The organism is Amycolatopsis sp. MJM2582 (assembly GCF_000754115.1).
In the GTDB taxonomy this organism is placed as follows: domain Bacteria; phylum Actinomycetota; class Actinomycetes; order Mycobacteriales; family Pseudonocardiaceae; genus Amycolatopsis; species Amycolatopsis japonica.
Window position 1 is genome coordinate 671,744 of record NZ_JPLW01000006.1, and the last position, 56,995, is coordinate 728,738.

Consider the following 56,995-nt stretch of genomic DNA (forward strand, 5'->3'; position numbering starts at 1 on the left):
GTCACGGACATCCCCCGGACGGGCGGCCGGTTCGAGGTGGTCAGCGAGTACAAGCCCGCCGGTGACCAGCCGGCGGCCATCGACGAGCTCGAACGCCGGATCAACGCGGGCGAGAAGGACGTCGTGCTGCTCGGTGCCACGGGTACCGGCAAGTCGGCGACGACGGCTTGGCTGATCGAGCGCGTCCAGCGCCCGACGCTGGTGATGGCGCCGAACAAGACGCTCGCCGCGCAGCTGGCGAACGAGCTGAGGGAGCTGTTCCCGAACAACGCGGTCGAATACTTCGTCAGCTACTACGACTACTACCAGCCCGAGGCGTACATCGCGCAGACGGACACCTACATCGAGAAGGACTCGTCGATCAACGACGACGTCGAGCGGCTGCGGCACTCGGCGACGATGAACCTGCTCTCCCGGCGTGACGTCATCGTGGTCGCGAGTGTCTCGTGCATCTACGGCCTCGGCACGCCGCAGTCGTACCTGGACCGGTCGACGAAGCTGAAGGTCGGCGAGCAGCTCGACCGTGACGTCTTCCTCCGCGCGCTGGTGGACGTGCAGTACACCCGCAACGACATCGCCTTCGCGCGCGGCACCTTCCGCGCCCGCGGCGACACGGTCGAGATCATCCCGGCGTACGAAGAGCTGGCGATCCGCGTCGAGTTCTTCGGCGACGAGATCGAGAAGCTGTACTACTTGCACCCGCTCACCGGCGACATCGTGAAAGAGGTCGACGAGGTCCGCATCTTCCCGGCCACGCACTACGTCGCGGGCCCGGAGCGGATGGAGAAGGCCATCCGCGGTATCGAGGCCGAGCTGGAGGAGCGGCTGGCCGAGCTGGAGAAGCAGGGCAAGCTGCTCGAGGCACAGCGGCTGCGGATGCGCACCGCGTACGACATCGAGATGATGCGCCAGGTCGGGTTCTGCTCCGGTATCGAGAACTACTCGCGGCATATCGACGGCCGTTCCGCGGGCTCCGCGCCCGCCACGCTCATCGACTACTTCCCGGACGACTTCCTGCTGGTCATCGACGAGTCGCACCAGACCGTCCCGCAGATCGGCGGCATGTTCGAAGGCGACATGTCGCGGAAGCGGAACCTGGTCGACTTCGGGTTCCGGCTGCCCAGCGCGGTCGACAACCGGCCGCTGACCTGGGAGGAGTTCAGCGACCGGATCGGGCAGACGGTGTACCTGTCGGCGACGCCGGGGCCGTACGAGATGGGGCAGGCGGGCGGCGAGTTCGTCGAGCAGGTCATCCGGCCCACCGGCCTGGTCGACCCGAAGGTCGTCGTGAAGCCGACCGAGGGCCAGATCGACGACCTGGTGCACGAGATCCGCGAGCGGGCCGAGAAGGACGAGCGCGTCCTGGTCACCACGCTGACCAAGAAGATGGCCGAGGACCTCACCGACTATCTGCTGGAGCTGGGCATCCGGGTGCGGTACCTGCACTCCGAGGTGGACACGCTGCGCCGGGTCGAGCTGCTGCGGCAGCTGCGTGCGGGCGATTTCGACGTACTGGTCGGCATCAACCTGCTCCGTGAGGGTCTCGACCTGCCCGAGGTTTCGCTGGTCGCGATCCTCGACGCGGACAAGGAGGGCTTCCTCCGCAGTGGCACGTCGCTGATCCAGACGATCGGCCGCGCGGCGCGAAACGTGTCGGGCGAGGTGCACATGTACGCGGACAAGATCACCGACTCGATGCAGCACGCCATCGACGAGACCGATCGCCGCCGCGCCAAGCAGGTCGCGTACAACGAGGAGCGGGGTGTCGACCCGCAGCCGCTGCGGAAGAAGATCGCCGACATCCTGGACCGCGTCTACAGCGAGGCCGAGGACACGGAGTCGGTCGCCGTCGGTGGCTCGGGGCGGAACTCCTCGCGGGGCAAGAAGCCCGAGCAGGGCGACCGCGTCCGCAGCTCCGGGATGCTCGCGGACAAGGACGTCGCCGGGATGCCGCGCGCCGAACTGGCCGACCTCATCCAGCAGATGACCGACCAGATGATGCAGGCCGCGCGCGACCTGCAGTTCGAGCTGGCGGCCCGGCTGCGCGACGAGGTGTCGGACCTCAAGAAGGAGCTCCGGGGCATGGACGCGGCCGGCATCAAGTAACCCCGCGTTTCGTCCTCTGAACGCGATCCTTGCGTGTGCAAGTACCGCATTCAGAGGACGAAACGCGTGCGGGGGTCAGAGGCGACGGCGTTCGAGCATGGTCAGGTCGGCGTCGAAGTCCGGGAAACCGGCGGGCACCGAACGTGTGCTGACACCCGGTGAGACCGGGGGAAGACCGGCCCATCGCCGCACGGTGTTCGTCGCTTCGGCGGCCTGCTCAGGGGGAAGCTGCGCGATCCGGGCGCCGTGGTTACCGCCCGGCACCGTGTAGCTGTAGGAGTCCTTCGTGCCGAAGCCGAGCTTGAACGGCTCGGCACCCCACGGGTCGTTGCCGCCGTAGACGAACATCAGCCGCTTCCCGCGCGACTTCACCCAGAAGTCGATGTCCGGCATCGCGAGATGGTCGAACCGCGGGATGTCGACCGACTTCGGCACGAACGTCCGTGACACGTTGGAGCCCGGATAGCGGAGCAGATCCCGGAGATAGCCTTCGTAGGACTCGGGCGCGCCGAGCTGGTAGGCCGCCTGGAAGTAGTACGGGACGTAGACCTCGAGGTTCTGGTCGGAGTAGGTGTTGAGGCTCTCGACGCGTTCGAACCAGGCGTAGACCTCGGACGCCGGGGCGCCCGCCTTCGGGATCGTCGCGCAGTCCGACTGCCGCTGGTACTGCCAGAAGGCGAAGTACGAGTCGATCACCGAGATCTCCAGCGACACGTCGGCCGAGCCGACGGTCTTGAACGTGTAGCCATTCTTGGCCGCGTCGGCGGCGGCGAGCGCCGCGAACTCGGAACGCCGGGTCAGCACGTCACGCTGGATCGCCTTCAAGGCCGAACGGCAGGCCGGATCGTTGCCGACGTTCGCCAGGAACCGGTTGTAGCGGTCGTGCTCGTTGATGACGTCGTTGGGCGCGACGTACGGGATCGTCGCGTCGACGTCGTCCGGGAAAAACCTACGGAAGTAGGTCGCCGTCATACCGCCCTTGCTGCCGCCGGTGGCGAGCCACTTGCCCGGGTAGAGCCGCTTGAACGCCTCGACGGCGCGGTGCTGATCGGCGGCGGCCTGCCAGATCGTCAGCTGCTTGCCCCAGTTCGGTTGCTCCGGCCGAGACGGGGTGAAGAAGCGGTATTCCATCGACAGCTGGTTGCCGTCGACGATCTGTGTCGGCTCCGAGCGGTTGGGCGATTGCGACACGTTGTACCCGCTCGTGTACACCACGGTCGGCGAGCGGAATTCCTTGTGCAGCAACGTGAAACGCTGCTGGAAGGTGCCGCCCTCCGGCCTGCGGTGGTCGACGGGCTGGGTGTAGGTGAGTTTGAAGAACCGGTATCCGGTCGGCGCCGGATTCTCCGAGACGACGGTCAGCCCGGGGATCCGCCCGAGCGCCTCCTTGATGTCTTCGGGTGCCGCCTGCGCGGCCGGGGTCAGCCCGGCCAGTGCGAGAACGGTGATCGCCAGAACCGACCACGCGGCCGTGAGCTTCCGCATCCATGCCCTCCCCATCGGGACCTGTTGAGCGGTCGGATACTCACAGAGTCACCGCCGGTGGGCAATCGCCTATCCGGTCGAGCCGCGCAGCACCCGGTCGACATAGGCCTTGATGGCCGCACGGGCTTCGGGGGAGCTCCACAGTTCGAGGACGTGAGCGTCGTCGCCGGTGCGGTGTTCGGCGATCCGCTCGTGGAACGGCCGGTGCAGCTGCGCCTTCGTGTGCGCGAACGCGGCCGCCGGGATTTCGGCGAGTTTCCCGGCGACCTCCACCGCCCGCTCGACAACGTCCCCGGGTGCGGTCACCTCGTTCACCAGACCGAGCCGGAGCGCGTCCGCCGGAAGATGGGTCTCGCCGAGGAACGCGAGTTCGGCCAAGACGTCCGCGCCGAACCCGGACCGCAGGATCTCCAACGCCGCCAACGGGAACGGCACGCCGACGAGCAGTTCGGTGATCCCGATCCGGCCGGGGCCGTCGGCGAGGACACGGCGGTCGCAGGCGGCGGCGAGTACCGCCCCGCCGGCGATCGCGTGTCCGTTGACGGCCGCGACCACCGGACCGGGGAAACCGAACACCGAGAGGAACGCGTCCGACAGCGCGGGCAGGAAGTCCTCGAGATAGCCCGTGCCGCCGTCGTGCACCCGCCGCAGGTCGACACCCGCGGAGAAGATGCCGCCGGTGCCGGTCAGCACGACCCCTCGATATCCGCCGAGCTGCACGTCTTCGAGTCGGAGGGTCAGTTCCTGGCAGAACTCCGTGTCGAGGGTGTTCGCCTTGCCGTGCTGCAGAGTGACGACGGCGATCCCGCCTTCGTCGTCCACGCGGATCGAGGAGGTGGCCATGGGCCGACCGTACCCGAGCCCGCGGGGATCTACAGTGGACCGCTCAATCCTTGAGGCGCACGGTGACGGTCGGGCTGAAGGACCGTTTGCGGTTCCAGCCGGTCTCGGCGCCGATGCTCAACTGGATGGCGCGGTCGGCGGGCGCCCAGTAGCCGGTGCGGACGAAGTAGGCGTCCATCGAGCACAGCCTGCTGCACGACTTGCGGTTGCAGATGGTCTCCCAGCCCCACTGCCTGCCGCTCTCCTCGACGCCGTTGCGCCGGACGAACAGATGCGGATTGCCGATCTCGCGGCAGTAGGCGCTGCCTTCGGAGATGTAGAGGACCCCGTCGATCTTGTAGAACCGATTGTTGTCGAGAAGTGTCACCTGGCCCGAGACGGCGAATCCGACCCGGCCGCCCTTGCCGGCGTTCATGGTCCAATCGAGAGCGAATTCTTGGACCGGAGTCTCGACTGACTGGGTCATGGTGACGTCCCCGCTTTCTTCTCGCGTCGGCACCTTCGCACTGAAGATAAGGATTTCCCGGAGGTCCGGCGAAGGTGAATGGGAACTTTTCACCCAATGAGTCGATGATCGGAAAACCGATGTTCTCATGCGCATGAAACACCGGTTACCGGCGCTAATGGGTGAAGGTCGCCACGGCCAGTGAAAACCGGGGCCCACCAGGGAAGAGGATTTCGTCTTCCCGGTGGACCCCGGTCGTTTGTTCAGTGCGAAAACGCTCTCAGCTGGTGATGTCCTTCGTCGCGAACCGGCGGCCGGCGAGAAGGAAGAACACCGTGCCGTACAACGCCGCCGACAACATGCCGTTGGCCATGTTCGTCCAGTCGATGTCGGTCGAGATCAGATCCATCCACGAGAACGCGAAATGCGTCGGCAGATAGTCCCGCAGCCCTTCGAGCGCGGTGATCTGGTCGAGGATCTGCGAGACGATCGCGACGATCACCGCACCGCCGACGGCACCCAGCGGGGCGTCGGTGGCGACCGAGAGCAGCATCGCCAGCCCGGCCACCCACGCCAGCTGCAGGATGATGTAGATCGTCGCCAGCCCCATCGCGACGAGGCTGTCGCCGAACGACACCGCGTCCCCGGTCGGGCTGATCGCGTCGCCCGCGCCGTACCAGATGACGCCGACCACCAATGACACCAGCGGCAACAGGATCAGCGCGACCGCGGAGAGGATGCCGGAGACGATCGCCTTCTGCCGCAGTACCCGATGCCGGGGGACCGGCATCGCGAGCAGGTATTTCAGGCTCGACCACGACGCCTCGCTCGCGATCGTGTCGCCGTAGAACAATGCCACGATCATCGGCAGCAGGAACGTCCCGGACACGAACAGCGCGAGCACCACGAAGTTCGGCGCGCTCGCGGTGGCGAGGTCGACGAACCCGCCGCTGCGGCGGTTCGGGTTGGCCTGCCCGATCTCGAACGCGATCACCAGGATGAACGGCAGCAGCGCGACGAACCCCAGCATCAGCTGGGTCCGCCGCCGTTTGAGCTGCCGTTTCAGTTCGACGCCCAGCCGCAGCGTCCGGTCGGCGCGGTAGCCCGCCACCGCCCCGTCCGGGCCGACCTCGGTCGGTTCGTGTGACGCGACTTCGGTCAGCTCCAGCAGTGCCGCCGGATCGGTGTGCACGCCGTGATCCGCCCGGGTCGCCGGGCCGGAACCATTGGTCTTACTCACCCTTCGAGTCCTCTCCGACCAGCTGCAGGAACGCGTCTTCCAGCCGCCGCCGCGGCCCGGCCTGCTCGACCGCGACGCCGGCACGCACCAGGACGGCGACCGCCTCGGCGCGCGCGAGACCGTCGAGATCCGCGTGGACCAGTTCCCCGTCGACGTCGACGCCGGAAACGCCGCCGACCTTTCGCAGCGCTTCGGCCGCTTCGGCGGGCTTGTCGACGCGGAACGTCGCCTCGCCGCTGGACGCGGCCAGTTCGCCGACCTCACCCGAGGCGACCAGCATGCCGCGGTGCATCACGACCACGTGCGTACAGGTCTGCTCGACCTCGGCCAGCAGGTGGCTCGACACCACCACGGTGCGCCCGGTCGCCGCGTAGCGCTGGAGCACCTCGCGCATCTGGTGGATCTGTGGCGGGTCGAGCCCGTTGGTCGGTTCGTCGAGCACCATGAGCTCCGGCAGGCCGAGCATCGCCTGGGCGATCGCGAGCCGCTGCCGCATGCCCTGGCTGTAGGTGCGGACCCGCCGGTTCACCGCGTCGCCGAGCCCGGCGATCTCCAGTGCTTCGGCGAAATGCGCCTTGTCCTCCGGGCGGCCCGTGCTCGCCCAGTACAGCTCCAGGTTCTCCTTGCCGGACAAGTGCGGAAGGAAGCCCGAACCCTCCACAAAGGACCCGATCCGGGACAGCACCGGCGCGCCGGGCGCGATCAGATGGCCGAATACCCGGATGGTGCCCGCGGTCGGCGTGATGAGCCCCATCAGCATGCGCAGGGTCGTCGTCTTGCCCGCGCCGTTCGGTCCGAGCAGGCCGAGCACCTGGCCGGGTTCGACCCGGAACGACAGATCCTTCACCGCGACGAACCCGCCCGCGTAGGCCTTTCGCAGCCCTTCGATCACCAGCGGCGTCTTCGCCAGGCTCTCGTCGACGTCGTGCGCGCGACGGCGGCGGAACGCGGCGATCACCGTGATCGCGATACCGGCGAGCAGTGTCCCGGCGATCCCGAGCAGCTGCGCGGTGGGCGCGCCCGCGCCGACGGAGTTGCCGTGGACGACCGGGACGGCGAGCCGTCCACCGTCGGCCAGTCCGATGCGGAACACCGCGGGCTCGACCGGCGTCGCGAACGCCTGGTCCGTCGTGCCGACGACCAGTCGGAGCGTGTGCCCGGCTTCCAACGGCCGCACGATGCCCGGCAGGGTCACCGTCACCTCGACCGGGCTGCCGTCGGCGGGCAGGCCGGAGACGCGGAACGGGGCGACGGCATTGGCCGGAAGCGTGCGGATACCTTCCGAGTTGACGTCGTAGAGCTTCGCGAACAGGACCGCTTCCTTCTGCGGAGCGGCGGCGGACGGATCCGCGGAGACCTGCAGCCGGACCGTCGAGGAACCGGCCGCGATCGTCTGCGCGTCGAGCGGCGGTGTCGCGAACTGCGCGGCCTGCCCCGGCGGGTCCAGGCTGAACAGCCCGGAAAGCCGCGACGAGCCTGCCACCGCGCCGTTCAATCCGGGGATCCCGCTCACCGCGGCGGGGTTGCCGCCCGCGGGCCGGACGACGGGCTGCGCCGGACCGGCCAAAGTGAACTGCCGTCGCTCGGTGGCGTCGCCGGTCGCTCCCGGGTACGCCGGGGCGCTGACGGTCCGGACCGAGGGGGCGCCGTTGGCTCGCAGCGTGCCCTGGATGTCGTAGCTGAACCCGGTGCCAGGGTCGGTGCCCTGCCCGGTGAGGGAGAACTTGAGGAAGTCCGCGATCTGCGCGCGCAGTTTCTGCCCGGGCTTCCCGCCGTCGTGGCCGCCGGTGTACCAGATCGTGCGGACCTTGCCGCCCGCGGCGGAGATCTGCCGGGCGGTCGCGTCGGACTGGTCCAAGCCGAACAGAGTGTCGCTTTCGCCCTGCACCAGCAGCGTCGGCACGGTGATCTTGTCCGTCACGGACGCGGGGGAGACCCGGCGGAGCAGGTCCACGGTCTTCTGACTCGCCTTCCCGGTGGTGGCGAGTTCGGTGTAGGCCTGGCAGACCTCGGCGGTGAACCGTCCACAAGGGTCGGCGGGGCCGGACGGCGGGCGTTGTCCGTTCGGGCCGCCGAGCGGCAGCGACTGCGCCGCGGCCCCTGCCGCGCCCGTTCCCTGTGCCGCACCGGATTCGCTCGTCTCGTCACCGGCTTCGGGCGCGTCGTTGGCGGGGGAGCCGGTCTGCGCCGCGCCGGAACCGGCCGAGAAGAAGATGCCGGCCCAGGACTTCTTGAAGACGCCGTCCGCGGTGAACGCGCCGGCGGCCGGGGTCGTGGCGGTCGGCGCGGCCGGGGCGGCGGCGTTCGGGAAGAGCCCCTGGGCGAGGTCGTTGTAGGTGATCACCGGCGCGATCGCGTCGACCCGCTTGTCCGTCCCGGCGAGCAGGAGGGAAAGCGCGCCGCCGTACGAAGCACCGGAGACGGCCACCTTCGGGTCGCCGTTCTCGCTGAGGACCTCGGGCCGCGCGGCCAGGGTGTCGATCAGCTTCCGGGCGTCGGCGACCTCGCGGTCGGGGTCGTTCAGCGCGATCTTCCCGGTGCTGCGGCCGAAACCGCGCGCGGACCAGGTCAGCACGACGAAGCCCTTGTCGGCGAGTTCGCGGGCTTCGGTGGCGACGCTGTTCTTGTCACCGCCGAAACCGTGGGCGAGCAGCACGGCCGGAGCCGGGGTCCGCTCGGGCAGATACGTGGTCGTGTCGATCTTGACGACCTCGGCCGAGCCGGGGGTTTCGGGCAGATCGAGGGTCGCGTCCTGGGTTTCGACAGCGGACGGGGCGGGCTCGCTGTTCGTCCACACGACGGCCGCGGCGGCCAGGACCACCACGACCGCGGCGAGCGCGGTGAGTTTCGCGCCTCGCGTGCGAGGGAGCGGGATTCGGGGCACGGAATGACCGTATTTCACCGAACCTGAGAGTCGCTCTCCCGGCACACACGGACCACACAAGTGAGCGGGGTGTGACGGGAGTTACGCCATCATCTTGGTGACAAGGGCAACCTTAACTGGCGTCATGCGTACAGACAGGTCAAACTGGACCAGCTGTGAGGGGAGTATTCCTTCGCGGCGGTGTCGTCAGCACGGTGGCCTTCGCGGGCCCCCGGCACCGTCGGCCGGTTTCGCACCGGCGGAAGAGACCTCCGGTTAGTTGCTGCTGTGCACTATCCGGAGGGTTGGTTACATGTCTGTTCCCCTGTGGCTATGGATCGCCACGGTCGGCGGTCTGCTCGCGCTGATCGCACTCGACCTGGTCATCGTCGATCGCAAGCCACATGAGGTCACCACCGGCGAAGCCGCCAGGTGGGTCGTCTTCTACGTCGCGGTGGCCGTCGCCTTCGGCATCGGCGTCTGGGTCTTCGCCGGACACGACCCCGGGGTCCAGTTCTTCACCGGGTACATCACCGAGTACTCGCTGAGCGTGGACAACCTGTTCATCTTCATGATCATCATGACGTCGTTCAAGGTGCCCGCGATCCACCAGCACCGCGTGCTGCTGATCGGCATCCTGCTCGCGCTCGCCATGCGCAGCGTGTTCATCGCCGTGGGCGCCGCGCTGATCGCGCAGTTCGTCTGGGTCTTCTTCCTCTTCGGCGCCGTCCTCATCTGGACCGCGATCAGCATGGTCCGCAACAAGGACGAAGAAGAGGAGTACGAGGAGAACGCCCTCACCCGCTGGGTGCGCAAGCTCTTCCCGGTCACCGAGGAGTGGCACGGCCACAAGTCCTTCGTGAAGAAGGACGGCAAGCGCTGGATCACCCCGATGTTCCTGGTGATCGTCGCCATCGGCAGCGCGGACCTGCTGTTCGCCGTCGACTCGATCCCCGCCATCTTCGGCATCACGCAGGAGGCCTTCCTGGTCTTCACCGCCAACGCGTTCGCGCTGATGGGCCTGCGCCAGCTGTACTTCCTGCTCGGTGGCCTGGTCACCAAGCTGGTGTACCTGTCCTACGGCCTCGCGGTGATCCTCGCCTTCATCGGCGCCAAGCTGTTCCTGCACGCGCTGCACGAGTACCACGTCGTCCCGGACTGGCTGGACATCAACAACTGGGTCTCCCTGGGTGTCATCGTCGTGGTCCTGACCGTGACGACGCTGGCCAGCCTCGCGAAGGCGAAGAAGCTGGAAGCCGCTGAGCAGGAGTCTTCAATCAGTAGTTAGAGCTGCTAAGGATCGGGTACCGTCGGGGCCGTGCGTCCCGTTGACATCGAAGCCCTGACGGTCCCCGGCATCCTCGCGCTGCACGGCGACCTGCTGCTCACCGCGGTGAGCAGGCCTGATCTGAAGACGAACAGCTACCGCTCCGGCCTGCGCAGGGTCGACCTGGGTGGTGGCGGGGAAGGGCCCTGGACCCACGGGGCCAAGGACTCCGCACCCGCCGTCTCGCCGGACGGCCGGTGGGTCGCGTTCCTCCGGGCGGGAGAGGGCTCCGGGCGTGCGGCCAAACCGCAGCTGCACGTGATGCCCGCGGCCGGCGGCGACGCGAAGCGGATCACCGATCTCCCCCTCGGCGCGGGTGCGCCGGTCTGGGCGCCGGACTCCCGCCGCGTCGCCTTCGTCGCCCGAGTGCCGGAAGCCGGCCGCTACGGCACCGAGAACGCGGACGGCGAAACGCCGGAGCCGGGTGAAGAAGCGCCGCGGCACATCAAGAACCTCTTCTACCGCGTCGACGACGCCGGTTTCCTCAACGACCGTCCACAACGTCTGTTCGTCGTGGACACCGCGGCCGCGCTGGACGAGGAAACACCCGCCGAGCTCACGCCGCTGACCGACGACCGGGCCGACGTCGACCATCCTTCGTGGACGGACGACGGCGAGCACGTCCTGTTCACCGCCCCGCGTGACTGGGCCGCCGAAGACACCGTCCGCTCGGACGTCTACGCCGTACCCGCGGGCGGTGGCGAACCCCGGCTGCTGGTCCGGTCACTGGGCACGGCGGACCGCCCGGTCGTCGCGCCGGACGGTTCGATCCTCTTCTACGGCACCGAGTTCTCCGGCCAGGAGGAGATCGCCCGCAACACCGGGCTCTGGCAGGCGCCGTGGCCCTCCGGCGCCGAGCCGTCCGCCCCGCGGCGGCTGACCGACGTCGAGACGGTGGACTGCGACAACGCGGCGAGCGCTCCGGTCGTCGTCGGCGACGAGGTCGTCGTCGTGGTCCGCACCCGCGGCGCCGCCGAACTGCGCGCCGTCCCCCTCGACGCCGAACTGGCCGAGCTGAAGTCGTTGCGGCACCTGGCGGGCGAGCGCACCGTGGTGAAGACCTTCGCCGTCGACGGCGACCGGATCGTCGCGGTGATCGGCACGCCCGAGAGTTCCGGCGACGTCGTCCTGCTGTCGGACGGCGAGCCGCGTGTGCTCACCGACTACTCGAAGGCGTTGCGGGACACCGGGATCCTGCCGCTGGAGGAGCTGGAAACGATCGCTCCCGACGGCTATCCGGTCCACGGCTGGATCGTCCGGCCCGAGGGCGACGGGCCGCATCCGGTGGTCTTGATGGTCCACGGTGGACCGTTCGCGCCGTACGAATGGAAGGTCTTCGACGAGGCGCAGGTGCTCGCCGCCGCGGGCTACGCCGTCGTACTGGGGAACCCGCGCGGTTCCGCCGGCTACGGCGAGAGCCACGGCCGGAGCATCGTCCACGGTTTCGGCACGGTGGACGCGGACGATCTGCTGGCCTTGCTGGACGAAGCGCTCAAACTACCCAACCTGGACAGTGATCGTGTCGGTGTGATGGGCGGCTCGTACGGCGGCTTCATGACCAGCTGGCTCGCCGCGCACCACGGCGGCCGGTTCCGCGCCGCGTGGAGCGAGCGCGCGGTCAACGCCTGGGACTCGTTCGTCGGCAGTTCCGACATCGGCTGGTTCTTCGCCGGCGGTTACGTCGGTGACGACCCCGAGGAGCAGCGCAAGCGCAGCCCGTTGACCTACGCGGGGAAGATCGACATCCCGTTCATGGTCGTGCACTCCGAGCAGGACTGGCGCTGCCCGCTGGAGCAGGCGCAGCGGATGTACGTGGCCTTGCGGCAGAACGGCGTCGCGGCCGAGTTCCTGCTGTTCCCCGGCGAGGGACACGAACTCACGCGCTCGGGGCTGCCCCGGCACCGGGTGCAGCGGTTCGACGCCGTGCTTGAGTGGTGGGGCCGCCACCTCTGATCTCTCGGGTCACCGGATGCCATGAAAGGTCCTTTCCTTGCAAATTTCGCAAGGAAAGGACCTTTCATGGCATCGGTCAGCTCAGGAGCGTGTAGTTCAGCTCTTCGCAGACCCGGCCCAGCGGGACGTCCAGCCCAGGATGGTCCAGGGGGAGCAGCACGTCGGGTGCGACCGGCAGCGAGTTCCCGGCGGGCGGGTCCCACAGCGCGAGCGCGGGGCCGCCGGAGTCCATGGACGACCGGTACCAGACACCGTCGAGGTCGCCGAACGCGGCGCGGATGGCGCGGGCCCAGGCCTGGGTGATCTTCTTCGGGCCGCTGGAGATCTCCTGCGAGGCGCCGACACGCGTCGGCCACAGGCCGGCGAGGTCGAGCAGCCGCAGCGTGCGGGTCGGCCGGACGACCACCAGCCGAGGGCCGCGGGATTTGCGGTCGACCGTCGACGTGGTCTGGAAGACCTCCGCGATGCTGGTGCGCACGGTGAGCCCGAAGTACAGGACGCCGTTGCCGGGGTCGGTGACCGGGCGACCGCCGCGACCGGGGGTCTGCGGGTCGAAGCGGCCGTGCGGGAGCGGGCCGCTGTAGCGGAACGAATTCCACTGCTGGGGGTGGTTGCCGTGCGCGGTGAAGATCCTGACCAGCCTGGTGCCGGGGTGCACCGTCACCACGTCGTTGGTGCGGTGCAGCTCCTTGACCAGGACAGAGCGTGCGGGCGGCAGGGGGAGCCGGGCCATACCTCGGGAGTCGTCCGTCCTTGTCGGGTGATCTTGCTCGGTGGGGTCAGCCTACGGCCTACCCCCGACTGAAATTCCGTCGTCGGGCAAGGATCTCAGAACGGCGAGCCCAGCGTGGCCACCAGTCTCGCGACGTGCTCGGGATCGCCGCCGGAGAGAAGCCATTGACGCGGGGTGGCGGGATGCTCGTTGATCACCAGATCGGCCTGCGGGGTGCTCATGAACGCGGCGACGACGAGGGCGGGCTGGTCCTCGGGGACGGCACGCAGCACGACCTCCAGACCGGGCAGCACCCCGGAGCCGGCGAACTGCCAGGCGGGCAGTCGCCAGCCCTGGTCCTTCCAGCCGGTGAGCCTGCCCTCCTTCAGGCGGTGCCGGATACGGCTGTCGTCCACGCCCAGCGTTTTCGCCGCTTCCAGCACGCTGAGCGCCGAATCGGCGAGCACGGCGTGCGCGGCGACCGTCCGGGCACGGAAGTCCGGCTCGTCCTCGCCACGAGGGGAGAGGTCCAGGCCGACGTCGGTGAGTGCGGCCCGCTGGTCCGCCGAGAAGTAGTGCGACGGGTCGGGGTTCGGTGGGGTCAGCCTCCGCGCCGCGTCCTCGACGAGGTTCAGGAACTCGTTGGCGTCGACCTTCAGGCCCGCCTTGGCGAGAACGTTCTCGAGCGCTATCGACATAGCGCCCAGGGTAACGCGTCTGTGCGGGTTCGTGCGGTCTCATCTCGATTTCGTGGGTGAATTCACCAGAGATGAACACAGAGCGCACGGAATCCAACACGTGCAGTAGGGAATATCGCCATAGTGTGCCCGGAACGGGCGAGCTTGTCCAGGACTTCGGCTTGACAGGTCGTAAGCGGGAATTTACCGTCCGAAAGGTAAACGATTTCTTCCCACCGCTTCGGAGAACCCGGCTGGTGTGGGGCCGGCTTGGGGGAACAAGGGGGTGGGGCGTTCCTGGGCGGCCGGTGCGAACCGGTCGCCCAGGCACGTCGTGCACTCGGGTCAGTCGCGACGTGAGCTCCGGCGCACGATCAGCTTCGCCTGCAGTGTGGTCGTCGTGGCCTTGCGCGTGCTGTCGCCGATGCGGGCGAGCAGCAGTTCGGCGGCGACCCGGCCCACCTCGTTCGCGGGCTGCGCGACCACCGTCAGCGGGGGATCGATCAGCGTCGTCCACGGCGCGTCGTCGAACGACACGATCCCGATGTCCTGTCCCGATCGCAGACCGCGTGAGGCCAGTGCCTCCAGGACGCCGATCGCCATCGTGCTGTTGCCGATCAGCAGTGCGTCCGGCGGTTCGGGCTCGTCGAGCAGGCTGAGCGCGGCGAGCCTGCCGCCCTCGGCGCGGAACTCGGCCCGCCGGGTGAGCGCGTTCCCCTCGCCGACGGCGTCGGTGTAGCCGGCCAGCCGGTCCTCGGCCGTGCGCACCCCGGGCGGCCCGCTGACGCAGGCGACCCGCCGGTAGCCGCCGTCGAGCAGGTGCCGGGTCGCGTCGCGGGCGGCGAGCCGGGTGTCGACCAGCACCTGGTCGCCGGTGTTCTCCAGCAGCGGCCGGTCGACGGCGACCACGGGCGTACCGCGTTCGGTCAGCCGGTCGACGTTGGTGGCCCGGCCGGTGGGGGAGAGCACCACGCCGGCGACCCGCTCCTGGAGGGCGACGTCGATGTAGCGCCGCTCCTTCTCCTCGTTGTCGTCGGCGTTGCACAACACCACCGAGTAGCCCGCGGTCTGCGCGATGTCCTCCACGCCCCGGGCGATCGCGGTGAAGAAGGGGTTCTCCACGTCGGAGATGATGAGCGCGAGGACCGCGGTCTCCTGACGGCGCAGATTCCTCGCGAGACCGTTCGGGTGATAGCCCAATTCCGCGGCGGCGGCCTGCACCCGTGCCGCGAGTACCGGGTCCACAGTGGACTTCCCGTTCAGCGTCCTCGACACGGTCGCCGTCGAGACCCCGGCCTTCGCCGCCACGTCGTTGATGGTGGCCACCGTGACCTCCCCTTCTGCAGGTGTATTGACACCTTCGCACGGGAAGAATAGCTTGACCGACAATCGTTACCATCCGCTGATCGCGCTACTCGCGCTGAGGAGTTCGGAGGGGTCGTGGGGGAACCGGGCCTGGTGCTCGGCATCGACATCGGCACTTCGAGTTCCAAAGGTGTCCTCGTCGATTCCCGGGGCGCCGTGGTGGCGCGGGCTTCCCGGCCGCACGAGACCTCCAGGCCCCGTCCCGGCTGGTTCGAACACGACGCGGAAACCGTGTGGTGGCAAGACTTCCTCTCGCTGGCGAGAGAGCTTTCGGCGGGCGCGGAGGATCATCCCATCATCGGGGTGTCGGTCAGCGGGATCGGGCCGGTGCTGCTACCCGCCGACGCTTCCGGGAAACCGTTGCGTCCCGCGATCCTTTACGGCGTCGACACCCGTGCATTCGACGAAATCCGCGAATTGAACCGGGAATTCGGCGAAGAATCCATTGTGGAACGCGGCGGGAGCGCGCTCGGCTCGCAGGCCGTCGGGCCGAAATGGCGCTGGCTGGCCAAGAACGAGCCGGACGTGTTCGAACGGGCGAAGCTCTTCTTGATGGCGAGTTCGTTCCTCGTCCTGCGCCTGACCGGCGAGTACGTCCTCGATCATCATTCCGCGAGCCAATGCGATCCGATGTACGACCTGCGCGAGGCCCGCTGGGCGGCCGACCGGGTCGCCGCGATCGCCCCCGGCATCGAACTGCCCAGGCTCGCGTGGCCGACCGAGGTGGTCGGCTCGGTCACCGCCGAGGCGGCGGCGGAAACCGGCCTGCCGCAAGGGATCCCGGTGACGGCGGGCACGGTGGACGCCTGGGCCGAGGCGACCAGCGTCGGGGTCACCGCGCCCGGCGACACGATGCTCATGTACGGCACCACGATGTTCCTGGTCCAGATGCTGTCCGATCCGCGCCCCGGCCAGGGGTTGTGGACGACCCGCGGCGCTTTCCCCGGTACCTATTCGCTCGCGGCGGGGATGGCGACGTCCGGTGCGATCACCGACTGGCTGCGAGAGCTCTTCGGCGGCGAGTTCGGCGAACTGGCCGCGGCGGCGGGCGAGGTCCCGGCGGGCAGTCGCGGATTGCTGATGCTGCCGTACTTCGCGGGAGAACGGACACCGGTGCCGGATCCGGACGCGAGGGGCGTTATCGCCGGGCTCACCACTTCCCACGATCGTGCCGAGCTGTACCGTGCGGCGCTGGAAGGAACGGCGTACGGGGTGCGGCACAACCTGGAAGCCATGCGGGAGGCCGGTGGCGGCACGGGCCGCTTCGTCGCCGTCGGCGGTGGGACACAAGGCGGTGTGTGGACCCGGATCGTCAGCGACGTCGCTCGGATCGACCAGGAGATCCCCGCGGAGACCATCGGGGCAGCGTTCGGGAACGCCGTTCTCGCGTCCGTCGCCCTGGGCCGGGAACCGGATGTCGAAGCCTGGAACCCCGTCGCCGGAATCGTCCGTCCGGGCGCGGACGCCGACGTCTACGACGAGTTCTATCCGCATTACCGCGCGCTGTACGAGTCCACAGTGGACATCGCTCACTTCTTGGCGCGGAAGAACTCGCTCGCCTTCAGCCCGGAGAACTCCCGGCAATCCCGGCTCAAGTGAGCTTGGTCGGCGTAGCCCGCCGAGAACGCCAGCGAGGCGAGATCCGGGGCTGATCCCGCGAGACCGATGGCGCGCTGGAACCGGCTGACCCGCAGGTAGGTCGCCGGACCGTAGCCCACCGCGAGGGTGAACCGCCGCCGCAGCTGCCGCTCCCCGGTGGTGAACGGAGCCAACGCGGCGGACACCCTGGGCGGCCCGTCGTCCAGCCTGGCGATCAGCTCCGAGACCTCCCGGTCGGCCCGTCCGGCACGGCGCCGCGCGACGACGTCGGTCAGCGAAGCGGCGCCGGAGAGCACCTGCTCGGCCAGCAGTTCGCCTTCCTTGCCCCAGAGCTCGGCGAGGGGGACACGCTGATCACGCAACTCGTCGGCGCCGAGCCCCAGGACCTCGCCGGCCCTGCCCGGGACGAACCGAACGCCGCGTGCCCGTTCGCCGGTCTCCCAGGTCCAGGGCGCCGTGTCCGGCCCGGCGACGAAGACCTCGCCGCCGCATTCCACGAGGTCCACGCAGCAGTCGGGCACGATCCGCTTCGGCGCTCCGCCCGCTTCCTCCCACAGGCAGCGCACCACGTCGTCCAGGCCGGGCGCCGTCGTCTCCCGATACACGGTTGTCATGATGCCCCGGGGCCACGACAGAATCAGGCCGCGTCCGACACGGGGCTCGTCGATTGAGGCGGTGTCACTCAAAGTGAGCTATTCGGCTCACTGTGTTTACGCCGATCGCCCCATGACCAGGCACTCTCCACTCACTGGGACACCCAAAAGGGTGAATATCGGGTTTCTTCCCGGTAACGGCTAACGCGGAGTCACCTTCGAGCGAGAAGTAGTCGACGCACTCGACGGAAGTGCGCTCGGACGAGAGAAGACCTCTCCATGGGTGTTCCCACCGCGACCCCTCCGGCATCGGCGCCGGAGCAGGGTGCCCCCGGCAGGCTGAAGCCGCTGGGGACCGTCGTGGTCGTGCTCGGGGTGGTGGCCGTCGCCGTCACTCTGACCAGTTACATGCTGCCGAAGGCTTCGCGCCCGGTGCAGAGCCCGCCCGCGCCGCGGGTCGAGCAGGCCGCGGCCGCCGTGCGCACCGTGATCCACTCGGTCGTCTACGAACTTTCCGGCGCGAAGGGCGCCCAGAACGTCACCTATGTCGCGCAGGGTTCCGAACTCCTGCAGAAGACCGACGTGCTGACGCCGTGGAGCACCACCTTCGAGCGCGAGAGCCAGGAAGGCCGCGACGAGTTCTACAGCGTCTCCGCGCAGGGTTCGGGCAGCGGCGCGTTGCGGTGCCGGATCCTCGTCGACGGCGAGGTCGTCAGCGACCGCACCGCCCCCGCGCCTGGCGCGCCGGTGACCTGCACGTCCTGATCCCTGCGGCAGGATCATCCGGGTGACGGATGGTGCGATCGAGTTCGGCCCGGTGCTCGCCGTGGTCTTGGCCGTGCTGGCGATCTTCGGCGCGGCGGTGGTGCAATTCGGGCGGCTGGGGCAGGGCAAGGCGGTGCTGTTCGCGGCCGCGCGCGCCGTCGTCCAGCTCGCCGCCGTGTCGCTGGTGATCGTCGGGATCCTGAAATCGGGCTGGCTGACCGGCGGTTTCGTGCTGCTGATGTTCACCATCGCGGCGGTCACCTCCGCACGGAGGATCGGCGTGACGAAGGATCTCGCGTGGGTCGCGCTCGCCATCGCGTCCGGGGTGGTCCCGGTGCTGACGCTCGTGCTCGCGACCGGGGTGGTGCCGTGGCGGCCCATCGCCGTCGTGCCGATCGCCGGGATCGTCATCGGCGGCGCGATGTCCGCGACCTCACAGGCGGCGAGGCGGGCCCTGGACGAACTCGTGACCCGGCACGGCGAGTACGAAGCCGCGCTGGCACTGGGTTTCCTTCCCCGTCCGGCCGCGCTGGAGATCTGCCGTCCCTCGGCGGGGCATGCGCTGATCCCCGCGCTCGACCAGACCCGGACCGTCGGCCTGGTGACCTTGCCCGGCGCCTACGTCGGTGTCCTCCTCGGTGGCGCCGGGCCGGTGCAGGCCGGGGTGACGCAGGTGCTCGTGCTGATCGGGCTGCTGGCCGCCGAGGCGGTCGCGGTCCTCGTCGTCGTGCACCTGGTCGCGGCGGGCCGGATCAGCCGAAAGGCGACTGAAGATGCGACGTGTCGTTGAACCGCCGCACCATCCAGTTCTCACCCGACACCACCAGATGGGAGATCGAGCCGTTGTCCGCGCCGAGGAAGGCGAACCGGTTCTTCGCGCCGCTCGCCTGAGCGAAGACCTCGCCGATGACACCGCCGTGGGTGAACACGGCGATCCTGCGGTCCGGGTTGGCCGCCGCGAGCCTGCCGATGGCCGCCTTGATCCGCCCGCCGAACGACTCCATCGTCTCCGCGCCGGGGATGACGTCCCAGCGCTGTTCGCGCCACAGCTCTTCGACGATCGGATGACCTTCGTGGGTGTAGCGCCGGAAGAGGCCGTTCTCCCAGTCTCCGAGGTGGATCTCCCGCAGGTCCGGCTCGACCTCCGGGGTGAGCCCGAGCTTCGCCGCCAGCGGTGCCGCGGTCTGCGGCGTCCGGCGCAGCGTCGTCACGTACAGCGCGGAAATCCGCTCGTCCGCGAGGCGGCGGCCCACCCGCTCGGCGTGGTCCCTGCCCTCCGGCGCGAGATCCGGATCGGCCTGCCCGTCGACGAGTTCGAACGGGTTGTCGCCCTTCGCCGGAGCGGATTCACCGTGGCGGACAAGGAAGATCTCGGTCGCGCCCGGCGGAGGTGAGAACCGGTGCTGGCGGTATTCGACTTCCTGCTCAGGGGTACTCATACCCCGGACCCTACCGAGCTAGCCGAGCTGTTTGTCCACGAAACACCAGCGCCACGTCTCGCCGGGCTCGTGGCTGCGCATCACCGGATGCAGGGTGTCGTGGAAATGTTCGGTCGCGTGTTTACCCGGCGAGGAGTCGCAGCAGGCGACGTTCCCGCATTTGACGCATTCACGCAGGTGCACCCAGGTCATCCCGTTCTCGACGCAGACGGCGCACACGTCGGGGGAGCTGGGCTCGACCGGCGGCCAGTTCTTGGTCAGATGTTTGCACGATCCCGCCGTCGCGGCGGGGGTGCGCAGTTCCCGATCGGAGTCCGGCACGGTCTCCTCCTCCCTGTCCAGCATGGATTCCTCGATGTCGAGGCGTTCGAGGATCCGGCGCAGGACATCATCATCGGCCATTCCGGAGTCGCGCGCCTCCAGGAACTTCTCGCGTTCGACTTCGAGCAGCCTCAGCCGCAGCCGCCGGTACGCGTCGCTCGGTGTTTCGGTCAGCGCGCTCTGCCTGCCGAGTTCCTCCCACGCCGAGTCCGAGCGGTGCTGGAGCCGGCTGCGCAGCCGCTCGACGATGTCCTCCGGATCCTCGGGGGTCCGGATCTTCTCCAGCTCTTCGAGCGCGGCCCTGGTCATGTCGTGGAGCACGGCCGCCTCCTGCAGCGCGTCCTCGGCCGGATCGGGCGGCGGCAGTTTCAGGCGGCGGACCAGCACCGGCAGCGTCGTCCCGTGCAGCAGCAGTGTTCCCGCCACCACCACGAACGCGACCAGCACCAGCACGGCCCGCTGGGGGGTGTCGGCCGGCAGCACGAACGCCGCCGCGAGGGTGACGACGCCGCGCATCCCCGCCCAGGCGATCACGGCCGAGTACCGCCACGGCCAGGCGTGACGGCGGAACACCCGGCGCGCCAGGCCGATCCCCGCCATCCAGACGATCCGGGTGACGATCGTGGCGGCCAGCGTGGCGGCGCAGATCAGGATCAGTTCCAGCGCGGTCAGCCCGCTGTCGCCGACCTCGGTCATGATCCGGCGGACCTGCAGCCCGATCAGCAGGAAGACGATGTTCTCCAGCAGGAACTGGATGGTCTGCCAGTTCAGCCTGCTGGCCAGCCGCGAGCGGCCCGAAAGCATGCTCGGTGCCTTGTGCCCGAGGATCAGTCCCGCGACGACCACGGAGATCACGCCGGAACCGTGGATCGCCTCGGCGGCCAGATAGGCGACGAACGGCACCACCAGGGAAAGCGCGGTGTCGGTGACCGGATCCTCGAGCCGGGTGCGGATCAGCGCGGCGAGCGCGCCCACGGCGAACCCGATCACCAGGCCGCCGCCCGCGGCCAGCAGGAAATCACCGCCGACCTGCAGCAGGCTCACCGAACCCGCGATGGCCGCGATGGCGGTCCGCAACGCGACCAGCGCGGCCGCGTCGTTGAACAGGCTTTCGCCCTCCAGCAGCCGGGTCAGCTTGCGCGGCATCCCGACCTTGCGGGCGACGGCGGTGGCCGCGACCGCGTCCGGGGGCGCGACCACCGCGCCGATCGCGAGCCCGGCGGCCAGCGGCAGACCGGGGATCACCAGCCACGCCACGACCCCGACCGCGGCCGTGGTGAAGATGACGAGCCCCACCGACAACAGCAGGATCGGCCCGCGGTTGCGGCGGAAGTCGATGAGCGACGTGCGGATCGCGGTGGCGTACAGCAGCGGGGGCAGCAACCCCAGCAGCACGACCTCCGGGTCCAGTTCGTACTCCGGGACGCCCGGCACGTACGAGGCGACGACCCCGACCGCGATCAGGCACAGCGGCGCCGACCAGTCGAGTTTCCGCGCCGCGGCGGTGACCAGGAGGACGGCCACCACCAGTGCCACGAGTTCTACCGCGATCTCCACGCCGCTCATCATCACCCGGGAGGCTCAGGGCGCGCGCACCGAGGCCCGGCTACCGCTCTTCGAAACGCACCAGATTGCCCGCCGGATCGCGGAAAGAGCAGTCGAAGGCGCCGTAGGACTGCCGGACCGGTTCCTGGACGACGTCGGCACCCGTCGCCTGGATACGGTCGAAGGTGTCGATCAGGTCGGGGGTGGACAGCACGATGATCCCGTGGACGCCCTTGGCCATCAGTTCGGCGATCGTCGCGCGCTCCTCGTCGGTGAGCTCCTGATCGGCCGCGAGCGGCCGGAGCACGAGCGACGTCCCCGGCTGCCCCGGCGGGCCGACCGTGGCCTGGAGCGGGCCCTCGTCCCGCACTTCGAAGCCCAGGATGTCGCGATAGAAGGAAACCGAAGCCCCGAGATCGTCCGCGGGGAGGTAGGACGCCTGAATCGAGAGGGTCATACGACTCAAGGTAGGTCGGCGCGCGGCGGCGTCGCTTCTCGATTCCTGATCGGTCGCATGACCTGTTTGACGACGCAGCCGGGCATGCCCCGGCCGTCTTCCGCGGCCTGCTTGCGGTACGCGCTCGGCGAGATGCCGACCAGTTCGGAGAACCGCGTGCTGAACGTGCCCAGCGACGAGAAACCGACGTCGAAGCAGACCTCGGTGACCGACATGTCCCCGCGCCGCAACAGCATCATGGCCCGCTCGATCCGGCGGGTCATCAGATAGCTGTAGGGCGATTCGCCGTACGCGGCCCGGAACTCGCGGCTCAGATGCCCGGCGGAGACGTGCACGCCGCGCGCCAGGGCTTCGACGTCCAAGGGCTGCGCGTAGTCGCGATCGATCCGGTCGCGGACGCGGCGCAGCATCGCGAGATCCCGCAGGCGCGGGTCGGGTTTGCCGGTCACCCGGAAAGCGTAACCCACGCCAGACGCCGAAAGGCCCCCTTCGCCGGGCGGCGAAGGGGGCCTTCTCAGGCGACTCCCGGACTAGAGGGTGATCTTGTCGACGTTGGGACCGCCGTTCGCCGTGGTGGCGACGGCCTTGATCTTGTTGACTCCCGCCGCCAACGTCACCTTGACGGTCCTCGTCGTCCAGTTCGGCCAAGCCCCGGTGCCGCCGAAGCCGACACCGGACGCGCTGATCGAGCCGTTGACGGAGAAGTCGAGCGGCCGGTTCGCCGTCGTGCCGTTGGCGTACCGGACGACGACGTCGTAGGTGCCCGCGGCGGGCACGTTCACCGTCCACTCGACCGAGCTGCCCGCCACGTTGTCGTAGTTGACGAACCCGGTGCCGGTGAACCCGGCGTGGTTGGACTCCACCGCGCCCTGGTCGATCGTGGCGTCCTCCGCCTGGTAATCGACCGGGTCGCTCGGGGCGGAGCCGTCGGCCGGAACGGTCTGCGTCCCGGTGTTCCAGCCCGTGACCCGCACCGAAGGCTTGGAGCCCTTGAGGTCGGCCGTGCGGTACTTCGCGGTCAGCGTGGTCGTTTCACCCGGCCAGAGGCTCACCGCGTTGTCGTTCCACTCCACCGGCAGCACCGGCTTGCCCGCGGCGTCCACGACCTTCGAGTCGACGTAGAACGCCGGGAGCTTGCCGCCCGAGGTGTTCTTCAGCGTCACGGTGGTCGTGGTGGTGCCGTCGGCGCCGGCGACCGACTTCGCCGTCGCGCTGACGGCGGACTGGCCGAGGTTCTTCAGCCCGGTCAGATCCGCGTAGCCCGACTGGGGTGTGTAGTACCAGTCGCTGCCGCCCCAGTTCAGCGTGTCGGCCTTGGTGGAGAGCCAGTACACGTTGCGGCTGACCTCCTTGCCGGACGAGTCGGTGAGGACGAGCTTCGCGAGGTAGGTGCTCGACAGCCCGCTCACCGCCGGGACAGTGACCGCGGTGGCCTTGGCGCCCAGCGCGCCGACCGACAGCCCGGTCTTGGTGTTGCTGTACTTCTCGGTGCCGTCGAGGTTGTACAGCTTCGTGGTCGCCGTCAGCCCGCTCACCGCGTTCGACGTCTGGTTGATCACCACGACCGAGCGATTGTCGTGCGAGTACTGGATGTGCAGCGGCTCGTTGGCCTTCTTCGCCCCGTAGTAGGCGCCGTTCTGGTCCATGTAGGCGTCGAACAGCTGCCAGTGCAGCGAGGTCCACGGGCTGTTGAGCATCCAGTAGATCAACCCGGTCGACGGGTTGGTCGAGTCGGTGTAGTTGCGCGAGTGCGACTCGAATTCGGCGCGGACGTTCTCGTACTGCGCGAGCTGCGCCTTCCGCACGAAGTCGTTCAGGTCGGCGGGTGCGCCGTAGCGCTTGGTGAGCGCGTTCCCGAACAGCTTCAGGTTCCCGAAGGTGTCCGAGGACGAGCGGTGGTACTGCGCGGCCGACGGATCCTTCCACATCGTTTCCAGCTCACCGGCCGACATCATCCGCTTCAACGTGTCCATCGTCGGGATGTCGACGCCCGCACTGGTCTCGGAGTTGAAGCTCCACGCGCCGCCGCGCTCCTTTTGCGACTTGTCGTACCAGTAGACCGGCGGGACGTAGTCGTACGGACCGTTCATCTTCATCCCCGAAGCACCCGTGATCGGGGACGGCCGCTTCGACGCGGACGGGATGACCGGCGGCAGGAAGTCGGCGGCCTTCATCGCGTCGAGGTAGCCCTGCTCGATCCGCTTGTCCGGCGCGAAGTCGGAGCCGATGTGGAACGAGATGACGCTCGGGTGGTCACGCAGGCGCTCGGCCTCGGAGAACATCGACGCCTTGGCGATCGGGTAGTCCGACTCGACCCACGGCTCGCCCTTCTCCTCGCCGTTGACCTGGCCTTCCCACTTGTCGCAGCATTCCCAGCCGGGCATGGTCAGCACGCCGAGGTCGTCGGCGAGGTCGAAGAACTCGTCCGGTTCGATATGGCCTTCCAGCCGGACGGTGTTGAGCCCGAGGTTCAGGACGTACTTGAGCTTGTCGGCCGCCGCGGTCTCGTTCCAGCGCAGGAACAGGTCCGGCGTGTAGCCGCCACCGCGGATCAGCAGCGGTTTGCCGTTGACGCTGTACTGCCGCGCGCCGCTGGAGTTCAGCGGCGCCTTGACGTCGCGGACACCGAACTTCGACTTCGAGGCGTCCGACGGCGTGCCGCCGACACTCGCGGTGAGGTCGAGTTCGTACCGGTGCTGTCCGCCCATTCCGGCGGGCCACCACAGATTGGGCTTGTCGAGACCGACGATGGGGAAGGTGACGGTCTTGCGTTCCTTCGCGGCCAGCGAGACGGTCTGGCTGACCGGCTTGCCCGCGACCGTGCCGGCGACGGTGGTCTGCACCGCGCCCGCCGAGTCGTTGCGGACGTCGGCCTTCACCGTGAGGTCGGCGTGGTCGAGCGACGAGTTCAGCTTCTGGACGACGTGGGCGCTGCGCAGCGCGACCGGGCCGCCGCGCCGGACGAGGACGTCGCGCACGATGCCCATGTTCTGGTCCGGCGGGGTCTGTGCCCAGTCGATCCAGCCCATCGAGAGGTCGTTGTTGGGGTCGTTGGGGTAGACCTTGAACGCGACGCTGTTGACGCCCTGGCGCACGTGCTCGGTGATGTCCAGGTCGTGGCGGGTGTAGGCGCCGTTGACCTGGTCCTTCGTCGCGATCCGGGTGCCGTTGACCCAGACGTCGGCCTTGGAGAGCACGCCACTGAAGTCGAGGTACGTGCGCTTCGAGGTGTCCTCGACGTTCAGATCCGTGCGGTACCACCACGGCACCGCGAACTGCGCGGTCGGGACGTTCTTCATGTTCGTCGAATAGAACGGGTCGGCGTACTTGCCGTTCTGCAGCAATCCGGCGTAGACCGTCGAACGCGACGACACCGGGTACCAGCCGGCGGTGGGGAAGCCCGGCTTCGACACCGCCGAATCATCGCTGACCTGCGCCGAAGACTGGATCACGAAGCCGGGGATCGGGGTGGCGTCGCCGGCGGCACCGACGGACAGTGGGGCGGTCACCTCCGCGCCGGTGGCGACGGGGGCGGTGGTCACCCCGCAGACCGCGGCGGCCAGCGCGGTGACGGTCATGGCCAGTAACGGGATCCGGGTTCTCTTCTGCCGAAAACTCACGAGCGCGCCTCCTCGGGCACACGGCGGCGGACCTGGGCGGAAATCGTTAAGAAAGTTCCCTAACAATGTTGGGGGAGATAGTAGCCGTCACTTCGCGCGGGGAACAGACCCTTGCACCGGACTCAGCCGACGGGCGCCACGTACAGCCACTGCCCGTCGACGCGGACGAAGTGGCTGTTCTCGTGCATGCTGTCCGCCCGGCGATCCTGGCGGTAGTGGGCCCGGAACTCCACGGTGCCCTCGTTCTCCAGCAGCCCGCCGCCGGACTTGCCGAGGATCTCGAGGAACGTCCAGCGCTGCCCCGGGTCGAGTTCGAGCTCGGTGGGCCGCGTCTTCGGATGCCAGGTCTTCGTGAGGTAGGCGGTGTCGCCGACGGCGAACGCGCTGAACCGCGACCGCATCAGGAGTTCGGCGGTCGGCGCGGTCGCGGCGCCCCGGTGGAAGCGGCCGCAGCAAACGCCGTAGGGCTCGCCAAGACCGCAGGGGCAACGGGAATCGTCGGTGATCACAGGCACGCCGCCGATTGTGTCATCGTGCCGTCGCGGCGCTTTCGAGGTCTCGGCCCTGCTTGAGCCACCCGGCGAAGAGGTCGGCGTCGATGTCGTCGACCGACCGAAGCTTGACGTGCGCCATCTCCCGCGCGCTCGGCTCCAGCCTGCCGGACTCGTCGTCCACGAGCTGCCCCTTCCAAAGCGCGAAGGTGACGTACGACGAGTACGCCTTCATCAGGCAGACGAGGTTCTTGCCGACGGCTTCGCCGGCGCTCCAGGTCGGGGAGGCGTGGTACATCGCCTCGATGGAGCCCGGCAGGGCGGCATTGACGATCGGGCGCAGCGCGACGGCGACTTCACGCAGGTTCTCGGGCAGAGCGGCGATGTAGTCGTCGACGTTCGCGAACTTGGCCATGACTGGATCCCTTCGGTCGGTGTGCTGCGCTCAGCAAACCGTCCGAAGGGTCAAGTTGTCAAGACAAAAAAATTAGTCGGTGCGTTTGAACGTCTGACCTCGTGTTTCCAGGGCTTCGCGGATGATGCGGAGCGCTTTGGGGCCGACGCCGTGCAGGCTTGCGAGCTCGGCTTCGGTGGCGCGGGTGAAGTGCTCCAGCCGGGTGTAGCCGGCGCCGGTGAAGGCGCGCGTCGCCGGTTTGCCGATGCCGGACGGCAGGTCGGTCTGTTCGTCCATGGGTCCTCTTCGATCAGTGGGCGGTCCTGGTCGCCTCCATTGTGGATCGCCGGTGGCGGATCAAGGCGAGGGGAACTCGACGGCGACCTCGACCGCGGTCTCCAGCGTCGTTTCGCTCGGCCGCCCGGACGCGGGGGCTGCTTCGGCGATCACTACGAGCCTCTTGGACAGACGGGAGTCGTAGTTCTCGCCGGTGAAGCGGCTACCGGGTGGAGCTTCGCCGAAGAGGAGGACGTTGCCGGTGCCGTCCTTGTCGATGAGCCGCTTCAGGTCGCTCGCCTCGCCCGCCTTCGGCATCTTCACCCACGCGACGGAGACGTCGATGGTGTTGCCGGCGCCGTCGTCGAGGGTGACCAGCATGCGGTCGAGATCGACGCAAGGGTGGTGCAGGAAGAAACGCTGGACCTCGCCGAAGGAATGCGGTCCGCATTTGAGTTCCCGCTTGGCTTGCTTTTTGAGCCTGCGCCAGCCCAGTCGTTGCCAGGCTTCGGAATGGCGCCCCTTTTGCGCGGACTTCTTGCTGGAGCTTTTCCTTTGAGGGCTTGGCTCGCGGCGGAATCGAGAGAGGTGGCGGTGCCTCCGCCGATGCCGATGCTCGCACCGCCGACGGCCAATGCGCCTCCGGTGACCACGGCTGCCGCCGCGATGGCCGCACCTTTTTTCGGTTTGTCGTCACCGAACGGGCGCGGTTTGCCGTTTATCGTTCTGACCATGTTCCGTCCCCTCTCAAGTCCGGAACGGACGATCTTGCTCTGGGTGTCGCGGCAGCAACGAGGACTTTCGTGCGAATACGCCCGAATGGCGCAGTAGATCTTCGTGAACCCGCCGGAGGTGAACAGTTCCAGCTCAGACGGCTTGTCCGCACGCATCTTGATAGCGCTGCAGGCAGTGAGTGAGCCAGGCTCGTGGGGCGCCCGCGTCGGCTATGAGGACGGCGGTTGTAGTTGTGGCGGCCAGGCCCCAGGCTTGGCGACCACGAAGCTGGAACCATGAGAAAAGTGCGGGGCATGCAGCGTTCTGCGATGCGGGCCATCGCGACCGGCTTTCGGAAGGCGGCTACGGGGGCTGTGGGCATGCCGAGGGGCCCGTCGCCTGGGTGGCTGGCGGGCTCCTCGGTGGTCAGCGGTGGTGCAGGGTGTTGCGCCTGGGTTGTCGGAGTGGGTCCCTGTATTGGGGTGGGATGAATTCCGGTAACCCATCGGCGGCCATCCGTACTTGCCAGTCGCCGTGGTGAATCAACCGATGATGGAACCCGCACAGGAGGACCAGGTTCCGGAGGTCGGTGGATCCGCCGTCTGCCCAGTGGTGAATGCGGTGGGCGTGGCAGTTCTTGGGTTTCCGGTGACACCCAGGGAATGCGCAGCCACCGTCTCGGATGTTGAGTGCGCGTCGCTGCCCTGGGGTGACGAACCGTCTCAGGCGTCCCATATCCAGGGGTTCACCCGAGGCACTCATGACGACCGGCAGCATGAGGCAGTCGCAGGCGGCGAGCCGGGCTTCGCGGGCGGTCATCGTCCCGACGAAGTCCAAGCAGGCGGTCCCGAGACCCGATTTGAGTTCCTCGAGTCCGATGGTGACGTGGGCGAGAGTCCGGTAGCCGCTGGTGCCGGGCTGGTCGGGGCAGGCGATCGCCAGGTCGAGGAGTTCGGCCCAGGCGTCTCCCATGCGTTCGCATTTCATCCGCAGATCCGCCTGCCCGAACTCGTCCACCGGCCGCGGCTGGGCATGCGCCTCCAACGCCGCGGCGGTCCGGGCCCCGGTCTCATCGTCGAGCAGACCGGAGAGCTTCCAGAACCCGTCTTTCCGGCGTTCCAGGGTGATCTCGCGGCGTGGTTCTTTGGGTTCGGGGTCTTTGGGTTCGTTGCCGTCGGGGTTGAGCCAGCCCTGTAATTTCGCTTCAGCCTTAGCGAGCTGGCGGGGTCCGGCGTTCGGAGCAAGCTCAGCGAGGATCTTCTCCGCACTCGCCCGATCCTCGGCAGACGTGTCGGCTGGGAGCCGTTTCAAGATCTCCAGGATCTGATCGATCCGCTCATCCCCGACCAATCCCTGAGCCGCCACCGCAGCAGTCGCGGGAGCAACCGGCGGAACCTCCGTGCCATCCAAGGCCCGAGTGGGGTTCAACGCGATGGCCCGCTTCACGATCGGACCCGCCTCACCCCGCGATAGTCCCGCGATTTCGGCGAGCCAGCTCGCCGTACTGCCATGCCCTTACAAGTCCTTGACGCCACGAGACTCGATCTCCGCCAGAAACCGCCCCAAACACGCGGTCGCGATCCGGATCACCTGCAACGACTGCTGCACGCCATGCGCAAGCTCCAGCTTGCCAGCGCGCCACAGCTCCTGCGGCAACTCGGGGAGAAAGGTCTCGGACATCCCTCAATAATAGCGCAATACATCGAACACGTGTTCGTAATTTTAGGCAACAAGCGAAACCGCACGAACGACACCGAAGAGTGAAACGGTCACCAACGCCGAATCACCCTGCGAAGCCAACCTGCGCATTTAGTCGACTAAATGCGGGGCATCGAGCAAAGCGAGTAGCCGACCGAACGCGAACAGCAGTCGCCTAACATCCACACCATGACGACAGGCACCACAGAAACAGGCACCACGACCACGGTGGAACTGACCCGCTTCAAGGTCCCCGCCGACCGCGCGGACGAGCTCCTCCAGGCCCGTCCCGCGATGATCGCCGACTTCCGGGCCGACAGGGAGGGCTTCCTCGACGCCCAGCTGATCCGGGTCGACGACGAGACCTGGCTCGACGTCGTGTGGTGGCGTTCCTCCGAGGACTTCGCCGCGTCCCGGGAGAAGGGCGCCAACCTGCCCGGGATCAAGGCTTTCTTCGCGCCGATCGCCGAGCTGGTCTCGGCCGAGGAGGGTGTCACGGGCGACCACATTCCGGGACGGGAAATATCGCCGCCACCAGTCCGTTGACCAGGGGGAACGAGCAAGGTCACGGAAGGGATCGGCGATGAGCACAAGCCTGGACACGTTCACGCGCGACTGGCAGGAGTGGAAGACCCAGCGCGAGCGCGATCTCGCCGATCCGCTCGGCTGGCTCGCCCTGGTCTCGCTCGACTGGCTGGAGGACAAGCCGCGCGCGTACGAGGGGCTGCCCGGGTTGTGGTGGCAGGACGCCGATGCCGCGTACCTCGACCCGCAGGGCGCGGACCTCTCGCACGACGGCGAACGCGTCACCGGTGTCCATCGTTTCGAGCTGGTCAACAGCGGCGCGACCACCCGGGTCGTCTCCGGCGACATCGAGATCGAGGTGGCGCGTCGTGGCGGGTATCTGATCCGGACGCACGACCCGAAGGCACCGGTGCTCAACGCTTTCCGCGGTGTCCCGGCGTACGAGCCCGACGAGTCCTGGGTGCTCTCCGGAACCTTCGAGCCCTTCGACGAACCGCGGCCGACGACGGTCGGAGCGGTCGTCGAAGGGCTCAGTCACGTCTACGTCTCCCCGGGTATCGTGCGTTTCGAGCACGACGGCGCGGAGCACACGCTCACCGCGTTCAACGGCAAGAAGGACGGCCTGCTCATCCTGTTCACCGACGCCACGAGCGGCGTCACCACCTACGCGGCGAACCGGTCGCTCGCGGTTCCCGAGCCCGCCGAGGACGGATCGGTCGTCCTCGACTTCACCCGAGCGACGAATCTGCCCTGCGCGTTCACCGATTTCGCCACGTGCCCGTTGCCGCCGGCGGGCAACGATCTGCCGTTCGCGGTGGAAGCTGGAGAGAAGCTGCCCTACGAACGATCACACTGAACCGTCGCGAGCGCCGTCATCGCCTCCTGTTCGCGCTGAGCCAGCTCGGACAGGACGGCGGACGCGTCGTCGAGCGGTCGGGCGTCGCCGGTTTCCCCTGCCTGTGTGCACAAGTGCGCGACTTCGGTCCACAGTGGAACGATCTCGCGGTACTTCTCATACGCGCTGAGGAGACCGGCGTCGTCGACGAGGGTCGTGCACTCTTCGAGGAAGTCGCGGTAGATCCGGCGGAAGAGCGCGCCGCCGGTGCCCGCCCGTTCCATCAGGATCGCGGCCTGCGGCAGGTCGCGGGCCGGATCGTCGCTGCGGTCCAGCCATTTCCGCACCTGGACGGCGGCCTTGCCGATGCCGCGGTACCCGAGGTTCGCGATGGGCGGGTTGAGGAATTCCGCCGCGTTCGCCCGCACTGCGGCCCGGATAGCATCCGGAAGCGGCCTGACAGGCGCATCGGCGGCGATGGTGAACGAACGATTCTTCGCGGTCATCGGGCCCTTCTCCGCGCGAGCGCGTTCCAGGCTCTCCAAGGATGTCGAGACTGATCCACCCTGCTGTGCCGTGTCGACGACGTAGGCTGTCTCGTCGTCATAGCCGTACAAGGCGACGAAATGCCCTCCGAAGTGGACCTTCGAGGTGAAGTACTCCAAGTGGTACGAGTCGAGCTGCAGGCCGACAGGCACCCCGCCGTCGATCTCTTCGACCACGTTCCGCCACGCCGTGCGCACCGACGACGTTTCCTTGACCCGCAAGGCCAGTCCGAGCCGGTCGGTCAGCCTCCGGGTGATCTCGGCGGGTTTGGCACGCCCGCCGAGGAAGGGGAACGGCAGGTTCTTCCCGTCCCAATAGATGAACCCCAGGCCTTCGCCGAGTCCGAACAGCATCGGCTCGGACAGTTCGATCCCGGCGTGCCGCAGGAGGACGTCGAGTGTGCTGGTCTCGCAGTGCTCCCCGCCCGTGGTCTTGATTCCGTCGAGGATCACGAGGCCACCGGCCAGGCGATCTCGGTGCGGTACGCCTCGGGCGCGACCGACGGTCCGGGTGCCACCAGGTACAACTCCTCGGCGGGCCCCGCGGGGACGCGGTCGCGTTCGGCGATCCAGCGGCCGAGTGATCGGTACGCGGTCTCGACGTCTTCGTAACGACCCTCGTGAATCGTCGCCACGAGCAGACCACCGGGAAGCTCGCCGGCGCCGATGTCGCCGTCGTCCCGCACCGGCCCGTCCACGGGTACGAACAGTTCGATCGTCAACTCGTCGGGATCCGCGGCGAGGTAACGGGTTCCGGGCGGGCCGGACGGCCTGACCCCCTGAGCGTCGGACGCCGCGAACAGCCGCGTGTACGCGGGGCCGATCAGCTCGGCCAGGCCGTTCAGCGGAGTCCGGATCGACAGGCGGGCGATCTGCTGCGGTGCGCGCACGCGTTCGTAGACGTGCAGCCACCGCGTCGGTTCGGCGAGCACGGAGTCGAGTTCGTCGCTGATCGCCGCGAGTTCCGCCGCCCGCGCCGCCACCCGGTCGTGATGCCGTTTGATCGCGGCCCGCACCTCGTGCGGGTCGCCCGCGTCCAGGATCTCGGCGATCTCGGCCAGCGGCACTTCCAGTTCCCGAAGCCGCCGGATCAGGCCCGCGCGGGCGAACTGGTCGAGCGAATACCGGCGGTACCCGGTGGCGGGATCGATGACGGCGGGTACCAGCAGCCCGATCCGGTCGTAGTTCCGCAGCGCACGGACCGACAGCCTGGTGGCGTGCGCGAACACGCCGATCGGCATCAAGGTCGTCATGGGACCAGCCTGAACCCTCTCCCGGGGAGAGGGTCAAGCCGGTACCTCACCCCAGTGACAGCCGATCGAGATCCGGGGCGGACGCGTGGTCGTTGCCCAGTTCGATCGTGTTCGCCCCCGCCTTCAGTTCGACCGGCAAAGACGTCGTGAGCTGGGTGTTGTTGCCGGCACCGTCGACCTTGACCTCGATCGGCGTGCCGCCGTTGACCGTGACGAAGTACGAGCGCGGCCCGTTGACGGTGAAGTCGAGGTAGAGGGTGTAGCGCCTGGTCTCGGGCACGGTGACGCCGTCGAAGCGCACGGACGAGCCCGGGTCGCCGCCGATGTTGCGCACCTTCTGACCACCGGAGCACACGCCGCAGTTCGTGACGCCCGCGTCGCCGACGTCGTTCGCCGAGTCCTCGGCCTCGCGCATGAAGACCCGGTCGGTCGGCCATGGGCTCACCCGGACCGGTTTGCTCACCGATTTCGCCCGTCCGAGCAGGTCGAACGACGCGGTGACCGGGATGTCGGCCGCGGTGACGCCTTCGGGTGAGACGAGCGTCCAGGAGGCTTGCAGTTCGTCGCCGACGCGCATGGACTCCGCCGTCGCCGGAGCGCCCCGCAAGGTCCAGCCCGCCGGGACGACCGGCGCCAGGGAGACCTTCCCGATCGCGTCGTCGGCGTCGAGCCGCAGCTTCGCGGTCACCTGCAAGGACTGCTGCCCTGGCGAGAGCCATTGGAGGCCACCGGGTTCTACGGTCAGAGTCGTCTTCGGCGTGTAGGACGACGGCGGCAGGGGAGCGATCGCGATCCGGTCGAGGCCAGGTCCCGAGCGTGCGTTGCTGAACACCTTGACCGTGTTGGCGCCGGCGTTCAGCGCGACGGGGATCGCCGTCGACGCCACGACTCCCGGCGTTCCGGCGCCGATCGCGGTCTCGACGGGGGCACCGCCATTGACGCTCACCGCCACGGACGTCGCGGGGCCGCCCGTGGTGTCGAGCTGAAGCCGGTGGGTTCCGGCCTCAGCGGCCATCACCTCCGGGTAGGTGACCGAGCTGCGCGGGCCGCCGCCGAGGCCGGTGACCTGGAACGATCCGGAGCAGGACGAGCAGTGGCCCAGGTGGGCGCGGCCGTCGTGATCGTTGCGGAAGGCCTCGGCCTCCAGCGGAACCTGCGCACCCGATACCGAACTCGGGTAGCCGTACGCCACCTTGATCTCGTCGATGGCCAACTGCCGGTAGAACGGTTTCGCCTGCGGTCCCGACCAGGTGTTCAGCACCTCGAGCTTGATGAACCGGGTCTGCCGTTCGCCGAAGTCGATGAACTGCACGCCGCGGGCGCTCGGCATCGCGCCGGTGCGGACCGGCTCACCCCAGTTCCGCCCGTCGTCGCTGACGTAGAGGCGATAGTCCTGGATCCGGGCCGAGTCCTCCGGCCTGCCGAACGATTCGCGCGCGTGGGTCGGCGACATCTCGCGCTGATTCACCGCGAGGTAGGCCGCGGTCCGCCGCCTGCCGAGGTCCAAGGTCACCGAGACCGGCTGCTTGCCGTCGGCGTCCCAGTAGTTCTCGAAGTTCCCGTCGACGAGGTTCGACGCCGGATGCCCGGCGCGCGAGGACGAAGCGGTCGCCTTGATGGTGCGGGAGTCGTGGAAGTACCGCTGCCCGGCCGTCTCCACCTTGAACACCGTGTCGTAGGTGTCCCAGTCCTTGATGTCCACAATGGTCAGATAACCGCCGGATTGACTGAACCGCAGCTGCTTCCCGGTGCGGACGTCGGACACCCTGGTCACTTTGTAACCGTTGTCGCGCAGGCGGAGTAGGTCGGTGCGGGGCCGGGTGACGACGTGGAGGTACTGCGTTCCGGCGCCGGGCTCGACGGTGATCACACCGTGCGCGCCGTTGTTCCAGAACCCGGGTTGCATCCCTCCGTACATGTAGCCGCCGCCCTCTTTGCCCTGTAGGGAGGACTTGATCGGCGGCACCCAGCTCGCCATGAAGTTGTTGTACGCCTCCTGCTGTGGTGGGAACTTCCCGTTCACCATCGGGGTTTCGGCCATCAGCGACTTCATCGACGAACCCGCGTTGGTGATGTAGCGCCCGGTGGACAGCCGGAAGTCGACGGCCTGGTCGGTGCCGTCGTACCACCAGCCACCGTTGGTCGGCAGTTTGTAGTCGGCTTCGGTGAGCCTCGGCATCGGGGTGAACGCGGCCTGTGGATAGTCGTACGGCGGCGTGATGCCCGTCTTCTGTTCGTTGCTCACCGTGTCCATGATCGGGGTGTCCTCGTTGTTGTTGCTCAGCAACCAGGACGGGCGCTTCTCGCGGATCTGTTCGTAGAGCTTGTTCTTTTCCCAGTACTCGTTGTCGTTGTCGATCCAGAACCCGGCGAGGTCCGCGTAGCGGTCCATGACCTCGTGGAAGAGGTCGTAGCTGTACTCGCCGAAGCCCGGGCGGGTGGTGAGGTCGACCTGTTTGCCCTTGTAGGCGGAGTACGCGGCGGAATCCAGTGACTCGACACCGGTCTCCTTGTGCCACTGGGGATCGTCGGTCATGTAGAGGATCGTCCGGACGCCCTTCGCGTTGCCTGCCTTGACGAGTTCGCCGAGGAGGTCGCGACGGGTGGAGCAGCTGCCCGGGATCGCCGACGGCCATGGCCGCGCGTAGCCCAGCCTGCTGTGGAAGGTGGCCAGCACGATGTAGGAGGCGCCGAGTTTGCGGGCTTCGTCCACCCAGTAGTCGGCGCTCCAGCCGCCGTCGGTGACGGCGCGTTCCCAAGCGGCGCAGTCGGTCTGGCGTGGCGCGGTGAACATGCCCCAGTGGAGGAAGAGTCCGGCGGTGGCCTCGCGCAGCCACTTCTGGCGGGGATGATGCACTTCCGCGCTCGCCGCGGTCGTGGTGAGCAGACTCGCCAGCAGGGCGAGGACCAGGGCGAGCCAGGCGGTGCGGTGAACTCTCATGACCATCCGCTCTCATCCAGGGCATGGTTACCGAGAGATCCGATGATTGCGTCAGAAAACGCGGTGGTCAAGCCCCGATGAGCGGTACATTGGTGAAGTCATCAGAGGTATTCCGCGAACAGGGCCCTCTCGTCTGCAGTACGAGAGGGCCCTGTCGGGACTCAGATGTTGAAGCCCGGATGGGTCGCGAAGGCGTTGTCGATCACGAGGTTCCCGCGCTGGCGGGCTCGTTCACGCAACGCCGACGTCGTGCGGGCGCCCTGGGCGTAGAACCACCACAGGTAGAGCGCGCCGTACATCCAGGCGCCCTCGTAACCCCAGGTGGAGTCGGCGCCGCTCTTGCCGGCGCCGAACACCGAACCCGCCGGGAAGTTCGCGTTGTGCGGCTTCCCGCCCTGATGGCGCGATTCGTGGATCAGCGTCTCGGCGCGGCCGGGAACGTCCTTGGAGTACCAGAAACCCAGGTACAACTCGATCCGGTCGTCGACGAACGCCCCTTTGAACGAGCGTGCGATGGCGCTGCCGTCGCCGCAAAGCGAGCGGAGGTCGTCGCAGTTGTCGCGGACGTAGCGGCGTGCCCAGTTCAGCATCGCGCCGGAATAGGCGTCGTTCTGGTAGTCCTGTGCCGAATAGGTCAGGAGGTAGCACGCGTTGAACGTCCGGGCCAGCGGCTTGTCGGTGTTGCACGCGTCTTCCCAGCCGAAGCCGTCATCCCAGTAGTCCTTGTTGCCCGCGAAACCGTAGGTGTTCCAGAAATAGTCGATGTAGGTCTGATTGCAGATCGAGGCACCGTAGAAATTGTCCCCGGTCACGTTCTTGTCAGGCACGGTGTAGCTGCAAGTGGCCATCGGAGATCACCTGTCTGTAGAAGGAATTCGTTCTGGTTCAGGAGCGCGGCGGCTCGGGCGGTGGCACGTCGTCGGTCCGCGAGTCCTTCACGTACCGGCCGCCGACGGCCTGCGGGACACCGCGGACGTCGACCCGCCGGATGTTCAGCAGTCGCTCGTCCTCGGTGCCGCTGAGCTCCTCGCGCACCCGCGCGGTGAGTTCGGTGTCCCCGGTCTCGGCGATGGCCTGGACCGCCGCGCGCCGCACCGTGAACACCTCGTGCCGGACCTGCCGCAGCAGCAGCTCCTTCGCCGCGCTGTCCCCGGCGGATGCCAAGCGCGCCAACGCTTCCACGGCGGTGGTGCGGATGATCACCTCTTCGCCGACCGTGCTGATCCCGTGTGCGGGGTCGTCGGAACGCTCCGGCGGGATCGGCTGGCGCAGTACGTTTTCGAGCGCCGGGACGGCGGCGGCGTGCCGGAGATCGGTGAGCAACTGGACCAGGCCCCACCGCTCGAGGTACTGCTCCTCGGACAGGGCGTCGTACTGCGCGCCGAGCGCCGGGACGACGTCGTCCGCCCGCTCGCGAAGCCGGTCGAGGCTTCGCTGGTAATTGCGCTCGGCGTCCTCGCCGGACGCGGCCATGGTTTCGGCGGCCTGGGTGACCAGTTCGCCGATTTCGCTGTTCGAGAAGCTTCCCAGGCCCGAACTGCCAGGGCCCGCTTCGAGGTTGTCGCCACCCGGGCCCAAGGACGGGGTGTCGGGATTGCGTGGGGTCGGCATGAGGTTCTCCTTCGCAGCGGCGGTGATGCTGACGGAAGGAAGGAACGCGATCCCCGGCGGCAGATACCTGGATTTCCGAAAAATCGCCCGATGGGGCAGATCGGGATTTTCACCGCGGGAATCCGAAAAGGATTTTGCTCACCAAAAATGCGGCGGACGGCGAAAAGCCTTCACGGATTCCCGCTCGTGGTCAATGACGGACGTCGATGACGACCCGGTTCGGGGAGGTCAGCGTGAACACGGTGACCGCGGTCCTCGACCGGACACCGAGACCGATGGACAAGGTGCCTTCGTAGTCGCCGGTGACCGCGACCGCCATGACGTTGCGCAGATTCCGGGTCCTGAATTTCTGCGGACCGGGATAGGTGGGATTCCCGGCGTCGTCGTGCGCGGCGGCCGGGGTCGCGGTGACCGCGATGAAGAATTCCCCGGTGAGCCAGACGATCTCGCCCGAGCCGTCGGCGATCAACTCGTCGACGAGGTCGTAGCGGACGGCGGGTGCCGGGCCTGCGGTCAGGTCGAGCACGATCCGGTCGAACCCGGTGTTCTGGCCGGTGCGGATCCCCGTCATCGTGGGGATCGCCTGTGCCGCGACGGAAGCGGGCGCGGCCGCGGCGATGGCGCCGGTCAGCATGAGGGAGGTGGCGGCGAGCGCTCCGAGCGCGCGCCGGAGGTTGATGGCCATGGCGATGACCTCCTGCCGGAGAGCTGATTCCGAAAAGACGCCTGGATCGCCGGGGTGGTTGGTATTCTTGGCCTTATCGTTACTGATCGCCGCATAGTCGTCGAGCGATCTCTAAGTCGGCGGGGAAATGGTTTTTCACTCGCTCCGCGAGTAGGTTGAGATAACGGAGATCGCTTTTCGCGGAGGCGATGAGATGCGTGAATCTCCGATCGTCCTCTCGATAGCAGTCCTCCTGAGAACCGAAGACGCACTGCACGTCGGTGGTGCGCCCGCCCCAGCACAACGCGCCGAGAAGGTACTGCTCGACAACGAGGTTGAAGTCCTCGAGCGGTGCGAGCCGTTGCCAGGCCGCCTGATTCTCGGTCGACTCCACCATGTGGACGGCGAGGTCGGCGTAGTGGCGAAGAAGGGGAACCGCCGTGCCACCGACGATTCCGGTGCACAGCGCGGCTTCCCCGGTGTAGTCGCGGAATTCCTCCGGCAGGAAGCCGCCGGTGCTCCGGATGGCCGCGGCGACGGCCGTCGGCCGGTAGTAGCCGGCATCGGAAGCCGGTGCGTGCTCGGGATTCTGCGCGACGATCTCCCCATCGAGCCCGTCCGCGGGGAAACCCGGCCAGAGGAACACGTCGTTGTCGATGTGCAGGAACGGTTCGCGCTGCTCCCGGTACGCGTGCAGCTTCCCGAGTGCCCACCAGGACGGGTCCTGCCCGGCGAGTCCGTTCAACGACAGGGAAACGTCGTCGAAGGGCAGCCGCAACCGGGTGACGAGCAGTTCGTATCCCCGGTCGTCGGTCACCAACGCGGTCGTGGGGAAGAGGCGGGACGCGAGGCGGAACGACAAGATCCAGGACAGCGCGTGGAAGAAGTCGCTGGGCCAATGCCTGCCGTGCCGACGCCGGTACGGAGTACTCCAAAACGACCAGACCGCCCGGCGGATCGGGTGCGCGGCCTTGTCACCCGGACGGACCACGCGGACCGGTGGGGGACGCCAACCCGGCTCGACGACCTCGCCGTATGCGGTGTACCGGGGAAACCCGGGCGCGAGGAGACGGCCGCCGATGGCGACCGCTGTGCCGGGGTCGTATCCGTAGTACGGCATCGCGGAGTGGTTCGGGCCGGGGTGGTCGAACGTTACGGCCGGCGACGGAAACCGCTGAGGTAGAGCACGGCGACCACGGTTGTCGTGCCGAGAGTCGTCACGACAAAGGATCCGGTGACCAGATAGAGGCCGCCCACGCCGGCAAGTGAAGCTTTGATCAGCTTCACGATTCCTTCGTGTTCGTTGCCAGAGGCTTTCTTGGCCATTTGTCGAACCCTCCGCATGTGGTGTACTAGTACACCGTAGGGCGCGACGACCGGCGAAACCTTCGCCGGTTCTGATCTTTCACGGTCAGGAGGAGTTTCTTGTCGTCGAGGGTGGGCTCTCCGATCGTCGGCCGTTGTCCTGCCGCGTCGCGAATTGTCGATCATCGCCGTGATTCATGGAGGGCGTAGTGACAATCCAGCTGGAGGGCGAGTGTCTTGGCGGCACGAGTCCGGTCGCCGCGGTCGAGGCCGCGCTGCGCTGGCTCGCGGTCCGTAAGGACGGCCGACCGCTCAGATTCCTGCGTTACGCGATCGAAGACCCGGCGAGTGAGTCGGCCGCCGTCCTCGGTTGCCTGGTCCGGCCGACGGCGTCGATGACCACGGCTGCCCCGGAAGAGCGGGCACTCGCGGTCTGGGGACTGATCCTCGATGAGGTCGCGAGGATCGGGTCGGCCACCGAGTCCCGGCGCCGCAACGCTTTGAGTGCCGCGTTCCGGATAGGGGAGCGTGAGTGGAAGTCGACCCTGGATGACCGCTTCGGTCAGTTGAGGGACCTGCGCGGTGTCTTCGGGGATCCGCCACCGACCACGACGACGCCGATGCACAAGGCCTGGCGGCGGGCAGTGAGCGACAAGCTCGCCCCTTGTCTGGCAACGAATCTCGCGATACTGGCGGTCGATGGTGAAGCCTGGCGGCCTTATGTGGAGATAGCTCGGGCCGCCTCGTCGGAGCCTCGATCATCCGGTAGTCGGACGCCCTCGGGTGGGGCGCAGCCTGTATTCCTGGAACGCCTGCTGGTGGCCGTGGAAATGCGGCGCCGGACGGCCCATCGCCGGTTGACGGTGAGGAACCTCGTCGCTCGCGAGGATGGAGTGGATGGCTATATGGCGCGGGCTCTGACGGGGTGGACCGATGATCTGGCGTCCATTCCCGTCAAAGCGATCTTCGGTTGCCATGTCGAGACTTCACCGGGTGTCCAGCCGGGAGATCCGATGATCGTGGACCTTCGCTTTCCGAGACCACTGCGCAAAGGGGAGCGGCACGAGTTCATTTCGCTCGCTTGTGAAGAGGACCCGGACGAAGAGCGGTATTGGATCAATGTCGACGTCGACCATCATGGGATCGCGCCGGGCGTCGTCGATGAAGAGGGCAAGGTGACAGGAGGTCTGAGCATCAGCATCACGTTCGACGACTGCGTTCCGGAGGCCTGTTGGTGGTACGCGGAGCAGACCGACTACGAACGTCTGGTCCGGCCTCCCGTCGGTGATCGGCACCTGCTCGAGATTCGGCGAGGCGTCGTCGAGCACACGTTTCTGGAACCTTGTCACCCGCGGGAGGAATACGGCATCGCTTTCCGCTGGCCTCAGTCCTGAGCGAAGCGGGCCGCGAATCGACGAGGCCCGCTCCGGCCGCTGGTGGCTAATTGCCGGTGTTGCCGCCGCCGCTGCCCTTGCCGTCGTCGCCGTGGATCGTCATCGAAACCTCCTTGGTGCGTTGAGTACGCGGCGTAACTTATCGGCACTGTGGGTGACAGTTGGGGAAGGGGGCGCTCGGCGCGGAGATCCACTCCCACTAGAGTGGCGGTGGCTTTTCCCTGGAGCGCCTACGGTTCAGGGAGTCGAACATGTCCGATGAAGAGGATCTACAGCCTCTGCTCAAGTACGCCCGGGAAGGCTGCGTCGGCCTCTCGGTCGTGGTCGTCGTGGCAGAGATGAAGGCCGGCCGGGGCGCGACCTTCACCGAGATGACCACCGCGCTGCTGTCCGTGGTCGGCGAGCTGATCGACCGCGGCGCGATTCCCGGTGATCTGGTCGACGGGGAACCCTCCTTCGTGGCCTGGTCGGGGTCGAAGAGCGAGATTCTCGGGCGGCTGGCCTGCGAGATCAAGACGTTGGGAGAGATACCGGCGACCGGGGAAGTTTGCTGGATCCACGACCCTGCGCCGAGCCGAGGCCTGTAACAACGAGGCGGGTCGGCTCGACTGACTCACGAATTCGGGTGTCGCGGACGAGGGGTGAGCAGATGGAATGTGTGCGATGTGGTCTGACGGTCGGCCTCGGCTGTGCCTGTTCGGCAGGACGTCGCCCTCGTCGGAAATCGGCCAAGCCCGCGAGTTCACGACGCAAGGCTTCGTCCGCGGTGTCTCTTCGCTCGTTCCGGGAACTACGTGACTTGTTCCGGCAAGGCAGGGTCGCTTGGAGTGATCTCGACGCTGCCGAACGTTCCGCGCTCACGGCGGAACAGCGTCGTCGCCTGTTGGACCTCGAGAACGACGTGCTCCATCGCGATGATCAAGACATCCACGGTTCTAACTCAGTGTCGACGCGATCTGGCGGCTTGCCGACCCTCGGCCGACGCGGCTGACATACGAAGATGGGGCTGCTTCTTGGGTGAGGCCGCCCCATTCCGTATGTGCTTTCAGTTCACCAGCCGCGTTCGCGCCATTCGGCGAGCTTCGGACGTTCGGCGCCCAACGTCGAGTCGTCCCCGTGTCCCGGGTAGAACCACGTCTCATCCGGCAGTTCGCCGAAGATCCGCGTCTCGACGTCGTTCAGCAGCGACGCGAAATCCGAAGGCGAGCCCGTCTTCCCGACACCGCCGGGGAACAGAGTATCACCGCAGCGGTGAAGAAGTGGCTCGTCTCGTTCCGAAGAGCTTGTCGTATGGAGAAAGCGACGAGAGCCTACTTGCTCCACGCAGGGGAGCAATGTGCGTCATCAAACCTGTATGACGCAGGGTTCACCAAGGTCGCAAGCTGGCGCTCATCCGCCTGTGATGTGACATCACGGCATGCGGTAGAACTGTACTTATGCGCCTACCTACCGTGCGTCGAAGGTCTGATAGCGATGTAAAGGCAGCTTCGAGGATGACGTTGGGGCTGAACATTGCGGCCCTTCTTTTTCTTGCGGCCCTGGTTGCGGTTACTATTTCTGTGGGACTTTGGTTCCTTTTGGGTCGCCCTGTACTGTTCGGCACTGCACCTTGGACAGCTAACGATAGTTTTAACCTTCTTAAATTGGCGTTGGCTATTGTTGGAGGAGTTGGCGGCGTCGCAATTCTTGTTATCGCATACCGCAAGCAAAAGCTTGGCGAAAATGCTGAAATTCGAGAGAATGTAAAAGCTTTTTCTGATCGCTTTTTTAAGGCAGCTGAGCAGCTTGGCTCTGCGAAAGCTCCAGTGCGGTCGGCTGGAGTATATGCGCTGGAGCATCTTGCTGATGATTGGCGAGAAGGGCGGCAAACCTGCATTGACGAACTTTGTGCATATCTGCGCATGCCATATACGCCGCCCGAGATGAGGCGAAAAACGCGGTCGATGAATGTAAAAATGGGAAGACGTGGACTGCGTAAACCTCCCGCTTATGTTGGCCCTTTGAGGGATCCGGCCAGCATTGTGCCAACTGTTTTAGATACGCATCGTGAAGCTCAACAAGAGCGGCAGGTCAGAAAGGCGATAGTTAGCGTTATTTCCGGTCATCTCCGCGGTGACGCGGCAGTTTCATGGAAGGGACTGAATTACGATTTCAGTGGCGCGGTCTTCGATGGGGGCGACTTTTCAAATGTAGAGTTTGGCGGCGGCATCGTTGATTTTAGTGGCGTTCGCCTCGTGGCGGAGGGGTTGAACTTCGCTAGCGCAAAGTTTGGTGCGGGCGAGGTCTATTTCAGTGGGATCGAGTTGGATGGCGGCCACTTAAATCTTTCCAATTCGGAGTTCTCGGGTGCTGACGTGCGGTTTTCGTCCGCTAAATTTACGGCAGGCAGTGTTGAGGCGGTTGGGTGTAAGTTTGTAGACGGTAGTATTCTTTTTAATGGTTCCGAATTTCGTGGGGCCAGCGTATACTTTACAGGAAGTAAATTTTTGGGTGGCAATGTCGTGTTCGATTACGCTGAATTTTCCTCCGGTAATGTTAGCTTTGAGTTGATCTCGCTTGATGATGGTTTTCTCTCGTTTGATCAAGCTAATTTTTCCGGAGCTGAAGTCAGTTTCAAATTGTCGGAGCTTGCTGGCGGGAAATTATCTTTCCGTGGTGCCGCATTTGATAGTGGCATCGTCAACTTTGTTGAATCTAGGTTCGGGGGATCAAAAGTTGACATTTCGTACGTTGATGCATGGCTAAGTCCTCCATGTTTCGATAGCTTTGTTGGAGGGTCCACTGAAGGACTTCTGCTTCCGGAAGACTACTCTAAGTCGGTGTCGAACGTGCGTGATGATGGAATCGGTTCCTTTGGGCGCACCTTGTTGGACGATGCGATGCTACGCTGTCCATTCTGCTTGTCTGATTGTACTCATGTGGAACATGTATATGTGTCTGCTCGTTGCGAAGATGAGGTGTCGACCGACTTTTTTGTTGATGCGGTTGCTGCGCGTGTTGAAACGAATATTTCAGTTGAAATACCGGTAGGTGAATCTGTGGGTGCTGGACGACGCCAACGTATCGCATTGGGTGGTTGGTGTGAAATATGCGGCGAAGACTTCGCCATCATATTCACGCAACATAAAGGCGCTACACTTGTTGAGACGTCGCCGCATGTTCCGCCTTTTAATTTTGAGAATAAGGTTGCGCAAGATTTGACTGAAGAAGGCTTCTAGTGGCAGACATGCTAGTTTTAAAGATCTGGAGAGCTATCCAATAATTTCCAGGAAGTGCTTCGTTAAGTTTGGACTCCCTTGTTAGCCTCACTTGACGGCTCGTTGCTGCTGTTTGTGTACGCGATCAATGGGCTAGAAGTTCACCTTGCTACCAATCAGGGTGGACGATGATTTCGTTGTAGTCGTTAATCGGGGGGTGCCGCCGCAGGCGAGTAGTCCATGGGAAGTCGGAGCACATCGGTCCAAGTATTTTCATTCCAATGATAGATCTTGCCAACATCGACGCCCGTGACAACGGCGTGTCCAGACGAATTGGACACCATCTTTGGATAGAACCCGGTGCGTTGACCCGGTCGATCCGGCAACTTCGCACCGAAACCGCAACCGACAACGATCTGGCGAACATTGCCACGGAGTTGGAGTCGGATGCCGAGGCATCCGCCGAAGCGCTCTCGAAACCGCGGCACGAGATAACGGACAAGACGGGTCAGGTCATCACGTTCTACCTGGTCAAGGAGGTGCAGAAAGATTTAGCTGCGCAGCCGATCGACGAGAAGTTCCGGATCGTCTCGCGATGCCCTCGGATGGCCCCGGAATTCGGTTTCAGCGCGGGTCGGACGACCAAGGACTCACAAGTCGCAGCAGCGGGAGTTCGTATCGGCTTTCGAGTTCAGGCCAGGCGGCAGGATCTACTGGCTGAGCCGACATGGGAACGAACGCGGCCGAAACGTGTCGGCCGTATGGGATTCCAAGGACACACCCGGAACAATCTGTGTGCTTTTCGATCAGTTAATGCTGGAGATACCTTCTGGCAGGAGGAGCGGTTTGTTCGGAAGGTGTCCTCCAGGCTGCAGTCCGGCGCATTTCCAGGTTAGCTTGCCTGTAGTAAACGGGGATGCCTACCAGGTACGCAGCCCCGTTCGGGAACGTCGTCAGGTCACCAGCCGCGTTCGCGCCATTCCGCGAGCTTCGGACGTTCGGCGCCCAGCGTCGAGTCGTCCCCGTGCCCCGGGTAGAACCACGTCTCGTCCGGCAGCTCGCCGAAGATCCGCGTCTCGACATCGTCCAGCAGCGACGTGAAATCCGAAGGCGAGCCCGTCTTCCCGACACCGCCGGGGAACAGCGAATCGCCGGTGAACAGGTGCGGGTGTCCGTTCGGGTCGCGGTACAGCAGTGCGATAGAGCCGGGTGTGTGGCCGCGCAGGTGGATCACCTCGAGGGTGATCTGCCCGACCTTGATCGTGTCGCCGTGTTCGACGAGGAAGTCCGGCGGGATCGGCAGCGGTTCCGCGTCCAGCGGGTGGGCGGCGGTGTTCGAGCCGTTCGCGCCGGCGACGGCGCCGAGGGCCTGCCAGTGGTCCTGGTGCTGGTGGGTGGTCACGACGGTCCTCAGCGCGGGCCGGTCGGGGCCGTGGCCGATGAGGTCGGAGATCCGTTCCGGGTCGTTCGCGGCGTCGATCAGCAGCGCCTCGTTCTCGGCGCGGCAGACCAGCAGATACGCGTTGTTGTCCATCGGGCCGACCGACAGCTTCGTGATGGTGAGCGCGTCCAGGGTGCGACGGGCGGCGTCGCCGCCGGGGTCGACGTGCCCGGTGTAGGTCTCGACGATGTTCACACCGCACACGGTAGTCGTTCGCCTGCAATCGGTTCCACCCGCACAGGCGGCGCACAGGCGCACGACGTAGGCTCGCGTCGCCCCGCCATCCGAACCACAGGACGCTCGTGCCCGACGCCTCGCCGCGCGCCCCGCGCAAGATCAGCTGGGACGTCCTTCGCGTTATCGCCGTCTTCGCGGTCATGCTCGGACACGTCACCCATCAGGGGGCGCTTCTGCATCCGGAACTGGTGGGTTACCCCTTTCGGGTAACGGCTCAGTTCGGTGCGGCCATCCTTCTGGTGATCTCCGCCTTCTTCGTGTGCGCGAGCCTCCGGAAGGGACGCCCTGGGCGGTGGCTGTGGAGCCGGGTCGCGCGGCTGGTGCCCGCGTACCTGGTGGCGGTCACCGTCACCTACGTCGTCGCCCGGTACGCGACGATCCGGTTCAGCGGCCTGCCGTTCCCGCCGGGCCTGTCCGGATTCCTGTTCGGCGTTCCGCAGGGCCCGCCGACCGACCCGTCGCCCTGGTACATCCCCACCGGCGCCGATCTGCTCGGCAACCTGGGCATGGTCCAGGAATGGGGCTGGCGTTACGAGCTCTTCTACTACCTCGACGGCGCCTACTGGACGCTGCCGGTCCAGCTCATCGCGTTCACCGCCGCGGCCCTGCTGTGGCCACGCCGGTGGCGTACGCACCGGCTCACGGTCGCGCTGCTCTGGGCGCTGATCCTGGTCCCGCTCTTCCTCCGGTTCGTCGTGTTCGACCCGGCTTCCACGCCGAAGCTCGTGGAGACCTTCTACTACGGCCTCGGCCTGCACCGCGTGCACGTCTTCGCCATCGGCATCGCGATCTGGCTGTGGGCGAAACGACGGCTGGCGCACTGGCATCTCGCGCTGTTCGTGCTCGCCGCCTGCACCGCGCAGGACCTGCAGGTCTTCCCGTTCCACCAAGCCCTGCCGAACGATCCGGAGCGCTGGCCCTCGGCCATCGGGTTCGCGATCATGCTGCTGCTGGTGTGCCTGGCCGCGCGCGGGCCGGACTGGCGGTTCCCCGGTCTCGCCAGGATCGCCCCGGCTGTCACCTGGCTCGCGGGCATCTCGTATGGTCTTTATCTGGTGCACCAGGAACTCGGTTACATCCTGGCCCGTGCCCTGCTGAACGTCGGCGTCCCCGGCTGGCTGCGGCTCCCCATCGTGCTGGCCGCCGCCGTCCTCGGGGGCTGGGCGATCACCGCTGGCGTGGAACGGCCGGTCCACCGGTGGCTCACCGCTCGCCGGGATCGACGCGATAAGCCTGGAAAACCGCAGGTCAAGGACTCGGAACCAGTTTCTGTCGGTGGTGCCTCGTAGCATGGAAGCGGCCGCCCGTGCAGCTATCGACCGGGCCGGCGACCGCAGCTGAGAATGAAACCTGAAGGGACCCTGGCGTGGCTGATCGCCTCGTTGTTCGCGGCGCCCGCGAGCACAACCTCCGCGGTGTGGATCTCGACCTGCCCCGCGACAGCCTGATCGTGTTCACCGGTCTGTCCGGGTCCGGGAAGTCGAGCCTCGCCTTCGACACCATCTTCGCCGAAGGCCAGCGCCGCTACGTCGAGTCGCTGTCGGCGTACGCGCGCCAGTTCCTCGGCCAGATGGACAAGCCGGACGTCGACTTCATCGAGGGCCTGTCGCCCGCGGTGTCGATCGACCAGAAGTCCACCTCGCGCAACCCGCGTTCGACCGTCGGCACCATCACCGAGGTCTACGACTACCTGCGCCTGCTCTACGCCCGCGCCGGCAAGGCGCACTGCCCGCAGTGCGGCGAGGCGATCAGCAAGCAGACCCCGCAGCAGATCGTCGACCAGGTGCTCGCGATGGAGGAGGGCACCCGCTTCCAGGTGCTCGCGCCGGTCGTGCGCGGGCGCAAGGGGGAGTACCTCGACCTCTTCGAGAACCTGCAGCAGCAGGGCTACGCGCGCGTCGTGGTGGACGGGACGATCCACCCGCTCACCGACCCGCCGAAGCTGAAGAAGCAGGAAAAGCACCAGATCGCCGTCATCATCGACAGGCTTTCGGTGAAGACGAGCTCGCGGCAGCGCCTCACCGACTCGGTCGAGACGGCGCTCCGGCTGGCCGACGGCCTGATCGAGCTGGAGTTCGTCGACCTGCCGGAGAACGACCCGCATCGCGTACGCGGTTTCTCCGAGAACCTGGCCTGCCCCAACGGCCACCCGCTGGCGATCGAAGACCTCGAGCCGCGGTCGTTCTCGTTCAACGCCCCGTACGGCGCCTGCCCCGACTGCACCGGTATCGGCGTCCGCAAGGAGGTCGACCCGGAGCTCGTGGTCCCGGACGACGAGCTGTCCCTCGGTGAGGGCGCCATCGCGCCGTGGGCGGGCGGCCAGAGCGCGGACTACTTCATCCGCCTGCTCGAATCGCTGTCCGAGACCATCGGCTTCCGGATGGACACGCCGTGGCGCAAGCTGCCGGCGAAGGTGCAGAAGGCCGTCCTGCACGGCGTCGACGAGCAGGTCCACGTCCGCTACAAGAACCGCTACGGCCGTCAGCGTTCGTACTACGCGAGCTTCGAGGGTGTCATCCCGTTCCTCGAGCGGCGCCAGGAGCAGACCGAGTCCGAGTACATGCGCGAGCGGTACGAGGGCTACATGCGCGAGGTGCCGTGCCCGGCCTGTCAGGGCACGCGGCTCAAGCCGGAGATCCTCGCCGTCACCTTGGAGCACAAGACCCAGGGCGACCGGTCGATCGCCGAGGTCTGCGCCCTCTCGATCGCCGAGGCGTCGCAGTTCCTGGACGAGCTGGAGCTCGGCAAACGCGAGCAGGTCATCGCCGGAGCGGTGCTCAAGGAGATCCAGGCGCGGCTGCGCTTCCTCCTCGACGTCGGCCTCAACTACCTCTCGCTCGACCGCGCCTCCGGGACGCTGTCCGGTGGCGAGGCGCAGCGCATCCGGCTCGCCACGCAGATCGGTTCCGGTCTGGTCGGCGTGCTGTACGTGCTGGACGAGCCGTCGATCGGGCTGCACCAGCGGGACAACCACCGCTTGATCGAGACGCTGGTCCGCCTGCGCGACCTGGGCAACACGCTGATCGTCGTCGAGCACGACGAGGACACCATCCGCTCCAGCGACTGGGTGGTCGACATCGGCCCGGGCGCCGGCGAGCACGGTGGCCACATCGTCCACAGTGGACCGTACAAGAAGATCCTGCGGAACAAGGAATCGATCACCGGCGCGTACCTTTCGGGCCGCACCAAGATCGAGGTCCCGGCCATCCGGCGCCCGATCGACAAGAAGCGTCAGCTGACCGTCGTCGGCGCACGCGAGCACAACCTGCGCGGGCTCGACGTGTCGTTCCCGCTCGGCTGCCTCGTGTCGGTCACCGGTGTCTCGGGCTCAGGGAAGTCCACGCTGGTCAACGACATCCTCGCGACCGTGCTGGCGAACAAGCTCAACGGCGCGCGTCAGGTCCCCGGCCGGCACACCCGCGTCAACGGGCTGGGCAACGTGGACAAGCTGGTCCGCGTCGACCAGTCGCCGATCGGCCGCACCCCGCGGTCCAACCCGGCGACGTACACCGGCGTCTGGGATCACGTGCGCAAGCTGTTCGCCGCGACCACCGAGGCGAAGGTGCGCGGCTACCAGCAGGGCCGGTTCTCGTTCAACGTCAAGGGCGGCCGGTGCGAGGCCTGCGCCGGTGACGGCACCATCAAGATCGAGATGAACTTCCTGCCGGACGTCTACGTCCCGTGCGAGGTCTGCAAGGGCGACCGGTACAACCGCGAGACCCTCGAGGTGCACTACAAGGGCAAGACCGTCTCCGACGTGCTGAACATGCCGATCGAGGAGGCGGCCGAGTTCTTCGAGCCGATCAAGGCGATCCACCGGCACCTGGCCACCCTCGTCGACGTCGGTCTCGGCTACGTCCGGCTCGGGCAGCCCGCGCCGACCCTGTCCGGCGGTGAGGCGCAGCGCGTCAAGCTCGCCAGCGAGCTGCAGAAGCGGTCCACCGGCAAGACGGTCTACATCCTCGACGAGCCGACCACCGGTCTGCACTTCGAGGACATCAGCAAGCTGATCGGCGTGATCAACGGGCTGGTGGACAAGGGCAACACGGTGATCGTCATCGAGCACAACCTCGACGTCATCAAGACCTCGGACTGGATCATCGACATGGGTCCCGAGGGCGGTTCGGGCGGTGGCACCGTGATCGCGGAGGGCACGCCGGAGCACGTCGCTTCGGTTGAGGAGAGCTACACCGGTCAGTTCCTGAAGACCGTTCTCACGTAGGGCTCGTGAGTGGCAAGGACGGTTCTAACCGTCCTTGCCACTCACGAGGTCCAGCACGGGCGAGGCGGGGCCGTAGTAGAAGGCGCGCAGCCGATACGAGGCGCCCTCTTCGCCCGGCATGGTGGCGAGCCCGGCCGACGTCGTCCCCGGATCGGACACCTCGATCGGCACGAACCCGTCCGCACCGGGTTTCCTGATCTCCACCAGGAAGCCGTCCTCGTCACTGGAGCGATCGGCCCAGCTGAACCGCACCATCGCCTCCGCCGCGGGCTCGGCCTTGAACGAAGCCGGGGCGGCCGATCGATCACCGGCCCGCAGCGGCACGACGGGTCCGGAAGCGGCGGGTGTCGCGGGGCCGGAAACCGTCACGGCGTCCGAAACGGCACCGTAGAACGGCCGGATCCGGTAGTAGAACCGCGTTTCCGACATCAGGTCCGGATGCCGGAAGGTCGTCTGCCGTGGCGGCACGAACTGCAGGATCGTGTATTCGCCGTGCGGATCGGTCGTGTACTCGACGATCCGCCCCGCGGCGGCCGGGTCGTCGTCGGGCCAGCTCAGGTCGACGTTCACCGGATCCGTCAGCGTCGCGGTGAAACCGGGCTCCTCGCCACATCCCGACACGAAAGCGACCGCCAGCAGAACGGCCGCGAGTTTCCTTGGCACGCCGAGACCCTCCCGGGAATCAGGCGGCGGCGGAATCCGGAGGCGCCAGCATACGAGCGCCTCCGGTGATCGACAAGACCTCGGTTGAACCACTTCCGCCGGTCATCCGTGTGGGAGGCAAGAGGAGGCGGCCATGGAGAACCGAGGAGAGGCCGGTGCCGATGCACAGTTCGATCGCGGCGCGCGCCGAACGATCCACTCTGCCCCTGCGGGTTGCAGTACTGTCCTCGCCGACCCAGAAGACCGTCGGGAGGACGCGAGTGGCGATCGGAGGCTGGCGGCCCAAAAAGGCCAAAGGCGAGGACTTGGTCAGGCACTTGTACGCCGAACACGGGCGAAGCCTGCTGGCGTACGCGACAAGGCTGACCGGGGACCGCGCGGCCGCGGAGGACGTCGTGCAGGAGACCTTGGTCCGGGCTTGGAAACATGCCGAAGACCTGGAGAACGACGCGAAGGGATCGGTGCGGGGCTGGCTGCTCACGGTCGCCCGGAACATCATCACCGACCGCGCGCGGGCCAGGGCGGCGCGGCCACCGGAAGTGGCGGAGCCGGCGGAGGGCGTGCCCACCCCGGCGGTGGAGCGGGACCACGCGCAGGGCGTCGTGGACTCGATGGCCGTGCTCGGAGCCATGGACGGCCTGTCCACGGAACATCGTGAGGTACTGGTGGAGATCTATTACCGGGGCCGGACGGTGGCCGAAGCGGCGAAATCCCTGGGCGTGGCGCCGGGTACCGTTAAGTCGAGATCTTATTACGCGTTACGGGCGCTCAGAGCCGTGATGTCCGGACCAGGGAAGGAGGTAGCGCGATGAGTGCGGTGGGACACGACCAGGGCCAGCTCGCCGCCTACGTCCTCGGCGGCCTGACTCAGGCGGAAGCGGCCACGTTCGAGACGCATCTGGCGAACTGCCCGACGTGCCGTCGTGAGGTGCGCGAGCTGTCGGAGCTGCGCCACCACCTCGACGAGGTGCCGCCGGAGGCGTTCCTCGACGGACCGCCCGACGGCGGAGATCTGCTGCTGCAGCGCACGCTGCGTCAGGTGCGCGAAGAAGAAGGCACCCAGGAGCGCAAACCGCGGCGGCTCCTCGCCGTGGCCGGTGCGGCCGTACTGGTCGTGGTGGCGCTCGGCGCGGGTGTGCTGGTCGGACGGCAGACGTCGCCCGAACCGTCGACGGTGGCCTTGCCGGTGCCGACGGCTACCGCCCCGGTGCCCGGCACCCGCGACCTCGCGGCGACCAACCGGGACACGGGTGTGCAACTGGCGGTCCGGGTGGTTCCGGCCGCGGGCTGGGTGCGGCTGCACGCCAAGGCGACAGGTGTCCGCGAAGGCGAGAAGTGCGCGCTCATCGTCGTGACGAAGAGCGGAGAGCGGGTCAACGCCGGCAGCTGGCTCGTTTCGGAGAAGGGACAGCGTGAGGGCACCGGTGTCGACGGTTCCGCGTTGGTCGCCCCTGGCGACGTGGCCTCGGTCGACGTCGTGACGATGGACGGCCGGAACCTGGTGTCGGCGCAGGTATGACGGGTTCGCACACGGGTCGCGGAGGCGGTTGGTACCGCTTCCGCGACACGTGGGTGCTGCCCGCCTCGCCCAAGGCGGTCTTCGACGCGGTCGTCGACTTGGCCGCGTACCCGCTGTGGTGGCGCGACGTGCGTTCGGTCAGCCGGGTCGACGAGGACACCGCCGAACTCGTCTGCCGCTCCAGGCTGCCGTACGCGCTGACCGTGCGGATGCACCGAGACCGCCAGGACGAGCGTGAGGGACGGCTGCGGGTGCTGCTCAGCGGCGACCTCGAAGGGACGCTGGCCGGTGCCCTGATCGCGGTGGGAAGCGGTACGAGACTGGAGATCACGCAGGAGGTCGAGGCGCGGAAACCGTTGCTGCGCAAGCTCGATCGGGTCGCCAGGCCGGTCTTCCGGATCAACCACGCGCTCATGATGCGGCGGGGGCAACACGGTTTGCGGGGATATCTGGGGCGCTAGGCTCACGCCATGCGTGTCGCCACCGTGCAGCCGTTCACCGTCCCCGCCGACCTAGCCGCGAACATCACCGAACACGCCAGGCTCCTCCGGAGCGCGGACGCCGATCTCTGCGTGTTCCCCGAACTCTCCCTGACCGGGCTGGAATTCGAGGCGCTCGCCGCCGACCCGGGGCTCTGGCTGACTCCTGACGACCCACGCCTCGAACCGCTCCGGGAGGCTTGCCGGGCGAGCGCCGTCCACGCCGTCATCGGACTGCCCCTCGTGGAGGACGGCCACCGGTACATCGGTTCGCTCGTCCTCGGCCCCGGCGGGGAAACCGTTGCCACCTATGCGAAACGGAACCTGCACGACAGCGAGGACGAGCTCTTCGAACCGGGCACGCGGCAGGTGATCGTCGAGGTCGGCGGCAGGCGCCTCGGCCTGGCGATCTGCCTCGACGCCGCGAACCCGGACCACGCGCGGGAACTCGCCGAGGCGGGCGCCGAGGTCTACGTTCTCAGCGCGCTCTTCAGCGAGGGCCAGGAAGACCGGTTGCTCGATCAGGTCGGCGTCGCGGCCGGATACGGGATGTGGGTGGTGCTTTCCCAGTACTCCGGCAAGACCGGCGGCATGGCCGCGTTCGGCGGCAGCGGGGTCTGGAAACCCGGAGGCGCCGCCGAGGTGCGTCTCGGCGGCGAGGTCTCCGAGTGGGCTTACGCGACGATCGCTTCCTGAACCTTTCGGGCGCGAAGGAGCACGGTCGCGGCGAAGACGGCGAGAGCGAGCAGTCCGGCGCTCAACGCGTACGCGGCTCGATAGCCGCTAGTCAGTGCTTCAGGCATCGCGGCTCCCTCGGCCAGCAGTGATCCGGTGCGTGAGGCGGCGGTGGTCGCGAGCACGGCGGTCCCGATCGCCGCGCCGATCTGCTGCGTGGTGTTGATCAGCCCCGAGGCGACCCCGGCGTCGGCGGGGGAGACGTCGGACATCGCCTGCCCCATCAGCGCCGGCATCGCCGCGCCGAACCCGACGCCCATCAGCACGAGCGCGGGCAGGACGTCCGTCGCGTAGTCGCCGTCGGCCTGGACGGTGGCGAGGAAACCGAGCGCCAGCGCGACCAGCGAGAGCCCGCCCACGAGGACCGCCCGTGCCCCGAAGCGGTGGTTCAGCCGCTCTGCGAAGACCAGCGACATCACCGCGATCGAAAGCGGGGCGGGCAGGAACGCGAACCCGGTGCTCAACGCGTCGAGCCGGAGTACGCGCTGCAGGTAGAGCGCGGTGATGAACTGGAAGCCGAACAATCCGGCCACCATCAGGACCATCACCGTGTTCGCCCCGGACACCGCGCGGAGGCGGAAGATTCGCAGCGGCAGCAACGGCCGACGTGCTTTCGCCTGCCGGAGCACGAACCCGGCGAGCAGGACCAGCGACACCGCGAGCAGGCCGAGTGTGCGGACGTCGGCCCAGGTGTACTCCTCGGCCTTGACGATCGTGTAGACCAGCAGCATGAGGCCGCCGGTGACCAGCCCGGCGCCGGTCACGTCCGTGCCGTCGCGCAGGCCGGGGCCTCGATCGTCCGCGAGCAGCCGGACGGCGAGCGCCAGCGCGATCGCGCCGATCGGGAGATTGACGAAGAACGTCCAGTGCCAGTCGAGCAGCTGGGTGAGCGTCCCGCCCGCGATGAGCCCGATCGACGATCCGGCGGCCTGGGTGAAGCTGTAGACGCCGATGGCCTTCGCCCGTGCCCGCGGTTCCGAGTAGAGCGTGGTGATCATGCCGAGTACGACGGCCGACGCCAGCGCGCCACCGGCGCCCTGCAGGAAGCGGAATCCGATGAGCTGCGCCTGGTCCTGCGCGATCCCGCAGAGCAGCGAGGCGAGCGTGAACAAGCCGAGCCCGGCGAGGAAGACCCGTTTCCGGCCGATCAGGTCGCCCAGCCTGCCGGACAACAGGAGCAGCCCGGCGAAGGCGATCAGGTAGGCGTTGACGACCCAGGCCAGCGTCGAGGGCGTGAAGCCGAGGTCGTTCTGGATCGCGGGCAACGCGACGGCGACGATCGAACCGTCGAGGACGACCATCAGCGAGACGGCGCAGAGCACGGCCAGTGCGAGGCGCGCTGAGACACAGATAACCCCTTTTTCCCAGGTGACGCCTTGGTGCATCACTTGTAACAGCGCCCATCTTGTGTGACTCTGTTCCTCGCCGGAAGGAGGCACTTTCATGTCCCAGGGGAACACCGATGTGACCGCGCAGGCCAGGGTCGTCGATCCCGAAAAACTCGAGGTGTGCACCGTGCTCGAGGTGATCAACCGGATCAGCGGCAAGTGGGCGATCGGCATCCTGCTGGAGGCCACGCGCGGCCCCGTGCGGTTCACCGAGCTGGAGCGTTCGGTGGAGGGGATCAGCAGGCGGATGCTCACCCTGACGTTGCGGAACCTCGAACGCGACGGCCTGCTCGAGCGCACCGTGTACCCGACGGTGCCGCCGAAGGTGGAGTACGAGGCCACGCCGATGGCGAAGGAGCTGTACGCGTCGCTGAGCGGCCTGCTGAGCTGGGCCGAGCGTCACCGCGACTCGATCGCCGCGTCCCGTGTGGTCTACGACGAGAAGGTCAGCGCCTGACGTCCGCCGCGTGCACGGCACGCTGGACGTGCGAGCACAGCATGGCGAAGTACATCTTGTGGAACGGCAGGTCCGTGCTGTTCTTCGCGGACCAGCTCTCCCAGAGCCCGCCCGGCCGCAGATAGCGTGACATGTACGCGGTCGTGAGGTCGGAATCGATGTGGTGCAGGGCCGCGAGCGCCCATTCCTGGTCGTAGCGCAGATCCGGCCGCGCGAGGTAATGGTCCAAATAGGACACGAGGATCTCGGCGTCGGCGATCGTGCCGAACCGGGCGAGCGCGAAACAGTAGCCCTGCCCGGCGAAGACCAGCCCGCTTTCCAGGAACAGTTCCCGGATACGGCCGCGCCACGCGGTGCGGCGGTCGACGCCGATCAGCCAGGCCGCGGTGATCCGCGGCCGCCAGTCCGCCGCGAGCAGTTCGCCGAGTTCGTCGTCGGTGATGGTGCGCGCGTCCTCCACGAGGTCGCGCAGGAACCGCTCGCGTTCGGGTTCGGTCATCATCCCGTCGAAGTTGCCGTGCAGCAGCTTCGAGTACCGCGAGAGCACGTAGCGGTCGATGGCGTCCGGCATGCCGTTCAGCTTCCCAGAAAAGAGGAACCGCGGTGCGAGGACGGGGGCCCCTCGCACCGCGGTTCCGGTCGGTCACCGGGCGCTACGCGTGCGCCACGGCCTTCTCCCGGTCGCCGTCAGGATCCTTCGGCGTGTCGGAATGGTCGTCGATCAGGGTGGCTTCGTCGAACGGGGCCTGGCCGCTGAAGACCCGGTTGGCCTGATCCCGGTCGAACTCCTTGGTCCACGTTCCGACCAGGACGGTCGCGACGGCGTTGCCCGCGAAGTTGGTCAGCGCGCGGGCCTCGGACATGAACCGGTCGATGCCGAGGATGAACCCGACGCCGTCGACCAGTTCCGGCCGGTGCGACTGGAGACCGCCCGCGAGGGTGGCGATCCCGGCGCCGCTGACGCCCGCCGCGCCCTTCGACGCGATGATCATGAACAGCAGCAAGGAGATCTGCTCGCCGACGCCCAGCGGCTGGTCCTGCGCGCTGGCGATGAACAGCGTCGCCATCGTCAGGTAGATGGCCGTGCCGTCGAGGTTGAACGAGTAGCCGGTGGGCACGGTGATGCCGACGACCGGTTTGGACACCCCGAGGTGCTCCATCTTCGCGATCAGGCGGGGCAGCGCCGATTCGGACGACGACGTCGACAGGATCAGCAGGAACTCACGGCCGAGATAACGCAACAGCGTGAAGATGTTGATCCGCGCGCCGAGCCACAGGACCGTGCCGAGCACGCCGAACACGAACACCAGGCAGGTCAGGTAGAAGCCGATCATGATGACGGCGAGGCTGCGCAGCGCGCCCCAGCCGGTTTCGCCGACCACCGCGGCGATCGCGCCGAACGCGCCGACCGGGGCGGCCCACATGATCATGGCGAGGATCCGGAACACGAGCCGCTGGATGTGCTCGATGCCGCGGCGGATCGGCTCGCCCTTGGTGCCCAGCTTCTGCACGGCGAAGCCGGCGAGGAGCGCGACCAGGAGCGTCTGGAGCACCTGGCCTTCGGTGAAGGCGGAACCGAAGCTGGTGGGGATGATGCCCATCAGGAAGTCGACGGTGCCTTCGCCGCCTTCGGCCTGCTTGTGCGCCTTCGCGGCGGCCGCGGGGTCGAGGTGCAGGCCCTCACCCGGGTGCAGGAGGTTGCCCACGACGAGGCCGATCGCGAGCGCGAACGTCGACATCATCAGGAAGTAGCCGAGCGACAGCAACCCGACCTTGCCGACCTTCGCGGCCTTCGCCACCGATCCGATGCCGAGCACGATGGTGCAGAAGATGATGGGGGAGATCATCATCTTGATCAGGTTGACGAAGCCCGTGCCGAGCGGCTTGAGCTCCTTGGCCAGACCTGGCGCCGCGAACCCGACGATGACGCCGAGGACGACCGCCGCGATCACGGCCAGGTACAGGTAGTGCATCTTGTCGCGGCGTCGTGGCGCCGCTTCCGGCGTTGTAGGCACCTTTGCCTCCAGCTCAGGGGGTGTCCGTGGGATTGCCGGTCACTATCACCCGGGCTGGTGAGCTGGGTCACGGTTGTGTTCATTGAGTTCGCACGAGTGGTTTCCGGGGAATTCCGGCCGGGCGCGCCGCACGGCCCGGCGACGGTGTGCTGGTATGGGCGGGTGCCCTCGACGACGCGGATCCGGACCAGGCGCGGCAGTCTCGCCCGCCAGCTGCTGATTCTGCAGCTCGTGGTGCTTTTCGTGCTCGTCGCGGCCGGGGTGACCTTCGCGTACCTCGATTCGGTCAGGGCCACCGAAGACCGGGCGCGGGACAAGGTGACCGCGGTCGCCGAAGCGGTGGCGGACGCCCCTGGCGTTCTCGCCGCACTGTCCACATCGGAGCCGACCCGGACACTGCAGCCGTTCGCGCAGAGTGTCCGCGCGGACACGGACGTGGATTTCGTGACCATCATGGACAAGAACGGCATCCGCTACACGCACCCGAATCCGGCGCTGATCGGGCAGCCGTTCATCGGCAACATCGGCGAGGCCCAACGCGGCGGCAAGGTCGTCGAGACCTACGCCGGTTCGCTCGGCCCGTCCGAACGCGTCGTGGTCCCGGTGCGCGGCGCCGCCGGGCAGGTCGTCGCACTGGTGTC

Annotated in this window: 53 protein-coding genes and 2 pseudogenes (2 of these 55 cut by a window edge); 21 read left to right on the forward strand and 34 right to left on the reverse strand. The window is 67.2% G+C overall.

The window, feature by feature from the left end; translation table 11 throughout:
- On the forward strand, window positions 1-2,106 hold the 3' portion of the coding sequence (uvrB, locus tag ED92_RS34150) for an excinuclease ABC subunit UvrB (protein WP_037345502.1). It extends 51 nt beyond the left edge of the window; 2,106 of the gene's 2,157 nt are visible here — the last part of the coding sequence; its start codon lies off the left edge, out of view; it ends in the stop codon at window positions 2,104-2,106.
- A gap of 75 nt (window positions 2,107-2,181) precedes the next feature.
- On the opposite strand, the gene ED92_RS34155 is transcribed toward uvrB, so the two are convergent.
- The 5 genes from ED92_RS34155 to ED92_RS34175 form a co-directional block, all read right to left on the reverse strand.
- Window positions 2,182-3,591, reverse strand: a complete 1,410-nt coding sequence (locus ED92_RS34155; protein WP_037345505.1) for a S28 family serine protease — start codon at window positions 3,589-3,591, stop codon at window positions 2,182-2,184.
- 69 nt (window positions 3,592-3,660) lie between these two features.
- On the reverse strand, window positions 3,661-4,434 hold the full coding sequence (locus ED92_RS34160) for an enoyl-CoA hydratase/isomerase family protein (protein WP_037345507.1): 774 nt from the start codon (window positions 4,432-4,434) through the stop codon (window positions 3,661-3,663).
- Window positions 4,435-4,477: 43 nt separating this feature from the next.
- Window positions 4,478-4,900 (reverse strand): hypothetical protein, encoded by a 423-nt coding sequence (locus tag ED92_RS34165; protein WP_037345510.1) that lies wholly within the window; start codon window positions 4,898-4,900, stop codon window positions 4,478-4,480.
- A 259-nt stretch (window positions 4,901-5,159) separates the two neighbouring features.
- Entirely contained in the window at window positions 5,160-6,119 is a 960-nt protein-coding gene (locus ED92_RS34170) for an ABC transporter permease (protein WP_052121043.1), read from the reverse strand.
- Entirely contained in the window at window positions 6,112-9,021 is a 2,910-nt protein-coding gene (locus tag ED92_RS34175; protein ID WP_081975986.1) for an alpha/beta fold hydrolase, read from the reverse strand. Before ED92_RS34175 ends, ED92_RS34170 begins: the two co-directional genes overlap by 8 nt.
- Before the next feature lie 274 nt (window positions 9,022-9,295).
- Between ED92_RS34175 and ED92_RS34180 the strand changes: the two genes are divergently transcribed.
- Both ED92_RS34180 and ED92_RS34185 read left to right on the forward strand, forming a co-directional pair.
- A complete protein-coding gene (locus tag ED92_RS34180) occupies window positions 9,296-10,270 on the forward strand; it encodes a TerC/Alx family metal homeostasis membrane protein (RefSeq protein ID WP_037345515.1) in 975 nt (324 codons plus the stop codon).
- 30 nt (window positions 10,271-10,300) lie between these two features.
- Window positions 10,301-12,262 carry a S9 family peptidase gene (locus tag ED92_RS34185; RefSeq protein WP_037345517.1) on the forward strand — a complete coding sequence of 654 codons (1,962 nt, stop codon included), beginning with the start codon at window positions 10,301-10,303 and terminating at the stop codon, window positions 12,260-12,262.
- A gap of 76 nt (window positions 12,263-12,338) precedes the next feature.
- Here the strand turns inward: ED92_RS34185 and ED92_RS34190 are convergent, their stop codons facing one another.
- The 3 genes from ED92_RS34190 to ED92_RS34200 all read right to left on the reverse strand — a co-directional run bounded on the left by ED92_RS34190 (window position 12,339) and on the right by ED92_RS34200 (window position 14,977).
- A complete protein-coding gene (locus tag ED92_RS34190) occupies window positions 12,339-12,995 on the reverse strand; it encodes an RES family NAD+ phosphorylase (RefSeq protein ID WP_007028108.1) in 657 nt (218 codons plus the stop codon).
- Between the two features lie 95 nt (window positions 12,996-13,090).
- Window positions 13,091-13,672 carry a hypothetical protein gene (locus ED92_RS34195; protein ID WP_037345518.1) on the reverse strand — a complete coding sequence of 194 codons (582 nt, stop codon included), beginning with the start codon at window positions 13,670-13,672 and terminating at the stop codon, window positions 13,091-13,093.
- 324 nt (window positions 13,673-13,996) lie between these two features.
- Window positions 13,997-14,977, reverse strand: a complete 981-nt coding sequence (locus ED92_RS34200) for a LacI family DNA-binding transcriptional regulator (protein ID WP_037345520.1) — start codon at window positions 14,975-14,977, stop codon at window positions 13,997-13,999.
- A gap of 114 nt (window positions 14,978-15,091) precedes the next feature.
- Here ED92_RS34200 and ED92_RS34205 point away from each other — a divergent pair, with 114 nt between their 5' ends.
- Window positions 15,092-16,615: an FGGY-family carbohydrate kinase gene (locus tag ED92_RS34205; RefSeq protein ID WP_037345522.1), complete on the forward strand. Its 1,524-nt coding sequence runs from the start codon at window positions 15,092-15,094 to the stop codon at window positions 16,613-16,615.
- On the opposite strand, the gene ED92_RS34210 is transcribed toward ED92_RS34205, so the two are convergent.
- Complete coding sequence (locus ED92_RS34210) at window positions 16,546-17,229, reverse strand: helix-turn-helix domain-containing protein (RefSeq protein ID WP_052121069.1); 684 nt, start codon at window positions 17,227-17,229, stop codon at window positions 16,546-16,548. The two genes, ED92_RS34205 and ED92_RS34210, sit on opposite strands and share 70 nt — an antisense overlap.
- 258 nt (window positions 17,230-17,487) lie before the next feature.
- Between ED92_RS34210 and ED92_RS34215 the strand changes: the two genes are divergently transcribed.
- Complete coding sequence (locus tag ED92_RS34215; RefSeq protein ID WP_037345525.1) at window positions 17,488-17,973, forward strand: MmpS family transport accessory protein; 486 nt, start codon at window positions 17,488-17,490, stop codon at window positions 17,971-17,973.
- 22 nt (window positions 17,974-17,995) lie between these two features.
- Window positions 17,996-18,763, forward strand: coding sequence for an ABC transporter permease (locus tag ED92_RS34220; protein WP_037345526.1), 768 nt, complete (start codon window positions 17,996-17,998; stop codon window positions 18,761-18,763).
- Here the strand turns inward: ED92_RS34220 and ED92_RS34225 are convergent.
- The 9 genes from ED92_RS34225 to ED92_RS43495 all read right to left on the reverse strand — a co-directional run bounded on the left by ED92_RS34225 (window position 18,726) and on the right by ED92_RS43495 (window position 26,897).
- The gene (locus tag ED92_RS34225) at window positions 18,726-19,412 is read right to left on the reverse strand and encodes a histidine phosphatase family protein (protein WP_037345528.1); all 687 of its coding nucleotides are present in this window, start codon (window positions 19,410-19,412) and stop codon (window positions 18,726-18,728) included. The genes ED92_RS34220 and ED92_RS34225 overlap by 38 nt on opposite strands.
- 18 nt (window positions 19,413-19,430) lie before the next feature.
- The gene (locus ED92_RS34230) at window positions 19,431-21,299 is read right to left on the reverse strand and encodes a Na+/H+ antiporter (RefSeq protein WP_081976002.1); all 1,869 of its coding nucleotides are present in this window, start codon (window positions 21,297-21,299) and stop codon (window positions 19,431-19,433) included.
- A 40-nt stretch (window positions 21,300-21,339) separates the two neighbouring features.
- Entirely contained in the window at window positions 21,340-21,735 is a 396-nt protein-coding gene (locus ED92_RS34235) for a VOC family protein (protein ID WP_037345529.1), read from the reverse strand.
- A gap of 5 nt (window positions 21,736-21,740) precedes the next feature.
- On the reverse strand, window positions 21,741-22,145 hold the full coding sequence (locus ED92_RS34240) for a helix-turn-helix transcriptional regulator (protein WP_198941864.1): 405 nt from the start codon (window positions 22,143-22,145) through the stop codon (window positions 21,741-21,743).
- A 120-nt stretch (window positions 22,146-22,265) separates the two neighbouring features.
- Window positions 22,266-25,355: a CBM35 domain-containing protein gene (locus ED92_RS34245; RefSeq protein WP_200882775.1), complete on the reverse strand. Its 3,090-nt coding sequence runs from the start codon at window positions 25,353-25,355 to the stop codon at window positions 22,266-22,268.
- 122 nt (window positions 25,356-25,477) lie between these two features.
- Window positions 25,478-25,864, reverse strand: a complete 387-nt coding sequence (locus tag ED92_RS34250; RefSeq protein ID WP_037345536.1) for a YchJ family protein — start codon at window positions 25,862-25,864, stop codon at window positions 25,478-25,480.
- A gap of 19 nt (window positions 25,865-25,883) precedes the next feature.
- On the reverse strand, window positions 25,884-26,261 hold the full coding sequence (locus ED92_RS34255; protein ID WP_037345539.1) for a DUF1801 domain-containing protein: 378 nt from the start codon (window positions 26,259-26,261) through the stop codon (window positions 25,884-25,886).
- A gap of 72 nt (window positions 26,262-26,333) precedes the next feature.
- Window positions 26,334-26,537, reverse strand: coding sequence for a DNA-binding protein (locus ED92_RS34260; RefSeq protein ID WP_037345541.1), 204 nt, complete (start codon window positions 26,535-26,537; stop codon window positions 26,334-26,336).
- Window positions 26,538-26,597: 60 nt separating this feature from the next.
- Complete coding sequence (locus ED92_RS43495; RefSeq protein WP_235213436.1) at window positions 26,598-26,897, reverse strand: hypothetical protein; 300 nt, start codon at window positions 26,895-26,897, stop codon at window positions 26,598-26,600.
- Between the two features lie 21 nt (window positions 26,898-26,918).
- Between ED92_RS43495 and ED92_RS43500 the strand changes: the two genes are divergently transcribed.
- Entirely contained in the window at window positions 26,919-27,347 is a 429-nt protein-coding gene (locus ED92_RS43500) for a hypothetical protein (RefSeq protein ID WP_235213437.1), read from the forward strand.
- Window positions 27,348-27,656: 309 nt separating this feature from the next.
- Here the strand turns inward: ED92_RS43500 and ED92_RS34270 are convergent.
- Window positions 27,657-28,910: pseudogene (locus tag ED92_RS34270) on the reverse strand (DUF222 domain-containing protein).
- A gap of 207 nt (window positions 28,911-29,117) precedes the next feature.
- On the opposite strand from ED92_RS34270, the gene ED92_RS34275 reads away from it, so the two are divergent.
- Both ED92_RS34275 and ED92_RS34280 read left to right on the forward strand, forming a co-directional pair.
- Window positions 29,118-29,474 carry an antibiotic biosynthesis monooxygenase gene (locus tag ED92_RS34275; protein WP_037345546.1) on the forward strand — a complete coding sequence of 119 codons (357 nt, stop codon included), beginning with the start codon at window positions 29,118-29,120 and terminating at the stop codon, window positions 29,472-29,474.
- A 37-nt stretch (window positions 29,475-29,511) separates the two neighbouring features.
- Window positions 29,512-30,309, forward strand: coding sequence for a DUF1684 domain-containing protein (locus ED92_RS34280; protein WP_200882776.1), 798 nt, complete (start codon window positions 29,512-29,514; stop codon window positions 30,307-30,309).
- Here ED92_RS34280 and ED92_RS34285 read toward each other — a convergent pair.
- The 8 genes from ED92_RS34285 to ED92_RS43090 all read right to left on the reverse strand — a co-directional run bounded on the left by ED92_RS34285 (window position 30,291) and on the right by ED92_RS43090 (window position 38,628).
- Window positions 30,291-31,286, reverse strand: a complete 996-nt coding sequence (locus ED92_RS34285; RefSeq protein ID WP_037345549.1) for a BtrH N-terminal domain-containing protein — start codon at window positions 31,284-31,286, stop codon at window positions 30,291-30,293. The genes ED92_RS34280 and ED92_RS34285 overlap by 19 nt on opposite strands.
- Window positions 31,283-32,086: a MerR family transcriptional regulator gene (locus ED92_RS34290; RefSeq protein WP_037345552.1), complete on the reverse strand. Its 804-nt coding sequence runs from the start codon at window positions 32,084-32,086 to the stop codon at window positions 31,283-31,285. The genes ED92_RS34285 and ED92_RS34290 overlap by 4 nt, the downstream gene beginning before the upstream one ends.
- A 46-nt stretch (window positions 32,087-32,132) precedes the next feature.
- On the reverse strand, window positions 32,133-35,033 hold the full coding sequence (locus tag ED92_RS34295; RefSeq protein WP_037345555.1) for an alpha-L-fucosidase: 2,901 nt from the start codon (window positions 35,031-35,033) through the stop codon (window positions 32,133-32,135).
- Window positions 35,034-35,188: 155 nt separating this feature from the next.
- Entirely contained in the window at window positions 35,189-35,875 is a 687-nt protein-coding gene (locus tag ED92_RS34300) for a hypothetical protein (RefSeq protein WP_007028085.1), read from the reverse strand.
- Between the two features lie 37 nt (window positions 35,876-35,912).
- Window positions 35,913-36,638, reverse strand: coding sequence for a HEAT repeat domain-containing protein (locus tag ED92_RS34305; protein ID WP_037345557.1), 726 nt, complete (start codon window positions 36,636-36,638; stop codon window positions 35,913-35,915).
- 190 nt (window positions 36,639-36,828) lie between these two features.
- A complete protein-coding gene (locus ED92_RS34310) occupies window positions 36,829-37,323 on the reverse strand; it encodes a hypothetical protein (protein WP_037345559.1) in 495 nt (164 codons plus the stop codon).
- A 79-nt stretch (window positions 37,324-37,402) separates the two neighbouring features.
- Window positions 37,403-38,422, reverse strand: coding sequence for a DUF6734 family protein (locus tag ED92_RS34315; RefSeq protein ID WP_037345560.1), 1,020 nt, complete (start codon window positions 38,420-38,422; stop codon window positions 37,403-37,405).
- A 32-nt stretch (window positions 38,423-38,454) separates the two neighbouring features.
- The gene (locus ED92_RS43090; protein ID WP_162836910.1) at window positions 38,455-38,628 is read right to left on the reverse strand and encodes a hypothetical protein; all 174 of its coding nucleotides are present in this window, start codon (window positions 38,626-38,628) and stop codon (window positions 38,455-38,457) included.
- Window positions 38,629-38,816: 188 nt separating this feature from the next.
- Between ED92_RS43090 and ED92_RS34320 the strand changes: the two genes are divergently transcribed.
- Both ED92_RS34320 and ED92_RS34325 read left to right on the forward strand, forming a co-directional pair.
- Window positions 38,817-40,001, forward strand: coding sequence for a hypothetical protein (locus ED92_RS34320; RefSeq protein WP_235213438.1), 1,185 nt, complete (start codon window positions 38,817-38,819; stop codon window positions 39,999-40,001).
- Between the two features lie 251 nt (window positions 40,002-40,252).
- On the forward strand, window positions 40,253-40,588 hold the full coding sequence (locus ED92_RS34325) for a hypothetical protein (RefSeq protein WP_037345561.1): 336 nt from the start codon (window positions 40,253-40,255) through the stop codon (window positions 40,586-40,588).
- Between the two features lie 203 nt (window positions 40,589-40,791).
- Here ED92_RS34325 and ED92_RS43705 read toward each other — a convergent pair whose 3' ends face one another.
- Both ED92_RS43705 and ED92_RS34330 read right to left on the reverse strand, forming a co-directional pair.
- Window positions 40,792-40,923 (reverse strand): hypothetical protein, encoded by a 132-nt coding sequence (locus ED92_RS43705; protein ID WP_255355397.1) that lies wholly within the window; start codon window positions 40,921-40,923, stop codon window positions 40,792-40,794.
- Window positions 40,924-41,051: 128 nt separating this feature from the next.
- Window positions 41,052-41,246 (reverse strand): annotated as a pseudogene (locus ED92_RS34330) (MBL fold metallo-hydrolase); the annotation flags it as partial.
- Window positions 41,247-41,494: 248 nt separating this feature from the next.
- On the opposite strand from ED92_RS34330, the gene ED92_RS42600 reads away from it, so the two are divergent.
- Window positions 41,495-43,219, forward strand: a complete 1,725-nt coding sequence (locus ED92_RS42600) for a pentapeptide repeat-containing protein (protein ID WP_152611080.1) — start codon at window positions 41,495-41,497, stop codon at window positions 43,217-43,219.
- Window positions 43,220-43,479: 260 nt separating this feature from the next.
- Window positions 43,480-44,094 carry a hypothetical protein gene (locus ED92_RS42605; RefSeq protein WP_152611081.1) on the forward strand — a complete coding sequence of 205 codons (615 nt, stop codon included), beginning with the start codon at window positions 43,480-43,482 and terminating at the stop codon, window positions 44,092-44,094.
- Between the two features lie 62 nt (window positions 44,095-44,156).
- On the opposite strand, the gene ED92_RS34335 is transcribed toward ED92_RS42605, so the two are convergent.
- Entirely contained in the window at window positions 44,157-44,834 is a 678-nt protein-coding gene (locus ED92_RS34335; protein ID WP_037345566.1) for an MBL fold metallo-hydrolase, read from the reverse strand.
- A gap of 107 nt (window positions 44,835-44,941) precedes the next feature.
- On the opposite strand from ED92_RS34335, the gene ED92_RS34340 reads away from it, so the two are divergent.
- Entirely contained in the window at window positions 44,942-46,165 is a 1,224-nt protein-coding gene (locus tag ED92_RS34340; protein WP_037345569.1) for an acyltransferase, read from the forward strand.
- Between the two features lie 77 nt (window positions 46,166-46,242).
- Entirely contained in the window at window positions 46,243-49,098 is a 2,856-nt protein-coding gene (gene uvrA / locus ED92_RS34345; protein WP_037345572.1) for an excinuclease ABC subunit UvrA, read from the forward strand.
- A 24-nt stretch (window positions 49,099-49,122) separates the two neighbouring features.
- Here the strand turns inward: uvrA and ED92_RS34350 are convergent, their stop codons facing one another.
- A complete protein-coding gene (locus tag ED92_RS34350) occupies window positions 49,123-49,761 on the reverse strand; it encodes a hypothetical protein (RefSeq protein WP_037345575.1) in 639 nt (212 codons plus the stop codon).
- Between the two features lie 260 nt (window positions 49,762-50,021).
- Between ED92_RS34350 and ED92_RS34360 the strand changes: the two genes are divergently transcribed.
- Genes ED92_RS34360 through ED92_RS34375 form a run of 4 tightly spaced genes read left to right on the forward strand, consistent with a single transcriptional unit; the run spans window position 50,022 to window position 52,455 of the window.
- Window positions 50,022-50,573, forward strand: a complete 552-nt coding sequence (locus ED92_RS34360) for a sigma-70 family RNA polymerase sigma factor (RefSeq protein ID WP_161791131.1) — start codon at window positions 50,022-50,024, stop codon at window positions 50,571-50,573.
- Entirely contained in the window at window positions 50,570-51,280 is a 711-nt protein-coding gene (locus ED92_RS34365) for an anti-sigma factor (protein WP_037345579.1), read from the forward strand. Before ED92_RS34360 ends, ED92_RS34365 begins: the two co-directional genes overlap by 4 nt.
- A complete protein-coding gene (locus ED92_RS34370) occupies window positions 51,277-51,741 on the forward strand; it encodes an SRPBCC family protein (RefSeq protein ID WP_037345581.1) in 465 nt (154 codons plus the stop codon). Before ED92_RS34365 ends, ED92_RS34370 begins: the two co-directional genes overlap by 4 nt.
- Before the next feature lie 9 nt (window positions 51,742-51,750).
- Entirely contained in the window at window positions 51,751-52,455 is a 705-nt protein-coding gene (locus ED92_RS34375) for a carbon-nitrogen hydrolase family protein (protein ID WP_235213439.1), read from the forward strand.
- Here ED92_RS34375 and ED92_RS34380 read toward each other — a convergent pair.
- Window positions 52,434-53,879: an MFS transporter gene (locus tag ED92_RS34380; protein ID WP_052121048.1), complete on the reverse strand. Its 1,446-nt coding sequence runs from the start codon at window positions 53,877-53,879 to the stop codon at window positions 52,434-52,436. The two genes, ED92_RS34375 and ED92_RS34380, sit on opposite strands and share 22 nt — an antisense overlap.
- A 58-nt stretch (window positions 53,880-53,937) precedes the next feature.
- Here ED92_RS34380 and ED92_RS34385 point away from each other — a divergent pair, with 58 nt between their 5' ends.
- Complete coding sequence (locus ED92_RS34385; RefSeq protein WP_037345583.1) at window positions 53,938-54,339, forward strand: helix-turn-helix domain-containing protein; 402 nt, start codon at window positions 53,938-53,940, stop codon at window positions 54,337-54,339.
- On the opposite strand, the gene ED92_RS34390 is transcribed toward ED92_RS34385, so the two are convergent.
- Together ED92_RS34390 and ED92_RS34395 are read right to left on the reverse strand one after the other, a co-directional pair.
- A complete protein-coding gene (locus ED92_RS34390) occupies window positions 54,329-54,910 on the reverse strand; it encodes a DUF6000 family protein (protein WP_037345585.1) in 582 nt (193 codons plus the stop codon). The two genes, ED92_RS34385 and ED92_RS34390, sit on opposite strands and share 11 nt — an antisense overlap.
- Before the next feature lie 82 nt (window positions 54,911-54,992).
- A complete protein-coding gene (locus tag ED92_RS34395; protein WP_037345587.1) occupies window positions 54,993-56,312 on the reverse strand; it encodes a cation:dicarboxylate symporter family transporter in 1,320 nt (439 codons plus the stop codon).
- A gap of 204 nt (window positions 56,313-56,516) precedes the next feature.
- Between ED92_RS34395 and ED92_RS34400 the strand changes: the two genes are divergently transcribed.
- Window positions 56,517-56,995 carry the start of a sensor histidine kinase gene (locus tag ED92_RS34400; RefSeq protein WP_052121073.1) on the forward strand. It continues 1,126 nt past the right edge of the window, so the window shows 479 of its 1,605 coding nt (coding positions 1-479); the start codon lies at window positions 56,517-56,519; its stop codon lies beyond the right edge, outside the window.

Bases quoted from the DNA above. Each gene is read 5' to 3' on its own strand.
- ED92_RS34155 (WP_037345505.1), bottom strand. From the start codon at position 3,591: ATGCGGAAGCTCACGGCCGCGTGGTCGGTTCTGGCGATCACCGTTCTC.
- ED92_RS34395 (WP_037345587.1), bottom strand. From the start codon at position 56,312: ATGCACTACCTGTACCTGGCCGTGATCGCGGCGGTCGTCCTCGGCGTC.
- ED92_RS34255 (WP_037345539.1), bottom strand. From the start codon at position 26,261: ATGGCCAAGTTCGCGAACGTCGACGACTACATCGCCGCTCTGCCCGAG.
- ED92_RS34230 (WP_081976002.1), bottom strand. From the start codon at position 21,299: ATGAGCGGCGTGGAGATCGCGGTAGAACTCGTGGCACTGGTGGTGGCC.
- ED92_RS34300 (WP_007028085.1), bottom strand. From the start codon at position 35,875: ATGGCCACTTGCAGCTACACCGTGCCTGACAAGAACGTGACCGGGGAC.
- ED92_RS34325 (WP_037345561.1), top strand. From the start codon at position 40,253: ATGTCCGATGAAGAGGATCTACAGCCTCTGCTCAAGTACGCCCGGGAA.
- ED92_RS34180 (WP_037345515.1), top strand. From the start codon at position 9,296: ATGTCTGTTCCCCTGTGGCTATGGATCGCCACGGTCGGCGGTCTGCTC.
- ED92_RS34295 (WP_037345555.1), bottom strand. From the start codon at position 35,033: ATGGTCATGAGAGTTCACCGCACCGCCTGGCTCGCCCTGGTCCTCGCC.
- ED92_RS34215 (WP_037345525.1), top strand. From the start codon at position 17,488: ATGGGTGTTCCCACCGCGACCCCTCCGGCATCGGCGCCGGAGCAGGGT.
- ED92_RS42600 (WP_152611080.1), top strand. From the start codon at position 41,495: ATGACGTTGGGGCTGAACATTGCGGCCCTTCTTTTTCTTGCGGCCCTG.
- ED92_RS43090 (WP_162836910.1), bottom strand. From the start codon at position 38,628: ATGGCCAAGAAAGCCTCTGGCAACGAACACGAAGGAATCGTGAAGCTG.
- ED92_RS34190 (WP_007028108.1), bottom strand. From the start codon at position 12,995: ATGGCCCGGCTCCCCCTGCCGCCCGCACGCTCTGTCCTGGTCAAGGAG.
- ED92_RS34210 (WP_052121069.1), bottom strand. From the start codon at position 17,229: ATGACAACCGTGTATCGGGAGACGACGGCGCCCGGCCTGGACGACGTG.
- ED92_RS34310 (WP_037345559.1), bottom strand. From the start codon at position 37,323: ATGGCCATCAACCTCCGGCGCGCGCTCGGAGCGCTCGCCGCCACCTCC.
- ED92_RS34225 (WP_037345528.1), bottom strand. From the start codon at position 19,412: ATGAGTACCCCTGAGCAGGAAGTCGAATACCGCCAGCACCGGTTCTCA.
- ED92_RS34165 (WP_037345510.1), bottom strand. From the start codon at position 4,900: ATGACCCAGTCAGTCGAGACTCCGGTCCAAGAATTCGCTCTCGATTGG.
- ED92_RS34390 (WP_037345585.1), bottom strand. From the start codon at position 54,910: ATGCCGGACGCCATCGACCGCTACGTGCTCTCGCGGTACTCGAAGCTG.
- ED92_RS34160 (WP_037345507.1), bottom strand. From the start codon at position 4,434: ATGGCCACCTCCTCGATCCGCGTGGACGACGAAGGCGGGATCGCCGTC.
- ED92_RS34240 (WP_198941864.1), bottom strand. From the start codon at position 22,145: ATGCTGCGCCGCGTCCGCGACCGGATCGATCGCGACTACGCGCAGCCC.
- ED92_RS34370 (WP_037345581.1), top strand. From the start codon at position 51,277: ATGACGGGTTCGCACACGGGTCGCGGAGGCGGTTGGTACCGCTTCCGC.
- ED92_RS34315 (WP_037345560.1), bottom strand. From the start codon at position 38,422: ATGCCGTACTACGGATACGACCCCGGCACAGCGGTCGCCATCGGCGGC.
- ED92_RS34195 (WP_037345518.1), bottom strand. From the start codon at position 13,672: ATGTCGATAGCGCTCGAGAACGTTCTCGCCAAGGCGGGCCTGAAGGTC.
- ED92_RS34275 (WP_037345546.1), top strand. From the start codon at position 29,118: ATGACGACAGGCACCACAGAAACAGGCACCACGACCACGGTGGAACTG.
- ED92_RS34305 (WP_037345557.1), bottom strand. From the start codon at position 36,638: ATGCCGACCCCACGCAATCCCGACACCCCGTCCTTGGGCCCGGGTGGC.
- ED92_RS43495 (WP_235213436.1), bottom strand. From the start codon at position 26,897: ATGCTGGTCACCCTCGACGACGGCGCCGGCAACACCATCGACGTCTCC.
- ED92_RS34290 (WP_037345552.1), bottom strand. From the start codon at position 32,086: ATGACGACCTTGATGCCGATCGGCGTGTTCGCGCACGCCACCAGGCTG.
- ED92_RS34375 (WP_235213439.1), top strand. From the start codon at position 51,751: ATGCGTGTCGCCACCGTGCAGCCGTTCACCGTCCCCGCCGACCTAGCC.
- ED92_RS34385 (WP_037345583.1), top strand. From the start codon at position 53,938: ATGTCCCAGGGGAACACCGATGTGACCGCGCAGGCCAGGGTCGTCGAT.
- ED92_RS34235 (WP_037345529.1), bottom strand. From the start codon at position 21,735: ATGACCCTCTCGATTCAGGCGTCCTACCTCCCCGCGGACGATCTCGGG.
- ED92_RS34260 (WP_037345541.1), bottom strand. From the start codon at position 26,537: ATGGACGAACAGACCGACCTGCCGTCCGGCATCGGCAAACCGGCGACG.
- ED92_RS34280 (WP_200882776.1), top strand. From the start codon at position 29,512: ATGAGCACAAGCCTGGACACGTTCACGCGCGACTGGCAGGAGTGGAAG.
- ED92_RS42605 (WP_152611081.1), top strand. From the start codon at position 43,480: ATGATAGATCTTGCCAACATCGACGCCCGTGACAACGGCGTGTCCAGA.
- ED92_RS34380 (WP_052121048.1), bottom strand. From the start codon at position 53,879: ATGCACCAAGGCGTCACCTGGGAAAAAGGGGTTATCTGTGTCTCAGCG.
- ED92_RS34365 (WP_037345579.1), top strand. From the start codon at position 50,570: ATGAGTGCGGTGGGACACGACCAGGGCCAGCTCGCCGCCTACGTCCTC.